The 57,671-nt window shown below is 48.1% G+C and carries 60 protein-coding genes and 1 pseudogene (2 of these 61 cut by a window edge); 25 read left to right on the top strand and 36 right to left on the bottom strand.

All coding sequences use genetic code 11. The features are described 5' to 3' along the window. Positions 1–57, bottom strand: the 5' portion of a protein-coding gene (argB, locus tag Xinn_RS01645) for an acetylglutamate kinase (protein WP_086954988.1). Its footprint begins 717 nt before the window's first position; only the first 57 of its 774 coding nucleotides appear in the window; its start codon is at positions 55–57; the stop codon falls past the left edge of the window. A 65-nt stretch (positions 58–122) separates the two neighbouring features. After that, positions 123–1,127, bottom strand: coding sequence for an N-acetyl-gamma-glutamyl-phosphate reductase (gene argC / locus Xinn_RS01640; protein WP_086954987.1), 1,005 nt, complete (start codon positions 1,125–1,127; stop codon positions 123–125). A 132-nt stretch (positions 1,128–1,259) separates the two neighbouring features. Between argC and argE the strand changes: the two genes are divergently transcribed. After that, positions 1,260–2,417, top strand: a complete 1,158-nt coding sequence (gene argE, locus Xinn_RS01635; protein WP_086954986.1) for an acetylornithine deacetylase — start codon at positions 1,260–1,262, stop codon at positions 2,415–2,417. A 321-nt stretch (positions 2,418–2,738) separates the two neighbouring features. Next, positions 2,739–3,626 carry a methylenetetrahydrofolate reductase gene (gene metF, locus Xinn_RS01630; protein WP_086954985.1) on the top strand — a complete coding sequence of 296 codons (888 nt, stop codon included), beginning with the start codon at positions 2,739–2,741 and terminating at the stop codon, positions 3,624–3,626. Positions 3,627–3,674: 48 nt separating this feature from the next. Here metF and Xinn_RS01625 read toward each other — a convergent pair whose 3' ends face one another. The 5 genes from Xinn_RS01625 to metB all read right to left on the bottom strand — a co-directional run bounded on the left by Xinn_RS01625 (position 3,675) and on the right by metB (position 12,238). Further along, positions 3,675–4,316 carry a hypothetical protein gene (locus Xinn_RS01625; RefSeq protein WP_086954984.1) on the bottom strand — a complete coding sequence of 214 codons (642 nt, stop codon included), beginning with the start codon at positions 4,314–4,316 and terminating at the stop codon, positions 3,675–3,677. A 62-nt stretch (positions 4,317–4,378) separates the two neighbouring features. Beyond that, positions 4,379–5,569: an MFS transporter gene (locus Xinn_RS01620; protein ID WP_086954983.1), complete on the bottom strand. Its 1,191-nt coding sequence runs from the start codon at positions 5,567–5,569 to the stop codon at positions 4,379–4,381. 131 nt (positions 5,570–5,700) lie between these two features. After that, on the bottom strand, positions 5,701–8,337 hold the full coding sequence (gene ppc, locus Xinn_RS01615) for a phosphoenolpyruvate carboxylase (RefSeq protein ID WP_086954982.1): 2,637 nt from the start codon (positions 8,335–8,337) through the stop codon (positions 5,701–5,703). A 262-nt stretch (positions 8,338–8,599) separates the two neighbouring features. Continuing rightward, a complete protein-coding gene (locus Xinn_RS01610; protein ID WP_086954981.1) occupies positions 8,600–11,035 on the bottom strand; it encodes a bifunctional aspartate kinase/homoserine dehydrogenase II in 2,436 nt (811 codons plus the stop codon). A gap of 9 nt (positions 11,036–11,044) precedes the next feature. Continuing rightward, on the bottom strand, positions 11,045–12,238 hold the full coding sequence (gene metB / locus Xinn_RS01605) for a cystathionine gamma-synthase (RefSeq protein WP_086954980.1): 1,194 nt from the start codon (positions 12,236–12,238) through the stop codon (positions 11,045–11,047). Between the two features lie 290 nt (positions 12,239–12,528). Between metB and metJ the strand changes: the two genes are divergently transcribed. Continuing rightward, positions 12,529–12,846, top strand: coding sequence for a met regulon transcriptional regulator MetJ (metJ, locus tag Xinn_RS01600; protein WP_086954979.1), 318 nt, complete (start codon positions 12,529–12,531; stop codon positions 12,844–12,846). A gap of 132 nt (positions 12,847–12,978) precedes the next feature. Here the strand turns inward: metJ and rpmE are convergent, their stop codons facing one another. Then, the gene (gene rpmE, locus Xinn_RS01595) at positions 12,979–13,191 is read right to left on the bottom strand and encodes a 50S ribosomal protein L31 (protein ID WP_086954978.1); all 213 of its coding nucleotides are present in this window, start codon (positions 13,189–13,191) and stop codon (positions 12,979–12,981) included. Positions 13,192–13,397: 206 nt separating this feature from the next. Here rpmE and priA point away from each other — a divergent pair, with 206 nt between their 5' ends. From priA to rraA, 7 genes are all read left to right on the top strand, one after another. Next, complete coding sequence (priA, locus tag Xinn_RS01590; RefSeq protein ID WP_086954977.1) at positions 13,398–15,596, top strand: primosomal protein N'; 2,199 nt, start codon at positions 13,398–13,400, stop codon at positions 15,594–15,596. Between the two features lie 302 nt (positions 15,597–15,898). Beyond that, positions 15,899–16,924 (top strand): DNA-binding transcriptional regulator CytR, encoded by a 1,026-nt coding sequence (gene cytR / locus Xinn_RS01585; RefSeq protein ID WP_086954976.1) that lies wholly within the window; start codon positions 15,899–15,901, stop codon positions 16,922–16,924. Positions 16,925–16,997: 73 nt separating this feature from the next. Beyond that, the gene (gene ftsN, locus Xinn_RS01580; protein WP_099137593.1) at positions 16,998–17,825 is read left to right on the top strand and encodes a cell division protein FtsN; all 828 of its coding nucleotides are present in this window, start codon (positions 16,998–17,000) and stop codon (positions 17,823–17,825) included. Between the two features lie 144 nt (positions 17,826–17,969). Next, positions 17,970–18,500 (top strand): ATP-dependent protease subunit HslV, encoded by a 531-nt coding sequence (hslV, locus tag Xinn_RS01575; protein ID WP_086954975.1) that lies wholly within the window; start codon positions 17,970–17,972, stop codon positions 18,498–18,500. 11 nt (positions 18,501–18,511) lie between these two features. Continuing rightward, complete coding sequence (gene hslU, locus Xinn_RS01570) at positions 18,512–19,843, top strand: ATP-dependent protease ATPase subunit HslU (RefSeq protein ID WP_086954974.1); 1,332 nt, start codon at positions 18,512–18,514, stop codon at positions 19,841–19,843. A 304-nt stretch (positions 19,844–20,147) separates the two neighbouring features. Continuing rightward, complete coding sequence (locus Xinn_RS01565; RefSeq protein ID WP_086954973.1) at positions 20,148–21,065, top strand: 1,4-dihydroxy-2-naphthoate polyprenyltransferase; 918 nt, start codon at positions 20,148–20,150, stop codon at positions 21,063–21,065. A 108-nt stretch (positions 21,066–21,173) separates the two neighbouring features. Then, complete coding sequence (gene rraA / locus Xinn_RS01560) at positions 21,174–21,683, top strand: ribonuclease E activity regulator RraA (RefSeq protein ID WP_086954972.1); 510 nt, start codon at positions 21,174–21,176, stop codon at positions 21,681–21,683. A 179-nt stretch (positions 21,684–21,862) separates the two neighbouring features. Here the strand turns inward: rraA and zapB are convergent, their stop codons facing one another. Then, positions 21,863–22,105 (bottom strand): cell division protein ZapB, encoded by a 243-nt coding sequence (zapB, locus tag Xinn_RS01555; RefSeq protein ID WP_086954971.1) that lies wholly within the window; start codon positions 22,103–22,105, stop codon positions 21,863–21,865. Between the two features lie 390 nt (positions 22,106–22,495). On the opposite strand from zapB, the gene Xinn_RS01550 reads away from it, so the two are divergent. Both Xinn_RS01550 and glpK read left to right on the top strand, forming a co-directional pair. Continuing rightward, on the top strand, positions 22,496–23,293 hold the full coding sequence (locus Xinn_RS01550; RefSeq protein WP_086954970.1) for an MIP/aquaporin family protein: 798 nt from the start codon (positions 22,496–22,498) through the stop codon (positions 23,291–23,293). Positions 23,294–23,363: 70 nt separating this feature from the next. Continuing rightward, the gene (gene glpK / locus Xinn_RS01545) at positions 23,364–24,887 is read left to right on the top strand and encodes a glycerol kinase GlpK (protein WP_086954969.1); all 1,524 of its coding nucleotides are present in this window, start codon (positions 23,364–23,366) and stop codon (positions 24,885–24,887) included. A 104-nt stretch (positions 24,888–24,991) separates the two neighbouring features. Here the strand turns inward: glpK and emrD are convergent, their stop codons facing one another. Next, the gene (emrD, locus tag Xinn_RS01540) at positions 24,992–26,176 is read right to left on the bottom strand and encodes a multidrug efflux MFS transporter EmrD (protein WP_086954968.1); all 1,185 of its coding nucleotides are present in this window, start codon (positions 26,174–26,176) and stop codon (positions 24,992–24,994) included. Positions 26,177–26,573: 397 nt separating this feature from the next. Here emrD and fpr point away from each other — a divergent pair, with 397 nt between their 5' ends. Further along, complete coding sequence (gene fpr, locus Xinn_RS01535) at positions 26,574–27,320, top strand: ferredoxin--NADP(+) reductase (RefSeq protein WP_086954967.1); 747 nt, start codon at positions 26,574–26,576, stop codon at positions 27,318–27,320. 15 nt (positions 27,321–27,335) lie between these two features. Here fpr and Xinn_RS01530 read toward each other — a convergent pair whose 3' ends face one another. Next, positions 27,336–27,776, bottom strand: coding sequence for a DUF805 domain-containing protein (locus Xinn_RS01530; protein WP_086954966.1), 441 nt, complete (start codon positions 27,774–27,776; stop codon positions 27,336–27,338). Between the two features lie 77 nt (positions 27,777–27,853). Between Xinn_RS01530 and Xinn_RS01525 the strand changes: the two genes are divergently transcribed. Together Xinn_RS01525 and tpiA are read left to right on the top strand one after the other, a co-directional pair. Beyond that, complete coding sequence (locus Xinn_RS01525; protein WP_086954965.1) at positions 27,854–28,474, top strand: DUF1454 family protein; 621 nt, start codon at positions 27,854–27,856, stop codon at positions 28,472–28,474. 138 nt (positions 28,475–28,612) lie between these two features. Then, positions 28,613–29,380, top strand: a complete 768-nt coding sequence (tpiA, locus tag Xinn_RS01520) for a triose-phosphate isomerase (RefSeq protein ID WP_086954964.1) — start codon at positions 28,613–28,615, stop codon at positions 29,378–29,380. 83 nt (positions 29,381–29,463) lie between these two features. On the opposite strand, the gene Xinn_RS01515 is transcribed toward tpiA, so the two are convergent. The 4 genes from Xinn_RS01515 to Xinn_RS01500 form a co-directional block, all read right to left on the bottom strand. Then, positions 29,464–30,492, bottom strand: coding sequence for a sulfate ABC transporter substrate-binding protein (locus tag Xinn_RS01515; protein WP_422645979.1), 1,029 nt, complete (start codon positions 30,490–30,492; stop codon positions 29,464–29,466). Between the two features lie 342 nt (positions 30,493–30,834). After that, complete coding sequence (gene pfkA / locus Xinn_RS01510) at positions 30,835–31,812, bottom strand: 6-phosphofructokinase (RefSeq protein ID WP_086954962.1); 978 nt, start codon at positions 31,810–31,812, stop codon at positions 30,835–30,837. A 208-nt stretch (positions 31,813–32,020) separates the two neighbouring features. Further along, the gene (fieF, locus tag Xinn_RS01505) at positions 32,021–32,920 is read right to left on the bottom strand and encodes a CDF family cation-efflux transporter FieF (RefSeq protein ID WP_086954961.1); all 900 of its coding nucleotides are present in this window, start codon (positions 32,918–32,920) and stop codon (positions 32,021–32,023) included. A gap of 46 nt (positions 32,921–32,966) precedes the next feature. Beyond that, a complete protein-coding gene (locus Xinn_RS01500) occupies positions 32,967–33,911 on the bottom strand; it encodes a phosphatidate cytidylyltransferase (RefSeq protein WP_086954960.1) in 945 nt (314 codons plus the stop codon). A gap of 242 nt (positions 33,912–34,153) precedes the next feature. On the opposite strand from Xinn_RS01500, the gene rfaL reads away from it, so the two are divergent. Further along, entirely contained in the window at positions 34,154–35,371 is a 1,218-nt protein-coding gene (gene rfaL / locus Xinn_RS01495) for an O-antigen ligase RfaL (protein ID WP_169923510.1), read from the top strand. A gap of 264 nt (positions 35,372–35,635) precedes the next feature. Next, positions 35,636–36,538 (top strand): phage tail protein, encoded by a 903-nt coding sequence (locus tag Xinn_RS01490; RefSeq protein WP_186435655.1) that lies wholly within the window; start codon positions 35,636–35,638, stop codon positions 36,536–36,538. A 330-nt stretch (positions 36,539–36,868) separates the two neighbouring features. On the opposite strand, the gene Xinn_RS01485 is transcribed toward Xinn_RS01490, so the two are convergent. Further along, positions 36,869–37,147 carry a helix-turn-helix domain-containing protein gene (locus Xinn_RS01485; RefSeq protein WP_086954958.1) on the bottom strand — a complete coding sequence of 93 codons (279 nt, stop codon included), beginning with the start codon at positions 37,145–37,147 and terminating at the stop codon, positions 36,869–36,871. Next, entirely contained in the window at positions 37,128–37,460 is a 333-nt protein-coding gene (locus Xinn_RS01480; RefSeq protein WP_086954957.1) for a type II toxin-antitoxin system RelE/ParE family toxin, read from the bottom strand. The genes Xinn_RS01485 and Xinn_RS01480 overlap by 20 nt, the downstream gene beginning before the upstream one ends. A gap of 200 nt (positions 37,461–37,660) precedes the next feature. Here Xinn_RS01480 and Xinn_RS01475 point away from each other — a divergent pair, with 200 nt between their 5' ends. Beyond that, entirely contained in the window at positions 37,661–38,392 is a 732-nt protein-coding gene (locus tag Xinn_RS01475) for a hypothetical protein (protein ID WP_086954956.1), read from the top strand. 53 nt (positions 38,393–38,445) lie between these two features. On the opposite strand, the gene Xinn_RS01470 is transcribed toward Xinn_RS01475, so the two are convergent. After that, on the bottom strand, positions 38,446–38,697 hold the full coding sequence (locus tag Xinn_RS01470; RefSeq protein ID WP_086956554.1) for an Ogr/Delta-like zinc finger protein: 252 nt from the start codon (positions 38,695–38,697) through the stop codon (positions 38,446–38,448). Between the two features lie 58 nt (positions 38,698–38,755). Further along, positions 38,756–39,865, bottom strand: coding sequence for a phage late control D family protein (locus Xinn_RS01465; RefSeq protein ID WP_086956553.1), 1,110 nt, complete (start codon positions 39,863–39,865; stop codon positions 38,756–38,758). Between the two features lie 160 nt (positions 39,866–40,025). Here Xinn_RS01465 and Xinn_RS01460 point away from each other — a divergent pair, with 160 nt between their 5' ends. The 6 genes from Xinn_RS01460 (at position 40,026) to Xinn_RS01435 (ending at position 45,536) form a co-directional block, all read left to right on the top strand. Further along, positions 40,026–41,201: a phage tail sheath subtilisin-like domain-containing protein gene (locus Xinn_RS01460; RefSeq protein WP_086954955.1), complete on the top strand. Its 1,176-nt coding sequence runs from the start codon at positions 40,026–40,028 to the stop codon at positions 41,199–41,201. Between the two features lie 12 nt (positions 41,202–41,213). Then, complete coding sequence (locus Xinn_RS01455) at positions 41,214–41,726, top strand: phage major tail tube protein (RefSeq protein WP_086954954.1); 513 nt, start codon at positions 41,214–41,216, stop codon at positions 41,724–41,726. A gap of 22 nt (positions 41,727–41,748) precedes the next feature. Continuing rightward, positions 41,749–42,054, top strand: coding sequence for a phage tail assembly protein (locus tag Xinn_RS01450; protein ID WP_086954953.1), 306 nt, complete (start codon positions 41,749–41,751; stop codon positions 42,052–42,054). Between the two features lie 83 nt (positions 42,055–42,137). Further along, on the top strand, positions 42,138–42,203 hold the full coding sequence (locus tag Xinn_RS23370; protein ID WP_228857958.1) for a GpE family phage tail protein: 66 nt from the start codon (positions 42,138–42,140) through the stop codon (positions 42,201–42,203). Continuing rightward, complete coding sequence (locus Xinn_RS01440; protein WP_086954952.1) at positions 42,200–45,097, top strand: phage tail tape measure protein; 2,898 nt, start codon at positions 42,200–42,202, stop codon at positions 45,095–45,097. The genes Xinn_RS23370 and Xinn_RS01440 overlap by 4 nt, the downstream gene beginning before the upstream one ends. Before the next feature lie 4 nt (positions 45,098–45,101). After that, the gene (locus Xinn_RS01435) at positions 45,102–45,536 is read left to right on the top strand and encodes a phage tail protein (protein WP_086954951.1); all 435 of its coding nucleotides are present in this window, start codon (positions 45,102–45,104) and stop codon (positions 45,534–45,536) included. A gap of 68 nt (positions 45,537–45,604) precedes the next feature. Here the strand turns inward: Xinn_RS01435 and Xinn_RS01430 are convergent, their stop codons facing one another. From Xinn_RS01430 to Xinn_RS01350, 17 genes and pseudogenes are all read right to left on the bottom strand, one after another. Next, positions 45,605–46,330 carry a Thoeris anti-defense Tad2 family protein gene (locus Xinn_RS01430; protein WP_086954950.1) on the bottom strand — a complete coding sequence of 242 codons (726 nt, stop codon included), beginning with the start codon at positions 46,328–46,330 and terminating at the stop codon, positions 45,605–45,607. A 140-nt stretch (positions 46,331–46,470) separates the two neighbouring features. After that, the gene (locus tag Xinn_RS01425) at positions 46,471–46,980 is read right to left on the bottom strand and encodes a tail fiber assembly protein (protein WP_086954949.1); all 510 of its coding nucleotides are present in this window, start codon (positions 46,978–46,980) and stop codon (positions 46,471–46,473) included. After that, positions 46,973–48,625: a phage tail protein gene (locus tag Xinn_RS01420; protein ID WP_086954948.1), complete on the bottom strand. Its 1,653-nt coding sequence runs from the start codon at positions 48,623–48,625 to the stop codon at positions 46,973–46,975. Before Xinn_RS01420 ends, Xinn_RS01425 begins: the two co-directional genes overlap by 8 nt. Beyond that, a complete protein-coding gene (locus Xinn_RS01415; RefSeq protein WP_086954947.1) occupies positions 48,622–49,230 on the bottom strand; it encodes a phage tail protein I in 609 nt (202 codons plus the stop codon). Before Xinn_RS01415 ends, Xinn_RS01420 begins: the two co-directional genes overlap by 4 nt. Beyond that, positions 49,223–50,132: pseudogene (locus tag Xinn_RS01410) on the bottom strand (baseplate assembly protein). Before Xinn_RS01410 ends, Xinn_RS01415 begins: the two are co-directional and overlap by 8 nt. A gap of 4 nt (positions 50,133–50,136) precedes the next feature. Beyond that, complete coding sequence (locus tag Xinn_RS01405) at positions 50,137–50,478, bottom strand: GPW/gp25 family protein (RefSeq protein WP_086954946.1); 342 nt, start codon at positions 50,476–50,478, stop codon at positions 50,137–50,139. Beyond that, positions 50,475–51,107 carry a phage baseplate assembly protein V gene (locus tag Xinn_RS01400; protein WP_086954945.1) on the bottom strand — a complete coding sequence of 211 codons (633 nt, stop codon included), beginning with the start codon at positions 51,105–51,107 and terminating at the stop codon, positions 50,475–50,477. The genes Xinn_RS01405 and Xinn_RS01400 overlap by 4 nt, the downstream gene beginning before the upstream one ends. Continuing rightward, complete coding sequence (locus Xinn_RS01395; RefSeq protein ID WP_086954944.1) at positions 51,104–51,742, bottom strand: phage virion morphogenesis protein; 639 nt, start codon at positions 51,740–51,742, stop codon at positions 51,104–51,106. Before Xinn_RS01395 ends, Xinn_RS01400 begins: the two co-directional genes overlap by 4 nt. Then, positions 51,739–52,191, bottom strand: a complete 453-nt coding sequence (locus Xinn_RS01390) for a phage tail protein (protein ID WP_086954943.1) — start codon at positions 52,189–52,191, stop codon at positions 51,739–51,741. Before Xinn_RS01390 ends, Xinn_RS01395 begins: the two co-directional genes overlap by 4 nt. A 3-nt stretch (positions 52,192–52,194) precedes the next feature. Then, the gene (locus Xinn_RS01385; RefSeq protein WP_086954942.1) at positions 52,195–52,644 is read right to left on the bottom strand and encodes a lysis system i-spanin subunit Rz; all 450 of its coding nucleotides are present in this window, start codon (positions 52,642–52,644) and stop codon (positions 52,195–52,197) included. Continuing rightward, positions 52,641–53,042: a structural protein gene (locus tag Xinn_RS01380; RefSeq protein WP_211285994.1), complete on the bottom strand. Its 402-nt coding sequence runs from the start codon at positions 53,040–53,042 to the stop codon at positions 52,641–52,643. Before Xinn_RS01380 ends, Xinn_RS01385 begins: the two co-directional genes overlap by 4 nt. Then, on the bottom strand, positions 53,035–53,358 hold the full coding sequence (locus Xinn_RS01375; RefSeq protein ID WP_086956551.1) for a phage holin, lambda family: 324 nt from the start codon (positions 53,356–53,358) through the stop codon (positions 53,035–53,037). The genes Xinn_RS01380 and Xinn_RS01375 overlap by 8 nt, the downstream gene beginning before the upstream one ends. 8 nt (positions 53,359–53,366) lie before the next feature. Further along, positions 53,367–53,567 (bottom strand): tail protein X, encoded by a 201-nt coding sequence (locus tag Xinn_RS01370; RefSeq protein WP_086954941.1) that lies wholly within the window; start codon positions 53,565–53,567, stop codon positions 53,367–53,369. Next, positions 53,567–54,058 (bottom strand): head completion/stabilization protein, encoded by a 492-nt coding sequence (locus Xinn_RS01365; protein ID WP_086954940.1) that lies wholly within the window; start codon positions 54,056–54,058, stop codon positions 53,567–53,569. The genes Xinn_RS01370 and Xinn_RS01365 overlap by 1 nt, the downstream gene beginning before the upstream one ends. A 103-nt stretch (positions 54,059–54,161) precedes the next feature. After that, positions 54,162–54,917, bottom strand: a complete 756-nt coding sequence (gene gpM / locus Xinn_RS01360; protein WP_244590110.1) for a phage terminase small subunit — start codon at positions 54,915–54,917, stop codon at positions 54,162–54,164. 47 nt (positions 54,918–54,964) lie between these two features. Beyond that, positions 54,965–56,020, bottom strand: coding sequence for a phage major capsid protein, P2 family (locus tag Xinn_RS01355; protein ID WP_086954938.1), 1,056 nt, complete (start codon positions 56,018–56,020; stop codon positions 54,965–54,967). 25 nt (positions 56,021–56,045) lie between these two features. After that, entirely contained in the window at positions 56,046–56,885 is an 840-nt protein-coding gene (locus Xinn_RS01350; RefSeq protein WP_086954937.1) for a GPO family capsid scaffolding protein, read from the bottom strand. Between the two features lie 143 nt (positions 56,886–57,028). On the opposite strand from Xinn_RS01350, the gene Xinn_RS01345 reads away from it, so the two are divergent. Beyond that, on the top strand, positions 57,029–57,671 hold the 5' end (the start) of the coding sequence (locus Xinn_RS01345) for a terminase large subunit domain-containing protein (protein ID WP_086954936.1). 1,073 nt of this gene lie beyond the right edge of the window; the window shows 643 of its 1,716 coding nt (coding positions 1–643); it begins with the start codon at positions 57,029–57,031; the stop codon falls past the right edge of the window.

Below are 57,671 nucleotides of genomic sequence, written 5' to 3'. Positions count from 1 at the left end.
CAGTGCTTCATCACTATCTAATAACACCCCACCCAGCTTGATAACTAATGGCTCCATCAGTTTTACCCTCTGTCGGTATCAAATAATTTCTGACTTAAAAAGCATTGAATTAAGGCTCTGAATTAAAGTAATGCCTGAGTTTCTTCTAACCCGAAGCGAATATTCATACATTGCACGGCCTGCGCTGCTGCACCTTTCAACAGATTATCCTCAGCCCCGACAATAATCAGGTGCTGCTCCTGCACAGCAAAACCAATATCACAGAATGGCAATCCAACCACCGCTTTCAGGGCAGGAACTCCTTTTTCATATAACCGAACCAGTGGTTTATTGTGATACGCCTGTTGATAGGCATTCCTGACCTGTTCTTCTGTTACACCAGCTACCAGCTTGCAGGTAATCGTGGCGAGGATCCCTCGCGCAAAATTGCCTAAATGAGGTGTAAAAATCACATCGGTACCTAAATGTGCAGCAATTTCAGGCTGATGCCGATGGTTAAAAATACCGTAGGGCTGCAAACTGACTTCACAGAAACTGTTATTTATCGATGCCTTACGTCCGGCACCACTCACACCACTGACAGCATTAATAACGGGCCACTGCCCGGTATCCAACAAACCAGCTTCCAGCAGTGGTTTCAGAGAAAGCTGTGAAACCGTAGGGTAACAACCCGGAACCGCGATCAGCTGAGCTGTTTTAATTTTCTCCGCCTGCCATTCCGCCAGTCCATATACCGCCTGCTCAAGCCAGTCTGTATTTTTATGCTCGAATCCATAGTATTTTGGGTAAAACAGTGTATTTTGTACGCGATAGGCACCAGATAAATCAAATACGATACAGCCAGCCTGTAGAAATAGCGGGGCAATGTCGTGGCTGACTTCATGCGCTGTAGCAAGAAAAACAACATCAATGCCGCTTGCCGCTTCAGCCACATCGGTTAACGGCTGTAAAGGTAAATCCAGAGTTCCTTTATATTGCGGGTAAAGTTCTGAAAGACACTTTCCGGCATCAGAACTTTGAGCAGAAACCATCAGACCAGCAAGATGGATATGAGGATGGCGTTGCAGACATGCTGCTAATTCTGCTCCGGTATAGCCACTGGCACCGACTATCAGCGTATTAAGCATGGGATTTATTCACCTTGTATTAACCCAATGTATTGTATTAACCCAATTAGTAGTAGCCCAATTACACAATTGAATTTATATTCAATTAAATTGCATTAATATTGATACTATCTTGAATAAGGGCTGTCAACAGTGAATATTAAATTACCAACATTTAGTGAATTATATCGCCAGCTTATTGCAGCACCTTCCATCAGCGCTGTGGATAAAGAACTGGATCAAAGCAATGAGGCTGTTATCTATCTACTGGCTGAATGGCTGAAACAGATTGGGTTTAAAATAGAGCTTCAGCCTGTTCCGGAAACCCGTGGAAAATTTAATATGCTGGCAACGTTAGGGAGCGGGTCTGGTGGGCTACTTCTGTGTGGTCATACCGATACAGTGCCATTTGACGCCGGGCGCTGGACTCAGGACCCATTCACACTGACAGAGCGTGATGGCAAATTATACGGGCTGGGCACTGCTGATATGAAAGGCTTCTTTGCCTTTATCATTGATGTGCTGCGGGATATTGATCCCAGTAAGCTGTCTCATCCTCTCTATATTCTGGCGACCGCCGACGAAGAAACTTCAATGGCCGGCGCCCGATATTTTGCCACAAACGCGACTATCCGACCTGATTTTGCCATTATTGGCGAGCCGACATCACTACAGCCAATCCGCGCCCATAAAGGGCACGTTGCCCATGCGATCCGTATTGAAGGGCAATCCGGGCACTCCAGTGATCCCGCGCGGGGTGTTAATGCTATCGATTTGATGCATGAATCCATTACGCAATTGATGAAATTACGCCATACCCTACAAGAACGTTACCATAACCCGGCTTTTGTCATTCCCTATCCCACCATGAATTTTGGTCATATTCACGGGGGAGATGCAGCAAACCGGATCTGTGCCTGCTGTGAGCTGCATATGGATATTCGTCCGCTCCCCGGCCTGACATTACAGGATCTGAATGAGGCCCTGAATGAATCACTGGAACCCGTCAGACAACGCTGGCCCGGACGCCTGAGTATTACGGAGCTTCATCCTCCTATCCCGGGTTATGAGTGCCCTACCAATCACAAACTGGTAGGTGTTATCGAAAAACTGTTGGGAGCAAAAGCAGAAACTGTCAATTACTGTACGGAAGCCCCTTTTATTCAGGAACTCTGTCCGACAATAGTTCTGGGGCCGGGTTCCATCGAACAGGCTCACCAGCCCGATGAATACATAGAAGTATCAATGATCGAACCCACGAGGAAGTTGATTGCTCAGGTTGTGGAACATTTTTGTTTGGGTGGGGGTTAAAATCCATTCTCTGAAATCCATTCTCTGAGTAGTACCACACGATCTCACTTATTTGATCAGTTGCTCAATAGCAGCAACTGATTACTGTGTTTTTCCCGCAATATTAAAAAGCACGAAGCATTTTTATAAACACATTTTTCCTACATGAATTTCTTTCACGATCACTCTGAATATTCCTCACTGGAAATAAGCCATTTCCTAATTGACTAAAAACCCCGCTGCGCTCATTCTATTTGGACATCTAAACGGATAGACATATAAACATTTAAGCATCCAAATATAACCGGAGAAAAACTCCGTTTGTTCACGAGGGCACAGGGTATGAGTTTCTTTCACGCTAATCATCAAGAGGCACTAAATCAGAATCTGGCTGAACTTGAAGGTCAAATTCGTGTTTCTTTCGAATTTTTTCCGCCCAAAACGACTGAAATGGAACAGACTCTGTGGAAATCCATTGACCGTCTGAGCAAACTGAAACCTAATTTTGTTTCCGTGACTTATGGGGCCAATTCCGGTGAACGTGATCGTACTCATAGCATCATTAAAGGCATCAAAGACAGAACGGGCCTTGAAGCCGCACCGCATTTAACCTGCATTGATGCCAACCGTGAAGAGTTGTGTAACATCGCCCACGATTACTGGAGCAGTGGCATTCGCCATATTGTGGCCTTGCGGGGTGATTTACCGAATGGTGGCAGTAAACCTGCAATGTACGGTGCTGATTTAGTTGAGCTCTTAAAAAAAGAGGCTGATTTTGATATTTCTGTGGCGGCATATCCGGAAGTACATCCCGAAGCAAAAAGTGCACAGGCTGACCTGATTAATCTGAAGAGAAAAATCGATGCAGGTGCAAACCGCGCTATTACCCAATTCTTTTTTGATGTGGAAAGTTATCTGCGTTTTCGTGATCGCTGTGTTTCAACAGGAATTGATGTGGAAATCGTGCCGGGGATTTTACCTGTCTCCAACTTCCGCCAGTTACAGCGGTTTGCAACTATTACGAATGTTCGCATCCCAAGCTGGATGACCAGAATGTTTGAAGGGTTGGATGATGATTCTGAAAGCCGTAATTTAGTCGGAGCTTCTATTGCGATGGATATGGTAAAAATTCTGAGCCGTGAAGGAGTGAAAGATTTCCATTTTTACACTCTGAATCGGGCGGAATTGAGTTATGCCATTTGCCATACATTAGGGGTTCGCCCTTGTTGATTTGTTCTCAAAAGCCGGACTATATGGTAGTTCGGCGTGACTATCCCTTCAGTCAGACAGAACATCCTTACTGATTACAATCAAACGATGGCGGTGCAAATCTGCATCTGTTCCCCAGCAAAAAGTATCCCATTTATCAAGAAGCTCATCCATACTGGATACTGCGGTTAGCGGACGATCCATTTCCCCGCCATCAGAAACATAAACGTGATAACCCACGGACATTGACCACGCGATCATAATCTGCCAAAAGCGTTTACCATCACCAGTCTGCTCTTCATCTGTCACGATAATATGATAACTCTCAAGCAGAAATCGGAAAAAGCGTCGGGGGAAGCCACTGACAGCATCTTGATGTTCAGGGCTAAAAGTACGCCAGACCATAATTTGAGTACAGGTTTCTTTATCAACCACAATATCTTTACGAAAAATCAGTTTGACGGCGTAAACCGTTTCAGGTTTATCTCCAGATGTGATCATGCGGTACTGATCCTGCTTTAATGATTTAACGAAACGATATCCATGCGGAACGACAAAATCAGGCAGCGAAAATTTTTTTGCTCCATTTTCAAGAAAAGAGATTGTGTGCTCTACGTTCTTTTCAAAAATACGCAGCTTACGATTAAAATCTACATCTTCTATCAAATATGGCATCGAAGTACTCCATCCTTCATTACTGTCGTTATTCATACTTTGCCCTCCACACTGGACAAGTTGGTTTTAAATCATACAGAAGCGTACGCAATTTTCCATCAAGATATATTGTTATTTTTGGAAATAAACCAAAACACAAACCCAACAATAATCAGCATACTAACGATATTCAGGATATACCATCCACTCTGATAGCTCATTACCATACCAACCGACAGGGAAGCCAGCATATTGGACAGATAGGTAATAAGCGAATTCATTCCCTGTAATTTATGTTTGAATGCACTGCCGATAAACCCGTTCAATAAAAATGTTCCACCATTGAACATAAATGCCCAACCGATACCGATAAACACCAGTGAGAATAAGAAACCAAGCATCTCATCCCAGATTAAGGCAATAGCCATACCGATAATAAAAAATATCGCCCCGGATGTAATCAGACTGGTTGTTTTGAACCTGTCCACCAGAAATGGCAACAGCAAAGCGGGTGCATACATTGCAAAGAAATGCCATTGCAATACCAGTGCATTCTCTTCTATGGAGAATTGTTGATGGGACATTGCCAAAGGTGTTGCATTCATCAATAACGTCATCACGGAAAAACCTACGGCACAACTTACTGTCGATAATACAAAGAGTTTCGACTTTAACTGGTTGGCAAAACTATTGTCTTTATCCGCCTCCTTGAGTGCAGATAAAAATTTTTCTTTTCGAATCACGGGCAAGCTAATAAAAAGCTGCGTTATCAAAGTCAGAATACAAATAATAGCTGATAACAGAAACGCTCCTGCAAAAGGATAATCAGGCAATAAATCAGCACCTTTAGATGCTAAATAAGGCCCCGAAATTCCACCAACAATGCCACCACCGATAATGAATGAAATTGCTTTTTTCCTGCTGGATTCATCTTCGAAAACTTCAGCCGCGGCAAAACGATAGTACTGATTAAAAACGGTCGCTCCCCCCAGAATAAAAGTACCCAGAGTAAACAAAATGAAAGACTGAAAAATTATTGCCCCCCCTGCTAATCCACTACCGACTAATCCAATCAGATTGCCAGATATAAAAGCATTTCTTCTGCCAGATTTCTCCATCAGCATTGATGCAAAATACACCATTAATGCTGCACCACATACTGTTGCAGTGACAGGCAATGTGGATAAAAAATCAAAGGGAGAAAGCCTTTTTCCTACCAGCGGTGATGCCAGCGTTAATAGGGAAATAATACTTCCGGTAAGACCTTGTCCGATAAAAAGCAAAAATACATTTAAGTAATTTCTATTCATTACCGCAGCCCTGTTTATCATCTTGTGAAAAATAACTGTATGTTTTACCTATTTTTTTAAAAAATGAAACCGGACAGTTTCCCATCCGGTTTTTCATCATTTTTATTATCAATAAATCAATAAATGGAAGTCTAACCTGTATTACGCATCCCAGCCGCAACTCCGGCTATTGTGACCATCAGCGCCAGCTCTACGCGAGGGTCGGGCTGTTCCTGTTGGCGGGAGCGCTGTAATAACTCCGCCTGTAAGACATTCAGCGGGTCAGTATATACATTACGCAATGCAATAGATTCGGCTATCCACGGCAGATCCGCCATCAACTGCCCATCACGTGAAACTGTCAGCACCGTTTCTATATCGGCTAAAAGTTGAGTGCGCAGCTTTGAACCCAGAGGCCACAGCTTTTTATCAACCAAACGCTGATCATAATATTCCGCCAGCCATAAATCCGCTTTGGCGAAAACCATCTCCAGCATCGCAATACGAGTCGTAAAGAACGGCCAGTCACTGGACATTTCAGACAATGTGTCCTGCTGACCCGCATCTATTACGTGTTGTAACGCAGCACCTGCTCCCAGCCATGCCGGAAGCATCAGGCGATTCTGCGTCCACGCAAAAATCCACGGAATCGCACGCAGACTTTCTACCCCACCGGTAGGACGTCGCTTAGCTGGGCGGGAACCTAACGGTAATTTCGCCAGCTCCTGTTCAGGTGTTGCTGAACGAAAATAAGGTACAAATTCCGGCTGCTCACGAACGTAATCACGGTACATATCGCAGGAAACATCAGAAAGCGTATCCATGACTTGCTTCCATTCAGCTTTAGGTTCCGGCGGCGGCAGTAAGTTTGCTTCCAGAATAGCACTGGCGTATAACGCCAGACTGCTGATAGTCACCTGCGGCAAGCCAAACTTAAAGCGGATCATTTCACCCTGTTCTGTGACACGCAGCCCCCCTTTCAGGCTGCCCGGAGGCTGAGAAAGTAAGGCAGAATGCGCCGGTGCACCGCCGCGACCGATTGAACCGCCGCGGCCGTGAAACAGTGTCAGTTTCACGTTTTCTTTTTCACACACTCTGATCAGGGCATCCTGAGCACGGTATTGTGCCCAAGATGCCGCCATCACGCCCGCATCTTTTGCTGAATCAGAATAGCCAATCATGACCATTTGCTTACCCTGAATCAGCTCACGATACCATTCAATATGAAGTAATTGCCGGATCACGCTTTCTGCATTATTCAGGTCATCAAGCGTTTCAAACAACGGCGCAACAGGCAATGACAGTGGGCAATCCGCAGCTTTCAGCAATAATTTTACTGCCAGTACATCTGAAGGAACTTTTGCCATGGAAATCACATAAGCAGCAATCGCATCCGGCGGTGACTCGGCAATCACTTTACAGGTTTCCAGAACCTCCTGAGTTTCCGCACTAGGCTGCCATTTACGCGGGATTAACGGACGCTTCGAGTTCAGCTCGCGCAATAAAAATGCCTGTTTCTCTGTTTCTGACCAGCCCGCATAGTCGCCCAGTTCCAGATATTGAGTAAGTTCTGCAATGGCATCGGTGTGCCGGGTACTTTCCTGACGAATGTCGATCCGTACCAGTGACAGACCGAAACAACGAATGCGGCGCAGAGTATCCAACAACTGACCATCGGCAATAATTTCCATGCCGCAGGATTTCAGAGACTGGTAACAGGCATAGAGTGGCTGCCATAATTGGTTGTTATGCAGCAATAAATCTGTCGGAGGAATAACCTGTTCACCTTTAAGGCGTTTTTCCAGATAGGCCAGCGTGTTATTTAATTGAGTTCGCAACTGTTTAGCAATCTCACGATAAGGTTCGCTAACCTCATCGCCTCCTGCTATCCGGCGCAGCTCTGGCGTACATTCCGACATCGAAAGCTCAGATACCAGCACCTGAATATCTTTCAGAAACAGATCAGCGGCTTTCCAACGACTGAGCAACAACACATGGCGGGTAACTTCTGCGGTGACGTTAGGGTTCCCATCCCGGTCGCCTCCCATCCAGGAAGTAAAGCGGATTGGCACCGATTCTACCGGCAGGCTGTAACCGATAGATTCTTCTAATTGCTCATTGAATTCACGCAAAAACGCAGGGACACCTTCCCACAGGCTATTTTCCACCACCGCAAAACCCCATTTGGCCTCATCAATCGGGGTAGGACGGATCTTGCGGATTTCATCGGTATGCCATGACTGTGCAATCAACTGGCGTAGACGGCGCATAATATTGTTATGCTCGTAATCAGCCAAATCATCATGATCCAGCTGTGCCAGACAGGTATTCACCTCAACCAGTTTATGGATCAGAGTGCGGCGGGCAATTTCGGTCGGATGCGCTGTCAGCACCAGTTCAATGGAAAGCTCATTAACCGCCTTAATCAAATCCTCATTATTGAAGTTTTTGCTTTTCAGCCGTTCGAACAGTGCTGCTAATGCCACAGGGTTACTGGCGGCTTCGCCATGTGGTGAAATACTGTGATATTGTTCAGCCGCATTAGCCAGATTAAGGAACTGGTTAAACGCCCGGGCAACCGGCAATAATTCGTCATTGGACAAATTCTGTAGTGTCGATAGCAATTGCTGGCGATCTTCTTCGTTACCTGCACGGGATGATTTGGACAACTGCCTTATCGTTTCGACTTTATCAAGAATATCCTGTCCCTGAGCCTCTTTGATGGTGTTCCCCAGTATCTTACCAAGCATACTGACATTACTTCGCATTGCGGAATATTGTTGATTCATGTGATTCCTGACCTTGTGTTGCTGTATGTTTTTTGTTTATGTCTAATCTACTATTCATATCAGAAAACAAACAAATTGGGCGGATTTTATGAAATTTTACTCAAGGATTTCTTTAATCTGAGTCAGACTATTGGCCTTGAAATCCCCAACAATGAAGGAAAAACAAAGAGCTGTTGCAGGTAAATAGGTGTTATATGAGCCTGCTCCAAAATGAAAGATGGAACAGGCATCAACAAAATATTCTGATAGAACGTACGGATGATTATAAAAGTTGTGATAAGCGATTCAAATCTGACTGAATCGCTCCGGCAGTGACATCACGCCCTGCTCCCGGGCCACGAATAACCAGAGGATTATCGCGATACCAACGGCTTTCTATGGCGAACACATTATCTCCCGGCAATAGTGAGGCCAAAGGGTGTTCTGGACGAACCGCTTCTACCCCGACTTTAGCCTTACCTTTGGCGTCAAAACGAGCAACATAACGCAGTACCATTCCCATTTCACGCGCCGCTTCCAACCGTTTCTGCATCTGTTCATTGATAGCTGAACTGTTCTCAAAAAACTCGTCAACCGAGCCAACGTTAGCTTCTGGTGGTACAAGTGATTCTATCCGCACCTGATCCGGTTCTATCTCATAACCAGCCTCACGAGCCAGAATCACCAGCTTACGCATCACATCCTGACCAGAAAGATCAACACGGGGATCAGGCTCGGTTAACCCTTGTTGCCATGCCTGCTCCACCAGCTCACTGAAAGGAACTGTGCCATCAAACTGTAGGAACAGCCACGATAATGTGCCGGAAAAAATGCCACTGATAGACAGGATCGTATCGCCGCTTTCCCGCAAATCCCTGACGGAATAGTTAATCGGCAACCCTGCACCAACAGTTGCGTTGTATAGCCAGTGACGACCTGTCTTTGCAAAAGCATCCCGGATCATACGATAAGTATTACTGTCAGATGCACCAGCAGCCTTATTGGCGCTAATCACATGGAAACCATAACTGGCAAAATCGATATAATTACCCGCCAGCTCGCCACTTGCCGTCACATCAAGCACCACCAAATCATCATATGGATGTGCCCGCATCCACAAAAACAGCTCATCATCAGCATGATTAGTGGCTTCATCATTAAAGAATGCCAGCGCCCGGCTCGCATCAATCCCCTGATAATTCAGCAGGCTGCGGCGACTATCAACAATTCCAGCCAGAATAAATTCAAAATCACTGCGCGCTGAGATATTTTTCTGTTCACGGGCAAACAGTTCCAGCCAGCGTGAACCAATATTTCCTTTCCCGAACAGTACCAGACCAATCTGTTTTTCGGCCCGGAACAGGCTCTGATGCAGCCCCTGAATCAGATGTGATGTCTGACTCAGACGCAGCACGGCAACCAGACTGATATCATCTTCAGCATGCCAGATAAATTCAACCGGCTGGTCTTTCAGCTGCTGATAAAAACGATGGCTGTGCAATGGATTTTCACATACTCCTGCGCCAACCAGCGCCACCAGAGAAAGCCCTTCCCGCAGGGAAAGTTTGCCCGGTAAAGAGGCATCCTGTAATACATCAAGAGCACTGTTCACAATTTCGGAGGTATAACAAAGCTGGATCAAATTGCAGTCAGTATGTAGCCCCGTCGCCAATGGCCGGATTTGAGCGCGCTTCAGTAATGAGTCGATATCTTTATAAGTTTGTTTGAAATCGAGCGCAGAAAAAAGGTGTAACTCAATCAGGCAGACATCATCGTGGCTGGTCACAATTTTTGCTCCCATTCCTGATGCCAGAACCCGTTCAATGCGGGTAGAACCCTGCTCAGGCTGGTAACTGCAACGTAATTGCAGCTCGATATCACTGAGGGAAACGGGCTGTAATGTCCGGGTGTGAAGTACAGGAGCAGCCAGACGCGCCAGTTCGCTGGCCTCATCCAGACGCAATAATGGCAGCAGACACGCATCGCTGACTTTACGTGGATCTGCACTGTAAACCCCGGCCACATCACTCCAGATTGTCACTTTTTTAGCACCTGCTAATGCACCGACCTGTGTTGCAGAATAGTCACTGCCATTGCGGCCTAATAAGACGGTTTCTCCCTTTTGGTTACTGGAGATAAAACCGGTCACCACCAGACGCTTATCAGAATTCTTAACTAATAATTGGCTCAGTAAAGGCTGAGATAAGGTAACGTCAACCTGCGGCTGAGCCGCCCGTTCAGCCCGCAGGAACTGACGCGCATCCAGCCATGCACTGGGAATTCCCTGAGATTCAAGCACTGCGGCCATCAGGCGGGCAGACCATATCTCACCATGACCAACAACTTCTGCATAGGTAATATCACTCACTGGCTTATCCAGTAGTGCACTCAGCCTTTCCAAATCAGCAATAAAATGTGTGATTAGGGTTTCTGCGGCGGCTTCTGGTAATAACCCCCGGATGAGCTCCTGCTGATAACGCCGTAACGACTGCTGAACCTGATGCGCTGAAATCCGGTCATTCTGGCTCAGTTTCAGCCAGTCAATCAGTTGATTCGTCGTACTACCCGCTGCGGATACCACCATCAAATCACCGGGCTGGCTATAGTTCGCCATAATATCCGCAACCCGCTTGTAACATTTCACATCCGCAAGACTGCTGCCGCCAAATTTATGTAACTGGCGGCCAGATTCCGCCCCCGCTGTTGCCAGTTCAACCATAATGAATGCTTACCTCGTTGCCGCTGCCTGAAATGCACTATCCAGATCAGCAATTAAATCCTGACTATCTTCTATTCCCACAGAGATACGAAGAAGTGAATCTGTAATCCCTGCCTGTTCCCTTGCTTCTGCCGACATACCAGCATGTGTCATCGTAGCAGTATGAGAAATTAATGATTCCACACCACCCAGTGATTCAGCCAGAGTAAATAATTTTAACGCAGATAAAAAGCGATGCATTGTCTGCTCATCACCATCAAGTTCAAAACTCAGCATCGCACCAAATCCTGCCTGCTGCTGACGTGCGATATCATGCCCCGGATGATCTTTCAGCCCCGGATAATAGAGTTTTTTCACCTGTGATTGTTTTTGTAAGGAACGTTTTTGCAGATATTCCGCAATAACAGCCGCATTATTTTGCTGTAGAAGTACTCTGGCTGATAATGTCCGAATTCCCCGCAACAACAAATAACTGTCAAATGCTCCGCCTGTTACGCCGATATTATTCGCCCACCAAGCCAAATCTTCAGCAATGGCCGGATCTTTGGCAATCACGGCTCCAGCAATCAAATCAGAATGTCCATTCAGGTATTTTGTGCAGGAATGCACGACCAAATCTGCGCCCAAATCCAAAGGCTTCTGTAATACCGGACTCAGGAATGTGTTATCAACTACCGTTAATGCACCGGCTTCATGAGCCAGTTCACAGATATACCGGATATCCACAATCCGCAACAATGGATTACTGGGTGTTTCAATCAATACCAGTTTGGGCTTTTGGGCAAGAGCCTGTTTCAACGCTGAACCGTCCGATTGATCCACAAAAATAACATTGTAAGCTCCACGGCGGCTTAAACTGTCAAACAGGCGATAACTCCCGCCATAGCAATCATGGGGAGCCACCAGCAAATCCCCCGGCTGTAGGAATACAGTGCACAACAGATGGATAGCGGACATACCACTGCTGGTCATCACCGCTCCTGCTCCGCCTTCCAGCTCAGCCAGAACCTGCTGGACAACATCACGACCGGGATTACCACGCCGGGAATAGTCATGCGCTCTCGGTTCATTAAATCCGGTGAAATTATACGTACTGGAAAGATAGACAGGAGGAACAACGCAGCCATATTGTTCATCAACATTTATACCGCTCTGAACTGCAATCGTTGCTTGTTTAAAACCCGCTATTTGTTTACACCCCATAAGCTCTACCTGTTATTTTATTTTAGGAGTGACAGAAGAATAACCGCCAGAAATATAGACGTCAACACATCTAGACATCCAAAATAATTTACGCTTTAATAATACAATCCGACTATTACCCCTGTTTTGATATCAGATTAGGGCATATTTTCTGAATTCCTTAACCGTAGCGATATAGTCAATAGGGGAGATATGCTAAAATGCTGAATTATCGACACGAACATAGTTCAGAAATAATTTATTTTATTTCTGATTTCAATTGCTTGATTTAAAACTATTTAAGGTATCTCATGGCTGAGTGGAATGGTGAGTATGTCAGCCCTTATGCTGAACATGGCAAAAAAAGTGAACAGGTCAAAAAAATTACGGTTTCAATTCCATTAAAGGTATTGAAGATCCTGACTGATGAACGTACCCGTCGTCAGGTAAATAATTTGCGTCATGCAACAAATAGCGAATTGCTGTGTGAGGCGTTTCTCCATGCGTTCACCGGCCAGCCTCTGCCTGACGATGATGACTTACGCAAAGAGCGTCATGATGAAATCCCTGAAGCAGCCAAAGTCATAATGCGTGAATGTGGGATCGATCCCGAAACTTGGGAATATTGATATTTTCTTTATCTCAACTCGTTGTTTCTATGTTGTACTACGAGTTGTGCTGCGACTTGAAACAACCAGAATATGTAATTAAAACAAAAACGCCCAGTGCATACACCGGGCGTTTTTGCTTGGCAGTAAGAATTACTTCTTAGCGCCTGGAACGCTGAAACGTTTGTTAAAGCGATCAACACGACCACCAGTCGCAACGTCACGCTGCTTACCAGTGTAGAACGGGTGGCATGCACCACAAACGTCCAGGTTCAGATCGTGACCAGTAGATTTGATTTTGATAACGTTACCGCAAGAGCAGGATGCAGTAATTTCTTCGTATTTAGGGTGAATACCTTGTCTCATGGGAAAACCTCTGTTAAGGCCGTGTCGCTATCCGGCCTTATTGCCGCCAGACACCACACGTCGTGTTGATTAAAATAAGTTCGGTAATTTTTGTACCAAAGGCGGCGGATCATACAGAATATCGTTTTATTGCGCAATGAAATCTGCTGAGTTGCTATGATACTCTTTGTTTATCTGTTTGCCATTAATCATCTGGAAATCACTTTATGACAGTTGTTCAGGTTGCGTTACCTGTCCCTTTGGCCCGCTCTTTTGATTACCTGTTACCTGAAGGATTGCCCGTTCCCGCTCTAGGAATAAGGGTTCGCGTACCTTTTGGCAAACGCAGTGCAATCGGTATTGTTACCGGGATCACCGATAACAGTGAATTCTCGCCTGAACAACTGAAATCAATTACTGAACTTCTTGATGAATCAACACTTTTCCCTGACGATCTCTGGCATTTGCTTCAGTGGTCTGCCAGCTATTATCACTACCCACTCGGAGAAGTGCTTTTTCATGCTATGCCTGTTTTGCTGCGGCAGGGCAAACCGGCTGAATTTTCCCCACTCTGGCAATGGCAGATCACAGAAACTGGTCAGCAAGTACCACCAGAGCAGCTTAAACGCTCCGCCAAACAGCAACAGGCATTAGCCAGACTGCGCCAGCAATCCGTTTATCGTCATCAGGTTTCTGAATTAGAAATCAGCGAAAGTGCACTACAGGCACTGAAAAAAAAAGGACTCATTGAATTACATCCGGTACAACCGGAAGCTGAGAATTGGCATGAGCATTTTCAGATTATCGGCGAACGCCTGAAACTCAACGCTGAACAAGCCACAGCAGTTGGGGCTATTCGTGCAGAAGATCAAACTTTCTCTCCCTGGTTACTTGCCGGTATCACGGGTTCAGGCAAAACTGAAGTTTACCTGAGTGTGTTGGAAAATATTCTGGAACAGGGAAAGCAGGCGTTAATTTTAGTCCCTGAAATTGGTTTAACCCCCCAGACTATCCGACGGTTCAGAGAGCGTTTCAAAGCGCCTGTCGATGTACTGCATTCAGCCCTGAATGACAGTGAAAGATTATCAGTATGGCTAAGAGCCAGACGAGGAGAAAATGCGATTGTCATCGGCACCCGCTCCGCACTGTTTACGCCTTTTGCTCACTTAGGTGTCATCATTATTGATGAAGAACATGACAGTTCTTATAAACAACAGGAGGGCTGGCGCTATCATGCCCGTGATCTGGCGGTATTCCGGGCCAAAAAAGAGAGTATTCCCATCATTCTGGGAACAGCGACCCCTGCACTGGAGACATTGCATAATGTACAGCAGGGTAAATACCGACAGCTTACTTTGACTAAACGAGCAGGTCACGCGCAGCCAGCAACTCAGCACTTGTTGGATATGAAAGGCTTGCCGTTGACTGTCGGTTTATCTCAACCACTGATTAACCGCATTAGAGAACATTTAAAAGCCGATAATCAGGTAATTCTGTTCCTGAATCGGCGCGGTTATTCACCGGCCCTGCTCTGCCATGAGTGTGGCTGGATAGCCGAATGTCAGCGTTGTGACCACTATTACACGCTTCATCAGAATCATCGCCATCTGCGTTGTCATCACTGCGATAGTCAACGACCCATTCCGCGCCAGTGTCCGCAATGCGGGACAACAAATCTCATTCCGGTAGGACTGGGAACGGAGCAGCTTGAAGATGGTATCAGCCAATTATTTCCCGATATTCCTGTTACGCGCATCGATAGAGATACGACCAGCCGCAAAGGTGCTTTGGAGCAACAGCTGGCTGATGTCCATCAGGGAGGCGCCCGTATTCTGATCGGAACCCAAATGCTGGCAAAAGGCCACCATTTCCCCGATGTCACACTCGTTGCTTTACTGGATGTCGACGGCGCGCTGTTTTCTGCCGATTTCCGCGCCGCTGAGCGCTTTGCACAATTGTATACTCAGGTTTCTGGGCGGGCAGGACGTGCCGGAAAACAGGGAGAAGTGGTACTTCAGACACATCATCCTGAACACCCGCTTTTACAGATATTGCTGGAAAAAGGCTATGATAAATTTGCCCAGCAAGCAATAGAAGAGCGTCAGCAAGTTCTTTTACCTCCTTTTGTCAGCCATATCATGCTGCGATCAGAAGATCACGATAACCAACAGGCACCTGCTTTTTTACAGCAACTGCGCCAGCTATTTGAACAACATCCCCTGCATAATGAACAGCTATGGATTATGGGCCCAGTCCCCGCTTTGCAGGCCAAACGCAGTGGTCGTTATCGCTGGCAATTACTGATACAGCATCCTTCACGTATTTTTCTTCAGAAAATGATGACAGAGATCTATCCGGGTATTACAGCATTGCCACTGGGACGTAAAGTAAAGTGGAATATTGATGTCGACCCGACTGAAAGTTGATGAAAACACGCTCCCTGTGCTGTTATAAAAAACTCAAAATCACGCAAAAGTCCATGAAAACAGTAAAGCTTATTTCCTTAATTTGCGAAGCAGCTCTAAGAAATGATGCGTATCACATTTTTTATGCAAACAAAGTAACGGCTTGAACTGTTAATCTGTTTAAAATGGATTTATTAATATGACTGTAGAAAACGAACCCGCCAGCGTTTCACCCACAGAAATGACTGGCGTTTTTTTGACGTTAATTTTTTTTATTTGCGGATAGCAATCGTTTTACTGCCGGTAAAAAGCGAGGAGTGGCTATGGAAAAAAAGAATTGTGCACTGGCGACAATGAAAGATGTAGCCAAAGTAGCAGGTGTTTCTACCGCAACTGTATCAAGAACGCTAATGAATCCTGATAAAGTTTCTGCACACACCCGCCAAAAAGTAGAAAATGCAGTACTGGAAGTGGGCTACTACCCCCATAATCTCACTAAAAATTTAAGGCGGAATGAATCCAGAGCCATTCTGGTCATTGTTCCCAATATCTGTGATCCTTTCTTCAATGAAATTATCCGTGGCATTGAGGAAGCCGCTGCACAACATGGCTATCTGGTTCTGATTGGAGACTGTAAACACCAACAGCAACAGGAACATGCCTTTATTAACCTGCTGATCACCAAACGTATTGATGGCATGATACTGCTCGGCTCAAATATTCCGTTCGATGTTTCCAAAGAAGAACAGAAAAATATGCCTCCCATGGTAATGGCTAACGAATTCGCACCTGAGCTGGAGCTGCCTACCGTCCATATTGATAACCTGACCTCTGCTTTCAATGCTACTCACCACCTGCAAGCACTCGGCCATAAGCGCATCGCCTGTATTAGTGGGCCAGAATCAATGCCCCTGTGCCAGTATCGGCTTCAGGGTTACATTCAGGCGTTACGCCGTGCCGGTATCCCTATCCGGGATGAATACATTATCAGTGGGGATTTTACCCATGAAAGTGGCGCTGAATTAGCAGGAAAACTGCTCACTCTTCCCAAGCCCCCCACCGCTATTTTCTGCCATAGTGATGTCATGGCAATCGGTGCTATGTGGCAAGCTAAAAAAATGGGGTTAAAATTACCAGAAGATCTTTCCATTATTGGTTTTGATAATATCAGTATGGCGCAATATAGCGATCCCCCGCTGACAACCGTGGCTCAGCCATGTTATGACATTGGGCATAATTCAATGCTTTTGCTGCTGGAACAACTTCAGGGCCGTATGGTTTCGAAAGGTTCACGATTACTGGATGCCGAACTTCTTATTCGTGGAAGTACTTGTCCGCCTAAAAGCTAGGCAAATTGCGGTATGTTCAGTAACATTAGGTATTTACTCCTTAATTTTTTAATAACTCAGCGAATTAAATACAGTGGCACAACGAGATTATGTGGGTCGCGGGCATGCTAATCCCCGCAAAAAAGGTTCTGGTAAGAAAAAAAAACAGGCTAAAGGGCTGCCTAAAACACTACTAGTCATTGCTGTAGCCCTGATCGTCACATTTATTAGTGGGCTTTATTTCATCACACACACTAAACATAAAAATGAAAAAAATATACCGCCGGTTGCTCACCAGCCTAAAGGCCATAGCCTGCCACCAAAACCGGAAGAACGCTGGAGCTACATTAAAGAGCTGGAAAACCGGCCTGTTGGCCTGCCATCAATTCAGGATTCATCGACAGCACCGGCTCAGCCAAACAACCGGCCAACAGAGCTGACCCCTGAGCAACGCCAGTTACTTGACCAGATGCAGGCCGATATGCGTCAGGCTCCTGTTCAATTAGCTGAAGTGCCCTATAACAGTCAATCGGTGCCGCGCTCACGTGTAATTATCAATCCTCCGGCACAAACGCTACCTTCAGAATATGCACCACAGCAAAATAAGTCGTCAGTACCACTCCAGCCGTCTCAGGCACAGGTGCCTCAACCTCAGGCATCCGATAAAACCAGTAAGTCAAAGGCAGAGACGAATGAATCACGATTAATGTTACAATGCGGTTCGTTCCGTACGATGGAACAGGCAGAATCTGTCCGTGCCAACCTTGCGCTGGCAGGTATTGAGAGTAAGATCACTACCAAGGACAGTTGGAACCGAGTGGTATTAGGGCCGTATAAAAACAAAGAAAGTGCAGAAAAAATGCACAGACGTGTTACTAATACAGGTATTCCCAGCTGTATTCTCCGCCCTGCCGGGGGTTGAAAAATCAAAAAGTTCCCCCCATCTTGATCTCTAATAACGTATACACGCTGATTTTGATAAACAATTACGGCTTATCAGCCAAGGTCTTGGTAAATAAAAGCAGCGTGTATGCCATCTTCATATTTTGTAACCAGGGGCTAACTCGTGACTACAATCGTAAGTGTTCGCCGTAATGGCCAGGTCGTCATCGGTGGTGATGGACAAGCAACAATGGGCCATACCGTTATGAAAGGCAATGTTCGCAAAGTACGCCGCCTTTATAATGACAAAGTTATTGCAGGTTTTGCTGGCGGCACCGCAGATGCCTTTACCCTATTCGAGCTGTTTGAACGCAAACTGGAAATGCATCAGGGGCACCTGACCAAAGCTGCTGTTGAACTTGCAAAAGATTGGCGGACAGACAGAATGCTCCGTAAGCTGGAAGCCCTGCTTGCCGTTGCAGATGAAAGTGCATCTCTGATTATTACAGGTAATGGTGACGTGATTCAGCCAGAAAATGATCTGATCGCTATTGGCTCAGGTGGTTCATATGCACAGGCTGCTGCGCGCGCAATGCTGGAAACCACTGAACTCAGTGCCCGCGAAATCGCAGAACGCGCCCTGACTATCGCTGGCGATATCTGTATCTACACCAACCAAAATCATAACTTCGAAGAACTGCCTTCAAAAGCGTAAGGATAGATAGCATGTCTGAAATGACTCCTCGCGAAATTGTCAGCGAACTTGACAACCACATCATCGGTCAGGATAAAGCAAAGCGTGCTGTTGCCATCGCTCTGCGTAACCGCTGGCGTCGTATGCAGTTAGATGAATCACTGCGTTACGAAGTGACTCCGAAAAATATTCTGATGATTGGCCCAACTGGTGTTGGTAAAACCGAAATCGCCCGTCGTCTGGCTAAACTGGCCAATGCTCCTTTTATCAAAGTTGAAGCAACAAAATTCACTGAAGTGGGTTATGTCGGTAAGGAAGTTGATTCCATTATCCGCGATCTGACTGATGCGGCAGTCAAAATGGTGCGCCTGCAATCCATTGAGAAAAACCGCTATCGCGCTGAAGAACTGGCAGAAGAACGCATTCTGGATGTTTTGCTGCCTCCGGCGAAAAACAACTGGGGACAAGCTGAAGAGCAGCCGGAACAATCTTCAACCCGTCAGACATTCCGCAAGAAACTGCGTGAAGGTCAGCTGGATGAGAAAGAGATTGAAATCGAAGTGGCTGCTGCGCCGGTTGGTGTCGAAATCATGGCGCCTCCGGGCATGGAAGAAATGACCAACCAATTACAGTCTATGTTCCAGAACCTGTCTGGTCAGCGTCAGAAAAGCCGTAAGATGAAAATCAAAGACGCATTCAAGCTGCTGGTGGAAGAAGAAGCTGCGAAGCTGGTGAATCCTGAAGAACTGAAACAACAGGCCATTGATGCGGTTGAACAGCACGGCATCGTCTTTATTGATGAAATCGATAAAATCTGTAAACGTGGTCAGAGTTCCGGCCCAGATGTTTCCCGTGAAGGTGTCCAGCGCGACCTGCTACCATTGGTTGAAGGTTGTACTGTTTCCACCAAGCATGGCATGGTAAAAACCGACCATATTCTGTTCATTGCTTCTGGTGCATTTCAGGTTTCCAGCCCTTCCGATTTGATCCCGGAACTACAGGGTCGTCTGCCGATCCGCGTCGAATTGGAAGCTTTGACTACCGAAGATTTTGAACGCATTCTGACAGAGCCAAATGCTTCACTGACAGAACAGTACAAAGCATTAATGGCAACAGAAGGCATGCACATTGAATTTACCGCTGATGGTATTCGCAAAATCGCAGAAGCTGCATGGCAGGTTAATGAAACAACCGAAAATATTGGTGCCCGCCGTCTGCATACTGTTCTTGAGCGTATGATGGAAGATATCTCTTTCGACGCCAGCGAATCTCAGGGTCAGTCAGTAGAAATTAACGCTGACTACGTCAAAACCCACTTAGATGAGCTGGTCGCTGATGAAGATCTGAGCCGATTCATCCTGTAATCGAGCTGGATTCTGCTTAATCACAGTAAAAATGGAATGGGAGGCTTGCCTCCCATTTCTCTATTTTGCTTAAATCAAAATTTATACCCAATGAATTTCAAGATGCATCGCGGCGGCAAGGGAATGACAAATTCGTCGGGAACGAATTTGCCCAGCCAAAGGCTGGCCTCCGGTGAGAGGCAGGAGCCTCTCAGTAATCTCCAGAAGCATAGATAACTATGTGACTGGGGTGAGTGAACGCAGCCAACAAAGAGGCGGCTTGAAAGACGAAGGGTATATCACACATGACATATTTGATGACAATATGAACTCAACAACGACAAGCAGTCAAATACAGGCATGGCTGGAAAGTTTGCGTCCGAAGACCCTTCCGCTGGCTATCGCTGCGATTATGACAGGCTCCGCCCTTGCTTCATGGAGCGGTCATTTTAGCTGGTCTGTGGCGTTATTAGCTTTCCTGACCGCCTCCCTGCTACAAATTCTGTCCAACCTTGCCAATGATTACGGTGATGTCACCAAAGGCAGTGATACAGAACAGCGTATCGGTCCAAAGCGGGGGATGCAAAAAGGACTGATTACCGCCCAACAAATGAAAACCGCACTAAAAATTACTGTGCTGCTCTCCTGTTTGTCAGGCATTGCTCTTATCACTGCCGCCTGCCAAAGCACCAGCGATATTATCGGTTTTCTGGGATTAGGTTTACTGGCAATTATTGCAGCAATTACTTATACGGTAGGTGCCAAACCATACGGCTATATGGGGCTGGGTGATCTTTCTGTCCTGATTTTCTTTGGCTGGTTAAGTGTTCTTGGTACCTATTATTTACAGGCCCATACTTTTTCTTTAAGTACCGTTCTGCCAGCCACTGCCTGTGGTTTACTCTCTGTCGCTGTGTTAAATATTAACAATCTGCGGGATATCGAAACAGACAGCCAAAATGGCAAAAATACACTGGCAGTCAGGCTTGGTGGCACAAAAGCCCGTTATTACCACGCCGCTCTGCTTGCGGGAGCGATGTTCTGCTTTATTGCCTTTACGCTTCTGTATCTGAACAACTGGTATAGCTGGTTATTTTTACTTGCCTCACCCATGCTATTGAAGCATGTTTTGCAGGTACTGCGCGATCCAACTGCCGAAGGTATGCGTCCCCAGTTGGTGCAGATGGTCAAAGTAGCACTCTTGACCAATATCCTGTTTTCTATAGGATTAATACTTAATTAAGCGAGTACATATCAATTTTATACTCACGTTTTAAGATTGATGATTTTGCCAACACTGGCCTTAAAAGGATATACTGTCCGTTCCTTGCATAAACCAGACGTAAATCCCATGAAATATGATACTTCCGAACTTTGTGATATCTATCAAGAAGATGTGAATGTGGTAGAACCATTATTTTCCAACTTTGGTGGGCGTACTTCATTTGGTGGTCAAATCATCACAGTGAAATGTTTCGAAGACAACGGACTGCTCTATGACTTGCTGGAAGAGCAAGGTCGCGGGCGGATTTTGCTTGTTGATGGTGGCGGATCGGTACGCAAGGCTCTGGTTGATGCCGAGCTGGCTCAACTTGCAGTTAATAACGAATGGGAAGGCATTGTCGTTTATGGCGCAGTGCGTCAGGTAGACTACCTTGCTGAATTTGATATCGGTATTCAGGCGATGGCTGCAATCCCGGCAGGCTCCAGCAGTGAAGGCATTGGGGACAGCGATATCAGAGTGAATTTTGGCGGAGTGACTTTCTTTTCCGGTGATTATCTTTATGCTGACAATACGGGAATGATTTTATCAGAAGTTCCGCTGGAAATTGATGAAGATGAATATAATAATGCCGTGTAATAACCGCTGTAATAAATAACCGATCGTCCTGCCATCACTCCCTATTCAGGGTGAGGCAGTCGCATGAGACAGATTTATAAAAAAGGGCGCAGTAACTCTCGCCCTTTTTTTGCAAAATCATTTTCTACAAGACAATCTTTTTGTAAAGCTGCCTTTCTGTAAAAAAACCAGCAGAGACTTTATTGCACGTCTTCCATTTTACCCAACAAGGTACGCAGGCGATCCTGCCATGCTGATTGTTCTTGTTTAAGCTGCTCATTTTCACGTACCAGTGAATCACGGCTGTCGGCCGCATTCTGGACATCCTGAGATAGCACTGCGTTCTGTTCCTTTAATTCTTCAATTTCCATTTGCAGCAAAGTAATGGTATCAATTGCCTGCTGAACTTTAGATTCCAGCTTTTCAAAAACTTCAAATGACATTCTCGAGCCCCTCTTATAAGCAATGCCTTGATTGTATTTAGCCTGCTAGCGCCTGTCTAGTTTCATACTTCTAATGTGTGGCATATACCCTTCATCTTGCGAGCTGCCTCCGTGTTCACGACACGAGGTAACCCGAAATATACCGGGTATAACGAGAAATATAGTGACTAATCCTAAATGAAGATAAGATCACATTTCAACGACAAATAAAACCACAATTAAATGCGAATTCGCTCATTTTGTTGACGCAACACGCAGATTTCAATTTCGCTATTTCTCGTTTCCGCTCATTAACGATAAATTCACACCACCTTTCTCTGCGTAATCAGAACGCCGTAAGAAAGGACTAATAATTAATCTCCTCTCTGTACTTTTTTATAGGATATAGAAATGAGCCAGACCACTACTCCAACATTATCAGGTCAATGTATTTCAGAGTTTCTGGGTACAGCGTTGCTTGTATTCTTCGGCTTAGGCTGTGTTGCTGCTGCACGTGTTGCAGGAGCACAGCTTGGCCTGTGGGAAATCAGCATTATCTGGGGCTTTGGCGTTGCCCTGGCTGTTTACCTTACTGCCGGAATTTCCGGTGCACACCTTAATCCAGCAGTAACTATTGCTCTATGCCTATTTGCCAGTTTTGACAGAAAAAAAGTGCTTCCTTACATCATTGCCCAAATGCTGGGCGGTTTTGTCGCCGCAGCTATTGTCTATATGATGTATTACAACCTTTTCCTTGATTATGAGCAAGTTCACAACATTGTTCGTGGGTCACAAGAAAGCCTTTTCACGGCTGGCGTCTTTTCCACTTACCCTGCATCACAAATATCCGTATTTCATGCATTTATTATTGAAGTTATCATCGCGGCTGTTTTGCTTTGCCTGATCCTAGCTCTGACAGACGATGGCAACGGTATTCCACGTGGCCCTTTGGCACCATTGACTATCGGTATTCTGATTGCCGTTATCGGTGGTTCTTTTGGCCCTCTGACCGGGTTTGCTCTAAATCCCGCTCGTGATTTTGGGCCTAAATTAGTTGCTTATCTTGCCGGATGGGGAAATATTGCTCTGACCGGAGGTCGGGATATCCCTTATTTCCTTGTTCCATTGGTAGCCCCCATTGTTGGTGCCATTCTGGGTGCATTTGGTTACCGCAAACTAATTTCCCGCCATTTGCCACGTGAAAATTAGTTTTGCCTATATTCAGAGATGATAACAGATTAAAAAATAAAAAATTATTAAATAAGACCAGGTTATAGTTATGACAACAGAAAATACCACTGATAAAAAATATATCGTTGCGCTGGATCAGGGAACAACCAGCTCACGGGCTGTGATACTTGATCATGATGCCAATATTGTCAGTATTTCACAGCGTGAATTTCCACAAATATACCCTAAACCAGGCTGGGTAGAACATGATCCGATGGAAATTTGGGCCAGCCAAAGTTCAACACTGGTTGAAGTACTGGCAAAAGCAGATATCCGTTCAGATCAAATTGCCAGTATCGGCATTACGAATCAACGGGAAACCACAATTGTCTGGGAAAAAGAGACGGGCAAGCCAGTTTATAATGCCATTGTATGGCAGTGCCGCCGGACCGCAGATATCTGTACCCGCCTGAAGAAAAAAGAAGGGCTGGAAGAATATATCCGTCATAACACTGGTCTGGTTATCGACCCTTATTTTTCCGGGACAAAAATAAAATGGATTCTGGATAATGTTGAAGGTATCCGCCATCGCGCTGAAAATGGTGAACTGCTGTTTGGTACGGTTGATACATGGCTGGTCTGGAAAATGACCCAAGGTCGCGTACATGTTACCGACTATACCAACGCATCCCGTACCATGCTGTTCAACATCCATGACCTCGACTGGGATCAGAAGATCCTTGATGAGCTGGAAATTCCCCGCGTTATGCTGCCAAAAGTTGCGGCCTCTTCTGCAATTTATGGTCAGACTAACATCGGCGGTAAAGGCGGCACACGTATTCCGATCGCTGGTATTGCCGGTGATCAGCAGGCCGCACTTTACGGCCAGCTGTGTGTCAATCCGGGCATGGCAAAGAATACTTATGGCACTGGCTGCTTCCTGCTGATGAATACAGGAACTGATGCAGTACGCTCCAGCCACGGCTTGCTGACCACTATCGCCTGTGGACCGCGAGGAGAAGTTAATTACGCTCTGGAAGGTGCGGTATTCGTCGGAGGGGCATCTATCCAGTGGCTGCGTGATGAACTGAAACTTATCGCAGATGCAGCAGACTCCGAATACTTCGCCACAAAAGTGCAGGACAGCAACGGTGTTTATGTTGTTCCGGCCTTTACCGGACTTGGCGCGCCTTATTGGGACCCTTACGCCCGTGGCGCCATTTTCGGACTGACCCGCGGAGCAAACAGCAACCACATTATTCGGGCAACGCTTGAATCAATCGCTTACCAGACTCGTGATGTATTGGATGCAATGCAGGCTGATTCCGGTGCACGTTTGCAGGCGCTGCGTGTAGATGGTGGTGCAGTGGCGAATAATTTCCTGATGCAGTTCCAGTCTGACATCCTCGGCACTCGTGTAGAGCGGCCTGAAGTCCGCGAAAGTACCGCATTAGGTGCGGCATTCCTTGCTGGTCTGGCTGTCGGATTCTGGAAAGATCTTGATGAAGTGAAAAGTAAGGCGATCATCGAAAAAGAGTTCCGCCCCGGCATCGAAACCACAGAGCGCAATCACAAATACAATGGCTGGAAAAAAGCTGTTGCCCGCGCTCAGGAATGGGAAGACCGTGCTTAACGCTTAAAAGGGAAGCTCTGACAAAACAATGTCAGAGCTTTTTAGCCGTCTGTTTAGATGCCAGTGCGATTTTACTGGCTGCAACCTGAAAGGTATTCTGTACCTCAGGCTGTGTGCTCCTGCTGCTGGATCTTCTGAGAGATAGGCAGCCAGCACAATAAAATAAGCACTGCCATACAGAACATCAGCATACCAACGCTGAATTGGCTATTTTGCGGCAACATCGCCGATAACCATGTGGTCACCCCCGAACCTACATTCTGTAATCCACCGACCAAAGCCCCTGCCGCACCAGCCAGATAAGGGAATGGTTCCATCGCACCGGTAGTCGCCAGCGGAAACAACATACCCGCGCCAAAAAAGAACAACGCAGCCGGAAGCAGCAACGTCCAGACATTCATAATGCCAAACCAGCCGGGTAGCCACATCAATGTCCCTGCCAGCAGACAGCAAATAACAGCTCTCCAGACCAGCTGATAAAACGTTTTGTTTTCACGTCCGGCATACCATGCGCCAAAAAATGCAGCCGGGATCGGCAGAATAAACAAAATACTGACGGTTAAGCTATCCAGCCCTAAAACTGCTCCCAGTAAAACCCCACAGCTGGCTTCAAAAACAGCCACACCTGCCAGACCGCCGATCAGCATAATCAGATAAGAAACAAAAATATCATTGGACAGCAACTGATGGAAGGAAACCAGCATTGTACTCTGCGCTGCCTGCTCTGGCCGGGTTTCCGGCAGGGAGCGGAATAAAAATAACAGCACGCTTGAACCCAGCAATAATAAAAACCAATAGCAGGCACGCCAGCCAAAATAATGACCCACTACACCACCTATCATTGGGGCTAATAAAGGACTAACCAATATCGCCATATTCAATAGGCTATTAGCACAACGCAGCGGTGATCCCGTATATAAATCTCTTGGCACAGTGCGTATCATGACACCAGCAACGCCTGTTCCCAGCCCCTGAAGTACACTGGCAATGACCAACACCAATAAACTGGGCGAAAACAAGGCGCATATTGTCGCAACCAGAAAAACGGACATTCCCGCCAAAATTACCGGACGACGACCGACTTTATCCGACAATGGACCATAAAAGAGCTGTGAAAACCCATAAGCAAACAAATAAGCTGCCATAACCCGTTGTACTTCACCTGCCGGTTTATTGAAGCTATTCGCCATATCAGCAATAACCGGTACATAAATTGTCTGGGTCATTTGCCCGACAGCGGCTAACGCAATTAACATCAGCAATAAATTTAAATGTGCTATTTTTTTCATCGCATTTACATACAATTTTATTTAAGCAAATAATATTAGTCTGATTAATATACACATTCTATTAATCAGGCGGTTCTGACGACGACAACAAAGCCCTCAGGTTATTAATAAACAAACCCGACATACTGGCTTCATTAGGTTAAATTTTACTGAGCAATGTATATTTTTATCGGCAGTATACAATTTTACATGAGGAAAAAATTGCAGTGACATCCCCCATCAATGTCAATAAAAGTGTACATATCCATCTTAAAATACAACAAAAATACAGTTAATTAGACTGCAACACGTAATCGATAAGGCTATTTCCCTCAATCGCGTAGAATCCAATTCACTCCGTACAATTCATACCGTAGTAAATTCACAGCGTAATAATAGTGCAGAGAGGCTAAATGCAATGGCAAACTGGGTTACAGGAAAAGTTACTAACATCACCAATTGGACAGACTCACTATTCAGTATCAAGCTACGCGCCCCAATAGAAAGATTTACGGCTGGCCAATTTGCAAAACTTGCTCTCGAAGTGGGAGGGGAACGCATCCAGCGCGCATATTCCTATATCAACGCCCCTAATGACGATAATCTTGAGTTTTATTTAGTCACCGTGCCAAAAGGAAAACTCAGCCCCCAGCTCGCTACTTTGCAGGCTGGAGATGAAGTACTGGTCACAGAACAGGCCGCAGGATTTTTTGTTCTTGATGAAGTGCCTGATTGCCAAAATCTCTGGATGCTCTCAACAGGAACAGGTATCGGACCTTACCTTTCTATTCTCCAGCAGGGAAATGATCTGGAGCGATTTGAAAATATTATTCTGGTTCATGCCGTCAGACGGGAGCAGGATTTAAGTTATTTACCGCTCATGCGGCAACTGCAAAAAACATTTCAGGGTAAATTGCGTGTCCAGACCATCGTCAGTCGGGAGCAGTGCCAGAATTCACTGATGGGGAGAATTCCGGCACTGATTGAAAATGGCGAAATGGAATCAGCCATCGGTTTAACAATGCAGGCGGAAAACAGCCACGTAATGTTGTGCGGAAATCCTCAGATGGTCAGAGATACTCAGCAATTGCTTAAAGAACAGCGTGGCATGATAAAGCACCTGCGCCGCAAACCGGGGCATGTTACCAGCGAGCAATATTGGTAATATATACTTCGTCTTTCAAGTTGCCTTTTTGTCAGCGGAGATGTACTCAACTGTTTCTGCCGATTCACCAAAACGGTTTGCGCCTTCCGTTCCACGGAATACTCCGCAATCCAGTATGATCATGACAAAAATCAGTGTCGGGATGAAACGGCCAATCCCCCACTGCCATATCGGAGCCATCATATTCCAATCGAGAGAAAGCAATACCCAGGCCAGTATCAACAGTAACGCCCATCCTCCACGTTTATTGCGATCATGCAGACGTTTCGAAAAAATCGCTGCTGTCGGATATAATATCAGCGCCGTACATACCGCCACAAAGTTCATGGGGAGAACATTCATTCCATGCAGAGTGAGGAGGATAAAAAGCAGAGCAAAACAGATACCAATTCCGAGCCAAAACTCCCGTCGTCCGATACGACCTTTGAATGAAAATCCCCATTGTTGTAATGTCATGTATTCTTTCCCAATTGTGGATACTGTTTTTCTGCCATTGACACTTTTTCCGCGACTTACATTCGGCGAGTAACAACATGAAAACAGGCATAAATAAACTTCTGATGACCATATTAATCGCTTTTGGTATCGGTTTACCATTCTCAAGCGTTGCGGGTGAGCCTTCTGTCACACCAGATCTGCGCCCACAGTTAATGTATCTCCTGCCTGACTCCCCTACTTTTGAAGATAACATCCCCACTTTCCGGGAAAAATACAATAAAAGTCACCCTGATATTCTGCTGCGTGAATATAAGGTCATTACGAGTACTGATATCTCTCAGCCTTTTATCCGCGCTGCCAGCAAAATCAATGAAAACATCTACTCTTCCGCTGTACTGGAAAGAGGCAGTGAAAAAATAAAAAGTCTGCAAATTACCTTACTGCCATCCAAAGATAGGCAAGCAAAAGAGCAAAATTTTCTCCTGACGAAAAAATATATCATTGCTCTGACCAGACTATTTGAACCAACACTTTCTCTGGAACAGGCTCAGATACAAACAGAAAAACTTTTTAAGATGTCGGAAACACGCCCCTTTTACAGCCTAAAAAGAGGGGCGATACGCTATGTTATGGTAAACAGCAGCGAAAATATAATGACCTTCGCTATTGAACCGATTAAGCTATCACTATCTGACGTACCAGCAAATGAAAATTAGTGACATAGCGCAGAGCTATTCGAGCCGATGATCTTTATACTGTCGGCCTTTCGCTTATAGGGAATGGCGTATCGCTGTTCACTAGAAAACATTCATTCCGTTCGCAATTTGATTATTTTTCTGGTTGGAGGGAAAAACATGCGACATCCATTAGTTATGGGTAACTGGAAACTCAATGGCAGTACCCACATGGTTAACGACCTGATTGCAGGCCTGCGTAAAGAACTGAGCAACGTTGACGGCTGTGGCGTCGCTATCGCACCACCAACTGTTTATGTCACTCTGGCAAATAATGCACTGGCTGGCAGCCGTATCGCACTGGGCGCTCAGGATGTTGGCATTAACCTTTCTGGTGCATATACCGGCGAAACATCCGCAGAAATGCTGAAAGATGCAGGCGCAAAATATATCATTATCGGCCACTCTGAACGCCGTACTTACCACAAAGAAAGTGATGAATTTATTGCGAAAAAATTCGCTATTCTGAAAGAGCAGGGGCTGATCCCGGTTCTGTGCATTGGTGAAACCGAGCAGGAAAACGAAGCAGGCCAGACAGAAGCCGTCTGCGCTCGCCAGATTGATGCGGTTCTTAACACTCTGGGTGCAGAAGCGTTTAAAAATACCGTTATTGCTTACGAGCCAGTCTGGGCCATCGGTACCGGAAAATCCGCCACTCCTGCGCAAGCACAGGCTGTTCATAAATTCATTCGCGACCACATTGCTAAACAGGATGCGGCTATTGCTGAGCAGGTCATTATTCAATACGGCGGTTCTGTTAACGCCAGCAACGCAGCAGAATTGTTTACTCAACCGGATATCGATGGTGCACTGGTTGGTGGAGCATCACTGAAAGCAGATGCATTTGCCGTTATCGTGAAAGCGGCTGCGGAAGCGAAAAAAGCGTAAACAAAAAAACGCGTAAAATAGTTACACCACAACCGCCACCAGAAAACACGGTGGCGGTGATTATTCTGGCTAACTTTCGTTATCTAACGGCGAATAATCTCATCAAATATTCCCCCTGTGGCAAAATGTTCTTTCTGCGCTTTTCCCCAGCCACCAAATACCTGATCAATTGTGAATAATTTCAGTTCAGGGAAAACAGTACGATACTTTTCTGCAATCGCTTTATCGCGGGGACGATAATAATTTTTGGCGGCAATTTCCTGCCCGACCGGGGAATAAAGGTATTTCAGATATTCTGTTGCCAGCTCACGCGTACCACGTTTATCGACAACTTTATCGACTACCGACACAGTAGGCTCTGCCAGAATAGATATACTGGGAGTCACAATTTCGAATTTCCCTTCCCCCGGCTCTCCATTACCTAAAGCGTGAATCGCCAGTAATGCTTCATTTTCCCAAGCAATCAATACATCCCCGATCCCACGCTCAACAAATGTATTGGTTGCACCGCGGGCACCTGAATCTAACACTTCAACATTTTTATACAGAGCCTTCACGAATGCTTTTGCTTTCGACTGATCCTGATCGTTATGCGCCAGAGCATATCCCCAGGCAGCCAAATAATTCCAGCGGGCTCCACCGGATGTTTTAGGATTTGGCGTTACGACAGAAATATCAGGCCGGATTAAATCTGACCAGTCTTTTATATGTTTGGGGTTTCCCTTTCTCACCAGAAAAACAATGGTTGATGTGTAAGGAGCTGAATTATCCGGCAAACGATGAAGCCAATTTTTGGCAATCCGGCCACGCTCGGCAATCGCATCCACATCATAGGCCAGAGCCAGTGTCACCACATCTGCCTGAAGGCCATTGATAACTGAGGTTGCCTGCTTGCCTGAACCACCATGTGATTGCCTGATCGTCACCCGATCTCCGGTTTTTTGCTGCCAATATTGGCTGAATGCCTGATTATATTGCTGATATAACTCACGCGTCGGATCATAAGAAACATTCAGGAGCTGAACGTCTTTCGCCCACGCATTTCTCCCCGCCAGCATAACCAGCAATAGCACTATCAATAGGGAATACCGGCTTATCCTCCACTGCATCATTTTCCATTTCATCGGAAATGCTCTCCTCAATATTGGGTATGATTTTTATCGTAAAATTGACAGAAAGCGTTATGCCGCAGAAATAATTTAAAATTTCCACTTATTCATTATGGGAATATGCCGCATAAAAAGGAGGGATGATCGAAGGAAAGAGATATACACAATGGATTTCAATATACGTCGCGGCGGCAAGGGAGTAAATCCCCAGAAGCATAGATCACTATGTGACTGAGGTGAGCGAGCGTAGCCAACAAAGAGGCAGCTTGAAAGACGAAGTGTATAGAAAGAAAAACAGCCACATAAACATTATATGGCTGTGTCTGAAAAATGATTTTATTACGCTTAATAAAGCTTCTTCGCTGTTTCCAGCCAATCTTTCTTAAAGATACGCTGCATATTCTGCACCGCATCAATGATGTCATGGTGAACAAGTTTTTCGTTCTGAATACCAACACAGCGGCCACCAAAACCTTCCAGCAACAACTGAACAGAGTAAGCGCCCATACGTGATGCCAGAATACGATCATAAGCAACTGGTGCTCCACCACGCTGAATATGACCTAATACCGTTGCCCGCGTTTCATGCCGTGTTTCCGCTTCAATATACTTTGCCAGTTCACTGACATCACAGACGTGCTCAGTAATCGCAACAATGGCATGGCGTTTACCTTTCTGGATACCGGCCTGAATTTCAGCTAACAGCTCTTCGCGATCAAAAGGAATTTCACGCTCAGGCAAAACGATAAACTCACATCCACCTGCAATCGCAGCAGACAGGGTCAAATCACCGCAATAGCGCCCCATGACTTCAACAATAGAAATACGTTTGTGGGATGTTGAGGTATCACGCAGACGGTCAATCGCTTCAACAACCGTGTCCAGCGCAGTAAAATAACCGATAGTATAATCGGTTCCCGCAACATCATTATCAATCGTACCGGGGAGACCGATACAAGGGAAACCCGATTCAGTCAGCTTCTTCGCCCCCAGATAAGAACCATCTCCACCGATAACCACCAGCGCATCAATTTCATTTTTGCGCATGTTTTCGATAGCAACTTCGCGTACTTTATCATCTCTGAACTCAGGAAAACGCGCCGATCCTAAAAACGTACCACCACGATTAATCATGTCGGAAACGCTGTAGCGATCGAGCTTTTTCATCCGATTTTCATACAACCCCAGATAGCCATCATAAATACCGTAAACCTCTAACCCTTCGGTTAAAGCGGCACGAACAACTCCACGAATAGCGGCGTTCATACCCGGCGCATCTCCACCGCTCGTTAAGACTCCGATTCTTTTAATCTTGTTGATCATGATGACCTCTGACTTATAGATGTAATATTTGCCTAATCGTCGTAAGCCTTCTTTTTGGAAAGATTTACGACGATTATTTCACTAACCTGATTCATCAATTCATTAGCTGAATTGATTCAATCTCGCCCATGATACGGAAAAACATTCAGTCTGCATTAATCTTTTGTCTACTTTTTGACATTATTTTGATTATGAATAAATTCTTCCATCAATCCCAACGGTTTTTACGTTCATCAGGAACAACAGAGTTGGGATCCTGATGGATAATAATATCGGCACCGGGAAACCTATCACGTAATTTATTTTCAATTCCTTCAGCTAAAGCATGAGCCTGTACCAACGGCAAATGATCATCTATCTCAAGATGAAACTGAATAAACCGTATCGGCCCCGATTGGCGGGTTCGCAGATCATGCCCGCCGGAAACACCGGGATAATTCCGGATAATCTCTATAATCTCCTGCCGTTCCTCATCTGGCAAGGCACGATCTAATAAAGACTGGATAGCATCGTACCCCATCCTTAAGGCGCTATAGAGAATATACACGCCAATTCCCAACGCAAATAAAGCATCTGCCCGTCGGAACCCATAAACACTCAGAACCAGTGCTACCAAAATTGCGCCGTTCATTAATAAATCCGACTTATAGTGCAACATATCGGCACGAATGGCCTGACTTTGCGTTTTATTAATCACCCATTTCTGAAAAATAACCAGACAACTTGTCGAAACAATCGAAATAATGATCACCCAAACACCCATAGTGGCATGTTCCAAAGGCTTGGGAGCAAACAAATGCTGAAAACCGGTTAAAAACAGAAAAATGGCGGAACCGCAAACAAACATACTTTGAGCAAGAGCAGCCAGTGATTCGGCTTTACCATGCCCAAAAGTATGTTCTTCATCCGCAGGTTGAAGTGAATAACGAACGACAAAAAAATTAGTCAGAGATGCGGCCAGATCAACCAGAGAATCGACCAGTGCCGCCAATAAACTCACCGAGCCTGTAAGCCACCAGGCAAAAATTTTCACAACTAACAATATACTGGCCAATACGGTTGCCACCAGCGCAGCAGTACTGACCCAGCGGCCATAATTTATATTCATCAGCACAGCCCTCAGGATTTTATTCAGAATGCCAGGATGCTCTGTCTCAGGTATAAAAATAGCGCGTTAAATGGAAAAATATAGGGGCAGAAAAGCAGAGAGAATCGATTCTGTCCAGCATACCGCCGTGACCTTCAATAATCTCACCGAAATCTTTTACACCACTGTCACGCTTGATCGCTGACATACACAATCCACCAATAAACCCCATCAGCGTAATCGCCAATGACATTCCTCCTGCTACCCATGGTGAAAATGGCGTCACCCAATACAGCGACATTCCCAGCAATACCGAAGCTAAGATACCACCGATAAATCCTTCAACCGTTTTATTAGGGCTTAACTTCGGCACAATCGGTCGTTTACCGAATAATTTACCGAATACGTACTGCAGAACATCGGACATCTGCACCACAATCATCAAAAACAGCAATAACTTGATATTCTGCCCCTGATAATCCGGTATCTCCAACATCAACAAAGCCGGTGCATGGCTAATGGCAAATACTGCTACCAACATTGCCCACTGTATTTTTGCAGTGCGTTCCAGAAAATGAGTTGTATCACCAGCCAAAGCAATACGAGCTGGTAAAAACAGAAAAACATAAACCGGGATAAACACCGAAAACAATCCGTACCACTGCATGCCAACCAAGACATACTGTACAGGCATAAAACAGAAGAAACACCAGAGCAGTGCCTGATGGTTACTACGGCAAGCCGGAATTAGCGTGATAAATTCGCGCAGGGCAAAAAAAGACATGCTTGTAAATAACACAATTGCCCCGATTGGCCCGACAATCACCGCCAGTAGGCAGATAATACACATCACCCACCAGCTACGAATACGGACATTCAGATTATTGATGGTCGCATTCGGTTTTCCCCCCGCATAACCGAATGACAGAATACCGCCAATCACACTGGCAATAATCAGCACACCGAAAATCCCGCTAAACAACAGCACCAAATCGTGATCAATCCCTGTCATAACAAAAACTCCTCTAATACAATTCGGCACGTTGTAAATAGACTGGAGAAGATAAGATAATCAAGGTTGTCTAATATAACAACAACTCTAACACTGATAACAAGGACAGAAATACCCGCTAATTTACGGCTTACGCGACCTGTCTGCCCGAATTTACAGGGGCACTCGGTGATTTATTCGTGCCTCAACCCCTAAAATAATAGAGAATACCCGCTAAAATCCGTGTCTGTTCAGGTATGATTATGTTTAAAGAAACAATTAAAAATCATTTATCGTGGAGTACTTTTTTCGTAGGAGGGTACATTTCACTCGTCTACGTTACAGGCGTTACTCGTTATAAAAACTTATTCTTTGCTTTAATAGCACTGGCTGCACTCTACTGGATCATAAAGAATCCTAAAGGGTGCCTCGCTGCACTCAAAAATAATCTGGTTTTGGCCTTAGGAATATTCACGCTAACCACAATTTATTCGGTCATTATTTCTCCTGACCCGAAACTCAGCTTCCATGAAATAAAAACACCTTTTTTCAGGGACGTAGTACTTTCTGCCATACTGATTACATTAGCTCTAAGCCAAACAGATAAACTGAAAATCCAGAAAATGATCATCGGCTCATTTCTTCTTGGATTACTCTTTATCACAATGAAAGAGATTTACTTGTTCTATCAGGATTACCAGAATGGCATTATGCCTTTCACTAACTACAATCACCGTAGTGTATCTGATGGGATTGTCTTCTTTTTTCCTGCATTAGTCGCTCTTTGGCATTTTCAAAAACCCCAGAAATACATTCGCCTAACGCTGACAATCTTGTTGATTCTATCTGTAGCTTTTGTACTACTAGGAACCCTGGCAAGAGGCGCCTGGCTTGCTGCTTTTGTTATGTTTTTCATAATGATATTAATGAACAAGAATTGGAAAACATTGCTTGCAAGTATTGTTATCATCTGCGTGACTTTATTTGCAATTAAACAGGGCTATTTGGTCAAAGAGGCTACTTTAAATTATAAACTAACCCAAACCGATAGCAGCAATCGATATCATAATGGCGCACAAGGTTCAGCCCTCACCTTAATTCTGGAAAATCCAATCAAAGGTTATGGAGTCGGCAGTAAGATCTACGACCAGATTTATAACAATAACGTTAAAAATTATCCCGAGTGGATATACAAAGAATCACTGGGGCCACATAATATTTTTCTGACTATCTGGTTTGCTGCAGGGATATTAGGACTAGGAAGTTTTCTATTTCTGATAGTTATGTACCTGAAAAAGTCAGTCCAACAGTGGAGACAGAGTAGTTGTAGTAATAAGCAAGTCGCATTAATCTTACTCGCATCATTCATTGGGTATTTTATTGTAAGAGGGAACGTTGAAACCGTTCACTTAAACACTTTAGGTATTTATCTTGGTTTACTGACAGCACTATGCCAACAAAGATTTAATAAAACAGAATAGAGATTTAAACACCAATAAGATATGGGCTATTCTTACTTGAATAGTCCATATAATCACTCAGTGACCTGATAAATTTTATTAGTTCTCCACCTGCCATTTTATGTCATTCTGATATCAAAACATGCCATCTATCTATCAAATAGTGTCAAACCGTACTCTCCAGTATTGATGAACCGATTTCATTGATGTTCACCGGCGGAGAAGTCTCCCACCGCCTTCATGTTACTTAACAATATGCATTGTTGATTAAATGAGGGAATAACTATGCAAGATAAAAAACCGGAATCCATACCGTCAAGAAGTGAAGAAGTCATAGTTCCAACAATGGATGATGTCAGAAAAGCAATCAAGGAAGCGATTGAAGAACATATTCAAACACGTGAGCATCCTTATGCAACATTAGAGGACAAAGGCTTTGTTACTCTTAGTAATGAGGTCGAGAGTGATAGTGAAATAACCGTAGCCACATCCAGAGCAGTTAAAAAAGCGTTTGATCTGGCGAACAAAGCAAATAGCAGTGATAAGAATTACGTACCAACCAACCGAAAAGTTAATGGAAAAGCTCTTTCTTCTGATATTTCATTAGATGCATCGGATGTAGGAACATACACCAAAAAAGAAACTGATGCTTCTTTGGCTAATGTGACAAAACTTGCAAATACTGCCAATCAAAATGCTAATACTCGTTTGTCTAAAGATCAGAATGGAGCTGATATACCCAATAGGGCAGAATTTGTAAAAAATTTGGGATTAACAATGCAAGACCCAGCAGAGTCCTCTCTTCCTGTTGGCGTCCCTGTTCCTTGGCCAACAACAACACCACCAAAAGGATGGCTCATATGTAATGGAGGCTGGTTTGATAAAGCAAGATACCCGCAACTTGCTCTTGCTTACCCATCGGGAAGATTACCAGACTTGCGAGGAGAATTTATCCGTGGTTTAGATGCGGGGCGTAATGTTGATTACGGGCGAAGAATTTTATCATGGCAAAATTTTGCTATACAAAGTCATAGTCATAATATTGAAATAAATGACGCAGGTTCAGCATCATCGTATGTCGGGAGAGGAAATTGGACAAGACAAGGAAGTGTAAATACAGGCGCGTTTGGTTCAAATGAAACGCGCCCTCGTAATATTGCATTTTTATATATAGTAAGAGCCGCTTAATTCTCAGAACAGCTTCAACCCGCAACGTTCTGCGGGTTGACCATTAAAAACGTTCATACACCTTCTAACTCTCTCGTACTTTTTTATATTGTTGTTTTTACAGGGAAGTTGACGATAAATCATTGAAAAAAAAGCCCCGAAACGGGGCTGAAAGACAGGGATGGTGGGTGTTTTTAAATCACAACGTATTGTAATAAAAGGATTTAATAGTAAAAGTGTCCACACCATGACCACATCGACGTATATCAGCCAAAGCCCCTGTGACAATCGGGGGCTTTTATTTTAACGGTATAATACAGAGAGTTAAGATTTAAACGCAGCACACAATATTTACAAGGCAATAACTGGATTTTTAACCCCACATGCCTTGGCATAACGAGCTAATGTATTGATACTTGCCTTATCAACATTAGATTCCATACGGCTTACGGTAGAGGGATTAACCCCCATAATTTTTGCAATTTCCTGACGAGTGAGACCTGCATGTTCCCGCCACTTCTGCAACATCTCTTGCAGTCTCTCTTTTCTTGTTTCTTCTTCGTAAGCTGCTCGATATTCTGGATCTTTCATCCATTCTTCGTGTAGTTCTCTATGCGTTTTTAGTTTCATTAAGCAACTCCTCTAATCTGGACTTAGCCAACTCGATATCATGCCGTGAGACTTTTTGAGATTTTTTAATAAAAACCCTTAAAATAATTATGTTACGACCTGATTGATAGACCCAAATCCCTCTCGCGATATCCGTTCCCATTGTTCGCAGCTCAAAAAGGCCATCACCTAACGGTTTTGTATGTGGCTCTCTTAGCTTAGTTGGATCTGCTTCTAACTTTTCAACCACTTTATCATATTTAACTTTGATATTAAGTGGCAGTTCTGCTGCCTCAACTTCCGCCTCTGGGTGATAAGATACTGTGTAGGTCATTTCCCCTCCCTTACTGTAATTTGCATTATGATGCAAATTGCATTTTAATGCAATATTCTATCACCACATCAATGTGTAACTATCAATTTTGTTTATTGTTTACAATTACACAAACCCTGATCAATGATTAGTATCTGCAATATTGGATAGGCTGGTTTGTTGATAGAGCACCCACGCCGTAACAACATAAGAGAACAGTAATGGAAGATTTTTTATTTTTTGTAGCGGGATTATCTTTTCTAATGTTTATTATTGGATTATTGAAGCCAAAAATAGTATTAATGCCGAATAGGAAGGTGTCTTCTTTAATCTTTTTGGTTGTATTTTTCGCTACCATCATAACAGCAGGCCAACTATTCCCCTCAAAATCCTCTCCTCCTCAGCAAGCTACCGTCAAGACGATATCAACACCAGCACCCAAGCCATTCAAATATGCTGATATGACACTCAAAGAATATCGAGATGAGTATAAGGAAGATAGGCAGGAAGTTGTTGAAAAATACATTGCATTTAAAAACATCGTTGGGCAGGAAACAGATGGCTTCTATAGTTGCCTTAGTCAAATGTCATACACCAAATCGGAGGATTTAAAACTGGGTGAAGTCTTGGGATGGTGCTATAACGACTACGCTAAAAATCCTGCCTCTCTGTCAAAGTACATAAACTTTGATGCATACAGATCTAAATTTAGTACATGGGATGGCTCGTATCGCCCATTGGAAAAAATCATCAAAGAAAGTATGCACGATGAATCATCCTATAAACATATTGAAACACTCTCTCGCCGCGTTCTGGGCGGTGATCATCCTTATGCCATAGTAAAAACAATATATAGCGGCACGAACCTTTATGGTGCGAGAGTAAAGCAGTATGTTGCTGTTAAGGTAGATATTAAGACCGGTGAGATTATAGAATTCATAACCGAAGAGTAACTCTCTGCAAAATAATTCCAAAAGCAAGCCCCGATTTGGGGCTATTTTTTTATTCAGAATCCGAAGCCGATTTGCTCATCACCGTAATGGCTGGCTGGAAAGGCCAGTTTCGGGATGCGAAAATCCGTCGGGAGTTGCTGGGGTGTAGGAAGTGTCAAATAGCGTTCAATACTGGTGATCGTGGTAAACGTGCAGCCACACAGAATATTCTGACATTGGTGGTAACTGCGCCGTGTTGCTTCGCTCATCATTTCGCTGGTGCGCGTCTTTGCCACAGCGCCGCATTGGGGACAGGTAAACGCCATGAAAAAACCCTCCGTCATTGGGGGTGTGCCTGCCGCAATTATACCGCATTGTTCCGGCTTATTGTTCACTTTCTGCCATCGCCGTCTCGTTAATTTTTAACTCCAGTTCCAGCTGGGTGACAAAGCCGTTATCCCCTATCGTATGGATCACCCGCGAGAGTGTCCACTGGTGACTGTCGATAGCAGCTTTAAAGCCCACCACAGCGGCGGTCAGGTCAGGGTAAAGTTCTGCCCGGCCCCGTGCCAGGGTGATACTGAATTCCGCCGCACCCCGTTGCAGCCGTGACCATTTCGCCGCCGCTGCCCGACGGGCCATCTTCTCTGTTTTAAAGGTCTGGCGCATCACGTAGACGTTCCCGTCGGCCCCTTCCAGATATTCCCCTTCACGCTGACTGGACTGGCTTTTTTTAGGCTTCGGGGATTTGCGCTGCCGTTTCATCGTGGTGGCGGGTTGCTTTCCAACATTCAGATCCAGCCAGTAGGCTTTGACGCCCGTGTACGCAGCCCGATCCGCCACCCGGAAACTGTGCCGGTCGCCACTGTCACGGGTCAGGGTGATCACCGATAACGGTTTTCCACTCTGTGACAGGCCGCGCCCCGGCAGGATAAACAGCAACCGGCCATTTTTGACCGTCGCAATCGCGCCGAGCATGTCCGCCATCCGGCTTAGGAAACTGATATCACTTTCATTGGTCTGGTCAGCATGGTCAATTTCAATGTCCATTAACGGGCGGCTGACCGCCGGTTGCAGTTGATAACGTCCGGCAATGGCGCTCACCACATCGGCAACCGTCACAGCATGCCAGCTGTATTCACGCTTCACGTTGAATTCCTCCCGAAAGTCGGCACTGCGGGCGGTGATCTCCAGCCGATCGGGTGGCCCACTGTGGCTGATTTCATCCACCACAAACCGCCCCTTTTCAACCAGCGGCTCACCCTGCCAGCCAATCCGGACAACAATCTCAGTGCCACGGGGCGGCAGCGCAATTTTGCCGTCCGTATCATCCAGGGACAATTCCAGCGTGTCGGCCTCAAACCCGCGGTTATCCGTCAGTGACAGAGACATCAGACGGTGATTGAGTGTCGTGATGGATTGGCCGCCGATGCGTAAATCAAACGCGGGTTGTTTGACGTAATCCGGGCTGGTCAGAATATCAATCGGGTTCATGGGAGCCTCGTCCGTTACACAGTTATCCCATGATTGCCCCGCGCGGGCGCGCAGACAATGCCCGACCACTGTCGCCGCCTTGTCACAGAGAGCATGGCGTGATTTACCTGCGAAAAGACCGCAACATAGCGCTATCGAAAACGGATGAGGCAACAAAGCTATGTCATTTCATCATGGCGTATCGGTCAGGGAAACCACCCAGCTCAGTACGCTGATACGCGATATTAATACGGCAGTCATTGCGGTCATTTGTACGGGCGATGATGCTGATGCCGAGGCGTTCCCGCTGGATATGCCGGTGCTGGTGACGCGCATCAACAGTGTTATCGGCAAGGCCGGTAAAACCGGTACGTTGTACACCACCCTGAAAGCCATTGCCGATCAGTGCAGCCCGAAAGTGATTGTGATCCGCGTCGCTGACGCCGCCAACCAGAAAGGCAGTGGCGAGAAGAAAACACAGGATCAGCTGGTTATCGGGGGTCTCAGTCAGGACGGGCGCTATACCGGCCTATATGCGTTGCTGGCCGCAGAAATTAACACGGGCGAACAACCGCGTTTGCTGGCGGTCCCGCAACTGGATACGCAACCGGTCGCCCTGCAACTGGCGATTTTTGCCGAAAAACTGCGGGCATTCGCCTATGTCAGCCCCCATCACTGCAAGACATTGACCGACGTGAAGCGATACCGCGAGAATTTCAGCCAGCGTGAGATCATGCTGATTTACCCGGATTTCATCACCTATAACAGCCAGTCAGGGAAAAATGAAACTGTGCCCGCCACCGCGTTTGCGTTGGGGCTGCGTGCCCGTATTGATGCGGAACAGGGCTGGCATAAATCGCTGTCGAACGTGCCGGTGAACGGGGTGCTGGGGATTTCCGCCGATATTTACTGGACTTTGCAGGGCAAGGATACCGACGCGGACGACCTGAACAGTAAAGGGATCACCACGCTGATTAAACGGGATGGCTTCCGTTTCTGGGGCAACCGCACCTGTGATGCCCAAACCTATTTCTTTGAGGTCTACACCCGCACGGCACAGATACTGGCGGATATGATCGCCGAGGCCCATTTCGCCTATGTCGATAAACCGTTGTTACCGTCACTGGTGAAAGATGTGGTGGATGGCATCAACCGCAAGGGAATGCAACTGGTCAGCGAGGGGCGCTTACTGGGGTTTGAATGCTGGTATGACCCGGCTGATAACCCGAAAGAAATGCTGCGCGACGGGACGGCGACGATCCACTATAAATACACGCCCGTGCCACCGCTGGAAAATCTGCAACTGGTGCAGACATTTACCGATGAATATTTTGCTGTTTTTAATCAGTTAGGTTAAGGGGAAATTCGCATGGGGATGCCGAAAAAACTCTTTATGTTTGACGTCTTTATTGATGGTCAGACGTATCTGGGACAGGTGGAGGAAGTGACAACACCCAAGTTAACCCTCAAAACCGAAGATTATCAGGGTGCCGGAATGCCCGGCTCGGTGGCCGTGCTGATGGGCATGGACAGCGGTGCACTGGATATGGAGGTCACGATGGGCGGGCTGGAAGCCAGTCTGCTGAAAACGTGGGGCGGCACTCTCGACAGTCTGCAACTGCGCTTTGCCGGATCGTATTACGACGATGCCACCGGGGAAACCATCGCCTGTGAAATTCAGACACGCGGGCGTTTTACCGAGGTGGACTGGGGCAACGCCAAAGCCGGGGAAAATACCCAGCATAAATACACGCTGAAAAACACCTACTGCAAAATCACGCTGAACAATGACGAGCTGCACGAAGTCGATATGCTCAATCTGGTCTGGCGCGTCAATGGCAGAGACCTGTTAGAAAAACACCGCACCAATATTGGTCATTAATTTATTGTCAGGAGTCACCGCTATGGCACACACTATTACGCTCAGCCAGCCCATGAAACTGGCGAACGGGCAGGAAATTACCGAAGTCACCATCACCGATACCATGAAACAGGTCGGCGCGTTGCGCGGGCTAAAACTGTATGACGTTATGACCAGTGATGTGAATTCCCTCATCACCCTGCTGCCCCGCGTGACCCATCCGCGCCTCAGTGAAGTGGATGTCAGCACCATGAATGTTCAGGATTTTTCCCAGCTGGCGGCCGGGGTGGCGGATTTTTTAGCGCCCACCTCAGACGAGAGCGGGACGAACCCACCGGCCGACAGCTGATCCCCTGCCCGGCTGTCGATACTGACGAAATCATTGCAGATATTGCCACTGTATTTCACTGGTCGCCGTCAGAGTGCAATCGTATGACGGTGAGCGAACTACTGAAATGGCACGAACGCGCGGCGACCCGAAACGGAAATGAATCATGACCGACCGCAATTTAAACATTCGGGTCTCGCTGAACGCCGCTAACCGACTCTCCGGCCCCCTGAACGCTGCCAACCGGGCAGCCGCGGGGCTGTCTTCCCAAATCCGCACCACCCAGAACAGCGTCCGCAACTTGCAAAGTCAGGCGCGGACCTTTGAGCGACTGACGGAATCTGTCCAAAAAACCACTGACGCTTATGAAGAAGCCAAGCAAAAGGTGAAAGCGCTGAAAAACAGCCTGCCACCCCTCGCCCAGCAAACAGACGCGCAGAAAAGAGCACTGGAAACGGCCAGAGCGGTACGGGATAACTACGGCCGCACGCTGGACAGAGAAAAGCAACGCTTACGGGGAGTCGCGGCTGAACTCTACCGCCACGGCATTTCAGCCCGCAACAGCAGTGATGTCACCGGGCAAGTGACCCGACGTACTGAAACTTATAACCGCCAGCTGGCTGAACAACAACGACGGTTAACCGCTGTCACGCAGGCGCAATCTCGCTACGCCGCCGCCAAAGACACCCGCAGTAAACTGGCAACATCGGGTGCCACTGCCATGGCTACGGGTATCGGTTCGCTCTACGGCATGTCTCGCGTCATGGCACCGGGGCTGGATTTTGATGAGGGGATGTCAACGGTTCAGGCACTGACCCGGCTGAGCAAAGACGATCCCCGACTCAACATGCTGCGTGAGCAGGCCCGGCAACTGGGCGCCACCACCGCTTACACCGCCACCGATGCCGCCGCCGGTCAGAAATTTCTGGCCATGGCCGGATTTACCCCGGAATCCGTTAAAGCCGCCCTGCCCGGGGTGCTCAATATGGGGCTGGCCGGTGAAGTCGAGCTCGGTGAGGCCGCCGATATTGGCTCAAATGTTTTGACGCAATTCAGCCTGAACGCGGATCAGATGGACAGGGTCTCTGATGTACTGACCGCCACCTTTACCCGCAGTAATACCGACTTGCGCCAGCTGGGTGAAACAATGACCTATGCCGGGCCGATTGCGGCAGAAGTGGGCGTCAGTCTGGAAAGTATGGCCGCCATGGCGGGATTGATGGCCGATCAGGGAATTCGCGGCAGTATGGCGGGCACATCATTGCGGGCGGGGCTTTCCCGCATGGTCGCGCCGACAGGCGGAGCCGCCGATGCCATGGCTGCACTGGGTGTGAAGGTCAAAAAGTCCAACGGTGAGTTACGGGACGCCGACGATATTCTTAAGGAGATGGCTGTCAGCCTGCGCAAGTATGATCAGGCCAGTCAAATCCGCATGAAAAAAGATATTTTCGGAGAAGAAGCCATGGTCGGCATGGGGGCTGTGTTGAACGGCACCCTGAACGGTAAATATGACGAGAAGAAAACCGCCAACGTTAACGCGAAAGGCGAGTCGGCAAAAAATGCCCGGGTTAAAATCAATAACCTGAAGGGGGATATCAAACAGCTCAAATCCGCCTGGGAAGATCTGGGGATTCAGGTGGAAGAAAGTGTCGATTCCCCCCTGCGGAGTGTGACTCAACGCCTCACGGGGTTACTCGGCAAAATAGGCGCCTGGATGAAAGCCCATCCGCAGCTCACCTCGGCATTGGCAAAAGGCGCTATCGCCATTGGTGTGACCGTCACCGCCCTGGGCGCACTGGCATTAGCCGCCGCCGCAGTAATTGTGCCCTTTGCGGCGCTGCGCCTGAGTTTATTTATGCTGACCCGGGGCGGTGGGCTGACGGCGTTATTTCCCGCCTTGGGTAAAATCACGACCGGACTCCGGGCTGCCGGGGGCGGATTTGGTGCATTGCGTCTTGCCGGACAAGCGGCGATGTCGGTTATCGGCGGTGGACTGTCATTACTGTTAAGCCCACTGGGCTTGCTGATTGCCGCAATTGTGGTGGCAGCCGTGCTCATCTGGAAATACTGGGAACCCATCAAGGCCTGGTTTGCCGGTTTTTTCAGTGGCCTGATGGAAGCCATCGCCCCGGTGCGTGATACGCTGGCAGAAGCCTTTGCCCCGTTCGCCCCGATCTTTGATGCTATCGGAAATGCCATCAAAAAAGTCTGGGAATGGTTCAAATCCCTGTTTGAACCGGTGAATACCTCCGCAGAAAGCCTGAAAGCTGCCACTGAGGCCGGCCAGACCTTCGGGCGACTGGTAGGCAAAGCCATTGCCGGGGTCGTGACGGTGATCGCTGCGGTGGCTAAAGGGGTCGGCTGGTTGCTGGAAAAACTGGGCATGATCCCCGATGCCACCCAAGCAGCAGCCGAAGCCGCCAATGTTATGGGACCCGTGAATCTGCCCGACGTTCAGAAGTCGGTCAAATGGGTCTGGGATGATAAAACCCAAAAGATGGTACAACAAGAGTGGCTCCCCACTCCGCCGGACAATGCCATCACACAGGTCGGTGAAAAGGCCGATGAGAAAAAACCGGCTGCCACGCCGCCTGTGACGGATATACCGACGCTGCCCTCATTCGGTTCACAGGTTTATGATCCGGATAAGAAAAAACCAAAAAGCAAAACCGAGGCCGGTTCGGTGGTTGCCGCCGGTCAGGCTGCCACACCAGCCGATCCCAATAGACTGGGTGAGATTGTCTTCAAAAATCGCCCGCCCGTGCTGCCGATTGAGGGGAACTATCAGGAACCCCGCTTACAGCAACCGTCACTGCTGACCCGTTTAACCGAGAAATTGCAGCCGCTGCAACCGGCATTAAGTGGTGTGCCGGTGCCCATCACGCCGACCAGAAACAGCAACACGCATCCGACTCAACCGGATCGCTACTCCTTCAACCTCCATTTTCATGGGGTGGATATGCAGAATACTCGCTCCATCGCCGACCTGGTGAAAGCGGAGATCGAGAAACTGATGCAAAAACAGGGGGTAAGACGCCGCTCCCGCCTGTATGACGAGGATTAATCCGATGATGATGATTTATGGCCTGTTTGTTTTTATGCTCAAAACGACCCCTTACCAGTCACTCAACCGCACGATGGACTGGCGGCATGTGAAAAATGATCGCGTCGGTAAATCGGCCAAATGGCAGTATGCCGGTCCCGGTGAGGACACCATTACACTGAACGGGCTGTTGTACCCCGAAGTGACCGGCGGGGATATTTCACTGGAAATCCTGCGCACCATGGCTTTTTCTGCCAAACCGTGGCCGCTGATTGAGGGCACCGGCATGATTTACGGCATGTTTGTGATTGACAGCCTGACCGAAAACCGCACCGAATTTTTTGCCGATGGTAAGGCCCGGCGGATTGAATTTACCCTGTCACTTAAGCGGGTAAGTGAAGATATCCGCGAGGGGTTAAGTACCGTCACGGCGAGGGATTTGCTGGCGTTGGCGAAGTGACAGGAAAATAAGGGGATCTCTCCCCTTATCAAGTAAATTAACCCTTATTGGCGGGTCGCCTTGAACCATTACGCGTGCCAGTGAAGGTCAAAACGCCATGTCTTCCCGGCTTGTTTTAGCAGTTCACCGACTTTGACCACATCCTGACCTTTATAGTGCAGGAAATACAGCGGCTGGGGCCAGTCTGGTTTTTCAAGCGCAGAACCCATTTCATATTGGATGCCGTCTACCGTCACGGTTAATTGTTTCGCCCTAATATCCGTCAATAACGCCATGTTATCCTCTAAGCCTGAGTTTAACCCCATCGAGAGGGAATCATAGCCTTTATTAAAGTGCAGCGCGGAAATCGGATCATCCATCATGTCCGTCTCAATCGTCACCAGACTTCCTCCGCTAGCCATCCCCGAGTAAGAGGCCGCATATTCGATCGGGGTAATGTCAAAGACGATATGGTAGTCTGATACCGAAGGCGGATTGACAGGTTCTTTCTCCAGAATGCTCCAATCACACGCGATCATATCTTCATGTTGTGGTGTCCAACGTGTCCATTCAACGTGCTGATGACGTTCTTCAATGTACCCCGAATCCCGGTTAATGCGTAAATATTGTTGGTCGTCCTCCCAATGATTACGACAAATGAAGTGCCCTAAATTCAATTGGATGATGGCCCAGGCGAAAGAGTCTGCCGGGGCGGTGACATCATTACTGAGTTCAACCGTCGTATGGGCTTGATAGGTAACTTGATACGGGTTGAGGTTACCTGATTCAGTGTCAGACTTAAACATGTCAGTCATAGCATTTCCTTGTGTTGATAAATAATAAACAGCACAAGTATATTAATGGGGATTTATCACGGCGCGAATCAATGGGCATTGTGTGGATGGCCATACTCGCCGTGCACAGAAATAAAAAAGGGGCACATCGCCCCCGGTCTTTACTTTGGCGGTGCCGGCCAGTCAATATCGGGGGCCATGGTGCAATCCACCCGATTGAGCAGCACCCGGTATTTCTTCCAGGCCAGCAAGGCGGCTTTCTCTGCTTTCGTCGCCATGTCGAGGTCAAGCGCATCCTGGAGCGGGGCTATTGCTGTTGTCGCTTTCGCCGTCAGAAACTGTTTTTTCGCTTCAGCGTCGGTCATGTGCTGTGCGTGTGATTTCACCTTTTTCCTGACAGACTGACCGTCAAAGACCCACTCGCCGTGCTCAAAGCCATCTGGCAGGGATGTTACTTCGGCAATACTGCGACCCACAGGCACCAATCTGGACACATCCGTACTGTGTCTGATAATGGTTCCGTCTGGTTCATACTCCAGTTTCACCGTCCTTTCCTGATAGTTATCCTGCAACTGATACCAGTCCTCGCCCGCCTCAGACATCAGGTACATGACCTCGCCGTAAGGTTTTTCATCCGGCACATAAATCGTAAAGTTTTTATCGTTACGCATTTTGTATATTCACCCATTTTCCGTCAGTAAATGTTTGCAGTGTGGCCACTTTGACTTCCGTAATAATCCATGTGCCGGCACCGTCAAAGGAGGTTTTTATCCCGATAATGAATTCACCTTCTGCCGCCGGAGTCCAGTGATTCACTGCGGTTTTAATCGTACGTACCCAGCCGTAACGGAAAGCCTGAACGGATTTCTTTTCAACATCAGACAGTGCTGTCTGAGTGGCATAGTGACCGGTGGGCTGATATCCGGCTAAATCCGCCAGTGTGGCAAAGGTGGTATTGGCCTGACGGGGGATTTTAATGACCGAGACCACATCGCCTCCGGCATTGCGCAGAATGATATTTCCCGAAGACGTTTCATTTTCCGGCAGGGTTTCCAGTGACAGACGCCACCCGGTGTTGTTGATTAACTCCGCATAGGCATATTCATCATCACTGACGATGGTGTGATTACCGGATTTAAACGCCTCTTTTGAGTGTCGAAGGACGAACGCCTTTGTCGCTCCCTCCTGACTCATCACGCTCTCTGTTGATGTGCCGGGTGTCTGGACGACTGCACTTTTGTCGAGTTTTCCGTTCACGGCTGTTTTGGTGGCATAATGGCCGGCAGGTTGATATCCGGTTAAATCCGCCAGCGTGGCAAAGGTGGTATCGGCCTGACGGGGGATTTTAATGACCGAAACCACGTCACCCCCGGCATTGCGCAGAATGATATTCCCCGAAAAGGCCTTATTTTCCGGCAGGGTTTCCAGTGACAGCCGCCACCCGGTGTTGTTGATTAACTCCGCATAGGCATATTCATCATCACTGACGATGGTGTGATTACCGGATTTAAACGCCTCTTTTGAGTGTTTAAGGGCAAACGCTGTGGTTGCCCCCCTCTGACTCATCACCGTGGTCGCTGAATACCCCGTTTGCTGCGCGATAAAACCCAGATTTTTCACAAACGCGGATTTGTCGGGAATGTCCGCCCCGTTCTGCGCTTTTTCGAGTCGGTTGTACGCCTGCGTATTGGCCGTATTCGCGAAATCATACGCGGCCTTGACCGCTTTCGGCGTGGCGGCCTGTGTTTCACTGCCGCTGTCCACCGCATTGCTTAACACCACCACCCCTTTCTCGGTCAGGGTCGCATCAGGATGTCGGCGGCTCTTTTCGTGCTCGCTGATGGCGTTAGCCACCACCGCATCGGCATATTCCCGTGTCGCCAGCACCACCGACGGGTCAATTTTCAGCGTCACCGCATTCGTGTGGCTGACAATCAGTACCATACGGATAGTCTGGGTGCGGCCGGAGCCTTCCTGCAACTGCGGTTTGTAGGTTTCAGCGCAGTTGGCGACCGCCATCAGCACGCCGTCTTTATCAAACAGGCCGATTTCCCGTATCCACCACCCGCCGTCATGCTCCGGGATGACCTGCTCGGCAATAATCTGGTTCGTGTTCTTCGGGTCAATGCTCAGCACATTAATCGCCGCCCGGCGTTTTTCATTAATGAGTTGGGTTTGATTCGTATCCGGCGTGGGTAACTGACCGCCACCGTCCCCGACCGCCATGTGGGTGATTTCAATCTTGGTGCCCAGGGCAGCGGCATTCGCCAGTCGGTCAGCCCCCAGTCGGGTTAACAGGGCAAAATATTTACTCATGCTCCAATCCTTATCGTATCAATAATGTGAATCCCGGCGCCCACCACATCCGCGCCAGTGACGGTCAGGCATTCCGCCAGATAGGGGTAAACGGTCAGGACATCGCCGTCATAGCAACTTGCGGCACAATAGGCGGTGCCCCCGGTTTCCAGCTGAATGGACATCCCAATCAGATGGCGGGAAGCGGGTTTCGCATCAAAAATCAGCCGTTCCAGCTCGTGATAGGTGGCTTCGGTGATGCCGGTGTCCATCACGCCGATATCCAGCCGGAAGGTGCCGGGCGCATCGCCGTTCTGCCACCATTCAATAAGGCGAATTAAATAGCCGAACGGTTCAACCACCCGCCGAATCGCGCCGATAGTGCCTTTATGCTGATGGACAAACATCGCCGCCTTAATCGACTCACGTTTAACGTGTTCCGGCCAGTCCATATCCCAGCGGTCCACTGACCATGCCCACGCCAGATAAGGCAGCAACGGCACCGGACAGCGTTCCGGTCGCCACAGGTCACGGATAGGGACGGGAATATCAGCCAGTGTGGACAGGGCATCAGCGGCGGCCACTTCCAATGGGGAAGCCCCGACCGGCAGTAATCGGTTATTCATCGGAACCCCCGAGCGCCACATGGGCGCGGGTGCAATAACTGGCCTGCGTTTTATCCAGCACCATATCGTTGAGTGGTTTTTTCAGCTCGACCCGCTGGACGCCGGGCACATGCAGCGCGGCAAAAAGGGCACTGCGCACAATATCGCGGCCAATGCGGTGCTGTTCGGCGGTGTAGTGCGCCAGACGGGCTTTGGCCGCCTGCAATATCGGCTCATACTCCGGCGTCGGGTAGAGGTACAGCACCGCGTCAATCTCATAATTAACAATCGTTGCTGACTGCACCGTTAATCGGTCGGCCACCGGGCGCACATCCTCGTCATTCAGGGCACGACTGACGATATCGACCAGTTCACGACTCGCGGTGCCATTGCCGTCACGGGCCAGAATACTGACCGTCACACAAGCGGGCGACGGGCTGATAACGGAGGCATCCGCTACCCGGCCATCGGCACTGCGGGCATGGTATTCATAAGACGCCACCGGCCCCGCGACGCTTAAGCCCTCAAACGCCTGCGGGATTCGCACCCGAAAATCGGCATCGGCTTCCAATACTGCCGGAATGGGCGGCACGGCGTTATTATCCGCCGGTTGCAACACCAGCCGCGACACATTGTTATTGGCCCCCAGCTGGTCTAAATCACTGCCACGGGCATAGGCCACCATCGCCGCCCGCGCCGCTTCATTGATACGCTGACGCAGCAACAGTTCCCGATAGGTATTTTCCTGCAACAGTTTGGTCAGGGGTTCCGATTCCAGCATTTAAGGTGCGGGCAATCGCTTCACGCTGTTCGGCCGGATACAACCCAATCAGGGCCGCCTTGCGTTCAGCAAACAGGGTTTCAAAGTCGAGCGATTCGACCACCTGCGGGGGCGGTAACAGGCTTAAATCAATCGTTGGCATCAACTCACCTCACCGGAATGGATAACATTAAGGGGGTATTGTTCTGCACCATCACGCCGCTGATTTCGACCACCAATTCGCCCCAGTCAGCACGCAGATAATTGATGGTGTCTAACCGGATACGCGGCTCCCAGTGCAACAACGCCATATAACAGGCACTCATAATCTTGAGACGCAATGCCGGGTTCTGCGGCTGATCAATCAGGTCAGGCAGTAACGAGCCGTATTCACGGCGCATCACCCGAGACCCCAGCGGCGTCATTAAAATATCCGTGATGCTCTGGCGAATATGATCACTGTCGGACAACGCACCGCCCGTTTGGCTGCTCATGCCGGTAAATGTCATTGCACCGGCCCGCCTGAGGTACTGTCACCTGACCACACACCACTGTGTCGGTGTGAATCAATCACAATGCCGTTCGAACTGAATGGCCCGCCGGTATGGGTGATCGTGCCGTGCATCGTGCCTCCTTGTTTCACTTGCAGACTGCCGGTGATCAGGTGATCCGTGCACACTACGACGGGTGTATTCAGTGTGATCTGCTGACTGGCCGTACAGGTGATTTCAGGGGCGGTCACCTGCACCGAGGCCGAGGCGGTAATAGTCGCGGTTTTGATACCCGTCACCGTTAACGCGCTGGTTTGCGGTTCATACTCCATCACCGCCCCGTCAGGAAAGGTGAGGTGTACGGCCTCAGCCGACGCGGACGGCGCAGCATGAGCAGCAGAGTACAGGGCACCGACGACAAACGCCGTGGTCAGTTCCCCGCCGGCCGCCAGTACCACAACCTGTTCACCGACACTGGGTGCCCACCATGTCTGGGCTGTACCGGCACGCTGGGCGGTCCAGCGCAACCAGTCCGTTTGCAGGCCGCTGATTTGTACCCGGCAACGTTGAGTTCTCAGGTCAACGCCGCTCACGGTGCCGACCCGCACGACATTCATCAATAATCGGTAGAGTTCTGCCTGTGTCATACTGTCCCTGCCAAATCGTGATAGATCATTTCAATCAGTTTGACTTTTTCCGACTCGCTGATCCCCAGCAATTCTCGTCGGGGATAACGGACCTGCGCCAGCGCATTCATGCTGCCGGTCAGTCCATACTGGTGCTGTCGGGCAATGGCTGCGGCCTTCCCCTGAAAACCCACCACCGCCGACTCCGGCGTGGTGCGCATCCGCAGAAAACGGGCCGTTCTCAGGCGCGGGAACAGAGGGTCACGCCGGGTAGTGGTCTGGCGGGTTTCACTGCGGTCTATGGCCAGATAGCGATCAATCTCACTGCGATAAAATGACCTGACCGCGCCGCGTGCTTCATCAAAGCCGGTGATCATGCGTCCCCGACGTCCGCGGGTTGCCCGCCAGTTTTTTAAGGCCCGGCTCTGACCCCGATAGAGAAACCGTATTCCCTTCCGGGATCGCAATACCCGACGCTGACGCGGGGCATACGCAGAACCGTCCACATTTTTCTGGCTGCGGATACGTTTTTGCTGGTCATGACGGATAGCCGTTGCCAGCTGACGCGCCAGTTTGCTGCGATAACCGGGTGAGGTTGTCGATAACAGGCGTTGCAGCTCCTGTTCCAGCGAAAGCAATAAATTGTTCTGGCTCATGCGCTCCCCGTTGTATTCAGGACATCCCATGCCGCCAGTGACGGTGAATCCGAGACCGGCTCATCAAGATGAACGGGGATCAGTCGGCCGTTTTCCCGGCTGACCATCACCCGCTCAGACACCGGCACCGTAAACAGAATGTCGGCGGTGTCGTTATTGAGTAAATCAACTTCAAACCGAAAACCGTCTTTGCGGCGTTCCGGGTTAAACAACAAATCAGGCTGATGCCGCCGCGCCCAGGCCAGAATAGGGAGACTCAGATTATCCAGCGGGTGCGGGTAATCCAGCGCCAGCACTTCCAGTTGATACTGGTAGAGAAACGCGGCGGAATGTGTACCCGTTGCCACCAGATTTCCCTTGGTGACAAACACTTCCAGCCGATCCGGATTCTGGTTAAAAAACGGTTCATGACTGACAATCATTTCACGCAGTAAATTAGGCTTTAGCATGGCTCACCTGCACTGAGTCTGAATGTATTCCTGCAACCCCTGCATCATTTGTGCGGCGGTGGCAATGCGCTCCCGGAGTAACCAATAATCCCGGACAGCGGCGTCGGTAGGTCGGGCATCGGTTGCATTAACCACGCCGGGGGCGGCAGGGGTTTCAGGCAAGGAGCACTCGGCTTTGATGTACACCCGCTCAGGGTGAGCCACAGAAGCAGCGTGCAACCGATCAATTTCAGCTTTGGCATGGGTCAGTTCCTGTAACCGCTGAGTATCCTGTTCATGTAATGCATTGAGGCTTTCTTGTTGTCTGAGGTTGATAGCCACTTGCGCTGACAGCGATTGATTGAGTGACTGGTTTTCATTTCGCAGCGCCGTATTCTTGTTAATCAGGCTATTGCCCATGAACCCGATCAACGCAATACCTACGAGCGAGAACAGCTGCCATTTCCCGCTCATAACAACGCAAACGCTTTTTCAAACGTGGCCTCGGCATAGGGCTGCTGACCGTTCTCATGCCGGATGATAGATTTCGCTAACGCAGTCAGTGTCACTTTATCCAGGCTAATCACCTGCTGCGGATCAACCCCGACTGCGTTGGCAACACCCCGGATATACGCGGTGGTGTTGTTTTCATTGCTGGGTGCCCAGCGGTCTATCATTCTGGCGATACTCTGATAACCGTTTTTGTGGTAGTTACACAGCAACTTCATCAGCGCCCGGATGCCATATTCGGCCGACTCAAACCGACAGAACCGCGTTTCAATCGTCGGGTCATGCGGCAACAGACCGAGCCACTGATTCGCCGCGTGATAATTGATATTACCGGGATTATGATTGCGAATACCTCTACTCATGCGGCTTATCTCCCAATCGTTTATTGATGGCACGCTCGGCAAATTCCCGCAGTTTTTCCACCCCGATAAAGCCAATCGCGCCGCCCAGTGCCGGTGAAACCGTGCCGGGAATGCCGAATAGCTCCAGTGCACTGGAAATGCCCCAGGACAGGGCACCACACAACAGCGGTTCAACCCAGCGGTTACGGCGCTCTACCCCGTCATAAATCAGGCGGCCATAACAGATCAGGACAGCCAGTCCCGAGCCGGATATCTGCGGCCATGAATTCTTCAGGCCATTGACCATCTCGACCCATAAATCAGGTTGGTCTTTCATCGTCAGTTTCAGTCCCATAATTGAATAATGTCCTGATTGGGCGGTGGGGTGATATCCGGCAGCTCTACACACTGACCGGCCGTCAGCCGCGTTGTCAGACACATATCCGGGTTGGCCTCCAGTACCTGCTCAACCACGCCCTGTGTGCGGCCATAATGACGCCAGCACAGCAAGTCCACCGTATCCCCCTGAAACGCCCTGACTCGCATCAGACCAATTCCGCTATCATGCGGGATTTCCCCAACATATCCCGGATCGCGTTCTGACCATCCCGCCGCAAATCATCAATTTGTGTGCTTAAGGCTTCCGCGTGCTTTTCCCCGTCACGGGTGGTGTCGATGTCACGGTAGTTCTCAATCAGCATGGCTTTGGTGAAGCTGTACACCGCATGGCGATAGCGGAAAACATGAGCCGTGGTGTCATTGATGACCGGTGACGGCACGGTTTCCAGTGACCGAAAACCAAAGCTTTCCTGTGTCGCCTGCCAGACGGCCAATTGCTGATTGACTGACAGCACCGCTTCGGTGGTCATGTGCATCAACCGCTCAGTCGTCACCGCCCCGCTCAGGCGCATGGAACGCCGTAAATCCGCCAGTGTGATCACCGGCCAGAATGGTCCGGCTGTAACTTTTGCCCCGCCATCGTTCAACTCATGCAGGTTCTCCATCGGTCGGGGCTGTTTGGTTGCGACTAAGCTCATCAGTTCCACCTGTGTCTGAAATAAGTGGCGGTGAACGGTAAAACGGAAAAGGCCTGAAAGCCGTTCGGTTCACCGTGCCGCCAGGCACGCGGGGTGCATTCGGTTAGCGGGAAGCGGTTTTCTTCGCCGCGGTTGTCTGGGTTTTCGATGTTTTATTCGCTGCTGCACCGGATTTTGCCGGCGCGTCGTCGGCCTTTTTCAATTCCCGTGTCAGGGTTTCAATGTCTTTCTTGACCCCGATATTGGCAAACAGCAACAGCGCCTGCTGCATCAGGGATAACGCCTGCTCTTTATCCGCCTGCTGCGGACTTTTTCGCAAGGTATAGGCCAGTGTTTTAAACAGCTTGGCCCTGACCTGATTCGGCATATCCAGCGGCGCCACCAGGGTGAAGAGTTCTTCCAGCACCGCCCGTGATATCGGTTCAATCTCGGCATTGCCCGCGGCAAAAATGGTTAACGCTTTATCGCAAATCTCATCCACCAATAACGGCCCGACCGTGCGGTGATAGCGATCCGGTAACGGCAGGTTGTGACGAATCACATACTCAGCCAGGGTTAAGGCGCGTTCATAGTTACCGATATCGATTTGCCAAATCATGATATGGGTCAGCACCTCGTCAGCCTGCCCGGTATCGGCACTGAGTACCCCGTCAATCCAGCTGTCATAGGCCGCGATGATGTCACGTTTATAGTCGATTTTTCGCTCGGTTCCTTGCAGGCCGGATAACCGCGTCTGGTCGATACGCAGACGGTGTAATATCAGCTCGTAGGCCGTCAGCGCTGCTGAAGACAACGTTTCATCACCGCGACGCGTCGCCATCGTGCGTTGCCAGTGTTCTTGTGCCGGTGTCAGCATCATTCCCCCTCGTACCGGTGCCGGAGCGTTCCGGCACCGGAAACTGTGATTTAGTCGCCGCTGCTGTCAGCACCGGCAAACGTGATCCCTTCAATCAGGCAACTCAGGCCATAATCTTCAATGACATAACCGTCATTACTCTGGGCATAGGTGGCAATACGGTTGTATTCCGGCTCATTTTTGATGTAGCGGTTGTATTTGCCTTTCTGCCAGTAAAGCGACAGGTTTTTAAAGGTGGTGATCAGGATCGCCCCGTCCGGGAAGAACGGCGCACGGAAGACCGGCAAACCACCCAGCGTGCTGAGTTTCATCAGCTCATTGCCCGCCAGTAATTCCATATTGGGGTTATGCTGGCTGTGCTGGTTCAGTATGCGGAAGTTTTTCTGCGTGGTCAGACGCGAGCCGGTGATGGCCACCAGACCGGGTGCACTCTGATGCCACGGATCTAACAGCGAGGTCACGGCATCATAAACCACCGAATCATAGTTACCGTAGTCACCTTTCTGGATAATTTTTCCGTCCTCATCACGGCGGGTCAGCGTGATACCGCTCATCACCCGCTGCGGCGCATGATTACGCAGGCGCTGCAACCAGCCGATATTGACATCCTGTAACAGTGGGTTTTTCTCCCGGTCAGATTTCACCGCCACTGACGTGCCGTTAAAACCCACCATCAGACGATCATTGGCTTCTTGCTGGACAATCTGCTGGCTGATCAGTTGTTGAAATTCAGGATGCCCCGCCCACGCATCCAGCTGCGTATAGCCAATGTAGGTGTCAAAATTGGTCTGTTCACAGCGATAACGGGTGCCCGCTAAATCATGCACGCTGACCGGCTCACGGCGATCCGTGGTCGAGGTATTGCGGCTGGCAATGGTGCGATGAATACCCACCCCGATTTTCTCGCCTTCCTGTTCGGTCACACCGACCGAATTGATCTCTTTCAGAAAAGGGCTGGATTCCATCTTGGCTTTTTCCAGTTTCTGCTGGACTGCCGGGGCAACCGTTAACTGAATATGGTCGCCTTCACGCTTGACCCCGTTCAAATTGCCTTGCTGGTCAAGGTAGGACAGATAGTGCTGACGCCCTTCGTTACTGAGTGACATAGATAAAATTCCTGTAAGCAATCAATTAATAATCAGCCAACACCTGCGTTGAACCGCTTGCCCCCGGGCGATGTACGGAAGAATCATCCTGCTGACTGAGCTGGCTTTTCAGCGTGCTGAGTTCGGCTTTCAGTTGCGTGAGTGCTTCCGACTGGCTGGCGCACAGTGTTTCCAGTGCAGCCAGTTTTTGCCCCTGATTGAGAGCCTCACCACATTTCTCCGCCGTCAGCTGCACCATGTCACGTAATGTGTTGAGTTCAGCGTGATGATGTTCACGGTGCATCCCCAGTGCTTTTTTCACCGACAACACAAACTTTTCCCCAATGGATTTATCATCACCAGGGGTCGGCTCCGTGCCTGCCAGCAATTCCACCATGGTTTCCAGTGACGCTGACAAATAGCGATCATCACTGGCGGGCAGGCCACGTTCCTGCACACTCAGTTTGATTAATTCCGTTCCGACCGCGGCGGGCGTATCGGTCAGCGCAATGCCGGTCAGATAAGCACTCTGGGTCTGCGGGAAACGGGAATAAAACTCAATGCTGGAAAAAACTTTCTGCCCGCTCTGGTTCAGTTTGATGAGGGGGGCGTCTTTCTCTTCATCCAGCTCAATGGTGGCTTCCAGTGCCAACCTGCCCTGTAACGGGCCATCTTTAATCTCGTAGGCATGGGCAGACTGCACCAGCGCAAACTGGCGGAATGTACTGTCCGGGTACAGGCTTTTGACGTGTTCCAGATTTAAACGGGCGGCATACAGACGCGGGTTATAGCTGTCTGCCATTTGCTGGATCTGTTCGCGGGAGACGGCAAACCCGTTCAGCGTCATTCCTTCCGTACACACCGTTAACTTAATGGTTTTTGGCATGGTGGCTTCTCCGATAAGCACCTGACTTTGATAACGCTATAGTCGCAATCTCTGCCTGCGGATTCAAAGTGTTCGCCTTCTCGCAGGCGGGCGACAACGCGCCGTCGTAGCCGTCCCCGCGCGGGCTGTGGGAAAGTAGCGGCATGATGATGACAACACACGATCTCCGACAAGAAGCCAAAAGTTTGTACTGGCAGGCCTACAGCATTGCGCAAATAGCAAAACGGCTGGGCGTCAGTGTGAACACCCTTTATTCCTGGCGGCGGCGGGATAAATGGGATGACGCCAACCCCATCGAGCGGGTGAGCGATGCGCTGCATGTAAAAATTTTGCGGATGCAGGCGAAAGAGGCCCTGACGCCGCATGATTTCAAGACACTGGATTTTCTTTGCCGCCAGTTAGAACGCTTTGAACGCCATGAGGTGAAAAAAGACAAACAAACCCAAGCCAAGACACCGAAAAATCATTTCAGTGCGGAACAAATCACCGAGCTGCGCACCAGGGTGTATGAATCGCTGTTTGAATACCAGAAACGCTGGTACAAGCAGAAAGAGCAGCGCAACCGCATGATATTAAAATCGCGCCAGATTGGGGCGACCTGGTACTTTGCCCGTGAAGCGCTGATCACGGCACTGGAAACCGGCAATAACCAGATATTCCTGTCAGCCAGCCGGGCACAGGCTTTCCAGTTCAAGAAGTTTATTCAGATTGTCGCCCGTCAGGTGGGAGTAGAACTCAAAGGCGGTAACGAGATTATTCTGTCCAACGGTGCCACACTCTATTTTC

Origin of the sequence: Xenorhabdus innexi, from assembly GCF_002632485.1 — a bacterium.
In the GTDB taxonomy this organism is placed as follows: Bacteria; Pseudomonadota; Gammaproteobacteria; order Enterobacterales; family Enterobacteriaceae; genus Xenorhabdus; species Xenorhabdus innexi.
This window is presented reverse-complemented; position numbering and strand designations above follow the sequence as displayed.

Coding starts and splice junctions, on each gene's coding strand:
- argC (WP_086954987.1), bottom strand. CDS start 1,127: ATGCTTAATACGCTGATAGTCGGTGCCAGTGGCTATACCGGAGCAGAA.
- metF (WP_086954985.1), top strand. CDS start 2,739: ATGAGTTTCTTTCACGCTAATCATCAAGAGGCACTAAATCAGAATCTG.
- Xinn_RS01625 (WP_086954984.1), bottom strand. CDS start 4,316: ATGAATAACGACAGTAATGAAGGATGGAGTACTTCGATGCCATATTTG.
- Xinn_RS01620 (WP_086954983.1), bottom strand. CDS start 5,569: ATGAATAGAAATTACTTAAATGTATTTTTGCTTTTTATCGGACAAGGT.
- ppc (WP_086954982.1), bottom strand. CDS start 8,337: ATGAATCAACAATATTCCGCAATGCGAAGTAATGTCAGTATGCTTGGT.
- Xinn_RS01610 (WP_086954981.1), bottom strand. CDS start 11,035: ATGGTTGAACTGGCAACAGCGGGGGCGGAATCTGGCCGCCAGTTACAT.
- metB (WP_086954980.1), bottom strand. CDS start 12,238: ATGGGGTGTAAACAAATAGCGGGTTTTAAACAAGCAACGATTGCAGTT.
- metJ (WP_086954979.1), top strand. CDS start 12,529: ATGGCTGAGTGGAATGGTGAGTATGTCAGCCCTTATGCTGAACATGGC.
- rpmE (WP_086954978.1), bottom strand. CDS start 13,191: ATGAGACAAGGTATTCACCCTAAATACGAAGAAATTACTGCATCCTGC.
- priA (WP_086954977.1), top strand. CDS start 13,398: ATGACAGTTGTTCAGGTTGCGTTACCTGTCCCTTTGGCCCGCTCTTTT.
- cytR (WP_086954976.1), top strand. CDS start 15,899: ATGGAAAAAAAGAATTGTGCACTGGCGACAATGAAAGATGTAGCCAAA.
- hslU (WP_086954974.1), top strand. CDS start 18,512: ATGTCTGAAATGACTCCTCGCGAAATTGTCAGCGAACTTGACAACCAC.
- Xinn_RS01565 (WP_086954973.1), top strand. CDS start 20,148: ATGAACTCAACAACGACAAGCAGTCAAATACAGGCATGGCTGGAAAGT.
- rraA (WP_086954972.1), top strand. CDS start 21,174: ATGAAATATGATACTTCCGAACTTTGTGATATCTATCAAGAAGATGTG.
- zapB (WP_086954971.1), bottom strand. CDS start 22,105: ATGTCATTTGAAGTTTTTGAAAAGCTGGAATCTAAAGTTCAGCAGGCA.
- Xinn_RS01550 (WP_086954970.1), top strand. CDS start 22,496: ATGAGCCAGACCACTACTCCAACATTATCAGGTCAATGTATTTCAGAG.
- glpK (WP_086954969.1), top strand. CDS start 23,364: ATGACAACAGAAAATACCACTGATAAAAAATATATCGTTGCGCTGGAT.
- emrD (WP_086954968.1), bottom strand. CDS start 26,176: ATGAAAAAAATAGCACATTTAAATTTATTGCTGATGTTAATTGCGTTA.
- fpr (WP_086954967.1), top strand. CDS start 26,574: ATGGCAAACTGGGTTACAGGAAAAGTTACTAACATCACCAATTGGACA.
- Xinn_RS01530 (WP_086954966.1), bottom strand. CDS start 27,776: ATGACATTACAACAATGGGGATTTTCATTCAAAGGTCGTATCGGACGA.
- Xinn_RS01525 (WP_086954965.1), top strand. CDS start 27,854: ATGAAAACAGGCATAAATAAACTTCTGATGACCATATTAATCGCTTTT.
- tpiA (WP_086954964.1), top strand. CDS start 28,613: ATGCGACATCCATTAGTTATGGGTAACTGGAAACTCAATGGCAGTACC.
- Xinn_RS01515 (WP_422645979.1), bottom strand. CDS start 30,492: ATGATGCAGTGGAGGATAAGCCGGTATTCCCTATTGATAGTGCTATTG.
- pfkA (WP_086954962.1), bottom strand. CDS start 31,812: ATGATCAACAAGATTAAAAGAATCGGAGTCTTAACGAGCGGTGGAGAT.
- fieF (WP_086954961.1), bottom strand. CDS start 32,920: ATGAATATAAATTATGGCCGCTGGGTCAGTACTGCTGCGCTGGTGGCA.
- Xinn_RS01500 (WP_086954960.1), bottom strand. CDS start 33,911: ATGACAGGGATTGATCACGATTTGGTGCTGTTGTTTAGCGGGATTTTC.
- rfaL (WP_169923510.1), top strand. CDS start 34,154: ATGTTTAAAGAAACAATTAAAAATCATTTATCGTGGAGTACTTTTTTC.
- Xinn_RS01490 (WP_186435655.1), top strand. CDS start 35,636: ATGCAAGATAAAAAACCGGAATCCATACCGTCAAGAAGTGAAGAAGTC.
- Xinn_RS01485 (WP_086954958.1), bottom strand. CDS start 37,147: ATGAAACTAAAAACGCATAGAGAACTACACGAAGAATGGATGAAAGAT.
- Xinn_RS01480 (WP_086954957.1), bottom strand. CDS start 37,460: ATGACCTACACAGTATCTTATCACCCAGAGGCGGAAGTTGAGGCAGCA.
- Xinn_RS01475 (WP_086954956.1), top strand. CDS start 37,661: ATGGAAGATTTTTTATTTTTTGTAGCGGGATTATCTTTTCTAATGTTT.
- Xinn_RS01470 (WP_086956554.1), bottom strand. CDS start 38,697: ATGGCGTTTACCTGTCCCCAATGCGGCGCTGTGGCAAAGACGCGCACC.
- Xinn_RS01465 (WP_086956553.1), bottom strand. CDS start 39,865: ATGAACCCGATTGATATTCTGACCAGCCCGGATTACGTCAAACAACCC.
- Xinn_RS01460 (WP_086954955.1), top strand. CDS start 40,026: ATGTCATTTCATCATGGCGTATCGGTCAGGGAAACCACCCAGCTCAGT.
- Xinn_RS01455 (WP_086954954.1), top strand. CDS start 41,214: ATGGGGATGCCGAAAAAACTCTTTATGTTTGACGTCTTTATTGATGGT.
- Xinn_RS01450 (WP_086954953.1), top strand. CDS start 41,749: ATGGCACACACTATTACGCTCAGCCAGCCCATGAAACTGGCGAACGGG.
- Xinn_RS01440 (WP_086954952.1), top strand. CDS start 42,200: ATGACCGACCGCAATTTAAACATTCGGGTCTCGCTGAACGCCGCTAAC.
- Xinn_RS01435 (WP_086954951.1), top strand. CDS start 45,102: ATGATGATGATTTATGGCCTGTTTGTTTTTATGCTCAAAACGACCCCT.
- Xinn_RS01430 (WP_086954950.1), bottom strand. CDS start 46,330: ATGACTGACATGTTTAAGTCTGACACTGAATCAGGTAACCTCAACCCG.
- Xinn_RS01425 (WP_086954949.1), bottom strand. CDS start 46,980: ATGCGTAACGATAAAAACTTTACGATTTATGTGCCGGATGAAAAACCT.
- Xinn_RS01420 (WP_086954948.1), bottom strand. CDS start 48,625: ATGAGTAAATATTTTGCCCTGTTAACCCGACTGGGGGCTGACCGACTG.
- Xinn_RS01415 (WP_086954947.1), bottom strand. CDS start 49,230: ATGAATAACCGATTACTGCCGGTCGGGGCTTCCCCATTGGAAGTGGCC.
- Xinn_RS01405 (WP_086954946.1), bottom strand. CDS start 50,478: ATGACATTTACCGGCATGAGCAGCCAAACGGGCGGTGCGTTGTCCGAC.
- Xinn_RS01400 (WP_086954945.1), bottom strand. CDS start 51,107: ATGACACAGGCAGAACTCTACCGATTATTGATGAATGTCGTGCGGGTC.
- Xinn_RS01395 (WP_086954944.1), bottom strand. CDS start 51,742: ATGAGCCAGAACAATTTATTGCTTTCGCTGGAACAGGAGCTGCAACGC.
- Xinn_RS01390 (WP_086954943.1), bottom strand. CDS start 52,191: ATGCTAAAGCCTAATTTACTGCGTGAAATGATTGTCAGTCATGAACCG.
- Xinn_RS01385 (WP_086954942.1), bottom strand. CDS start 52,644: ATGAGCGGGAAATGGCAGCTGTTCTCGCTCGTAGGTATTGCGTTGATC.
- Xinn_RS01380 (WP_211285994.1), bottom strand. CDS start 53,042: ATGAGTAGAGGTATTCGCAATCATAATCCCGGTAATATCAATTATCAC.
- Xinn_RS01375 (WP_086956551.1), bottom strand. CDS start 53,358: ATGAAAGACCAACCTGATTTATGGGTCGAGATGGTCAATGGCCTGAAG.
- Xinn_RS01370 (WP_086954941.1), bottom strand. CDS start 53,567: ATGCGAGTCAGGGCGTTTCAGGGGGATACGGTGGACTTGCTGTGCTGG.
- Xinn_RS01365 (WP_086954940.1), bottom strand. CDS start 54,058: ATGAGCTTAGTCGCAACCAAACAGCCCCGACCGATGGAGAACCTGCAT.
- gpM (WP_244590110.1), bottom strand. CDS start 54,917: ATGATGCTGACACCGGCACAAGAACACTGGCAACGCACGATGGCGACG.
- Xinn_RS01355 (WP_086954938.1), bottom strand. CDS start 56,020: ATGTCACTCAGTAACGAAGGGCGTCAGCACTATCTGTCCTACCTTGAC.
- Xinn_RS01350 (WP_086954937.1), bottom strand. CDS start 56,885: ATGCCAAAAACCATTAAGTTAACGGTGTGTACGGAAGGAATGACGCTG.